The sequence below is a fragment of the Maribacter polysiphoniae genome (assembly GCF_003148665.1).
Classification (GTDB): domain Bacteria; phylum Bacteroidota; class Bacteroidia; order Flavobacteriales; family Flavobacteriaceae; genus Maribacter_A; species Maribacter_A polysiphoniae.
Genome location: NZ_QGGQ01000006.1, coordinates 177,183 through 234,853, shown reverse-complemented (window position 1 = coordinate 234,853; position 57,671 = coordinate 177,183). Strand labels below are relative to the sequence as shown.

The following is a 57,671-nucleotide window of genomic DNA, read 5'->3' as shown; positions in this document are numbered from 1 at the left end:
TTCCAAATCGCAGTCATCCAATGATGCCCCGGATAGGTCGGTTTCCGTAAAATCGACTTCAATGAGTTTGCAATCGTTAAACTGAATGGCGCCCAATGCCATTTTATAGAAGGATGAGAAATTCAACACACAGTTTGAAAAATCAAAGGACATTAGGAAATTGTTGCAGTATTCAAATTTCACCCCCATCATTTTACACCGGGTAAAGTGTACGTCGTTCAATACCGTCTGGCCTAGGTTCGTATTGCTGAGGTTGCAATCCAGGAATTGGCATTCCATAAAATGTTGGTTGTCGAGATACCCATCGGAAAAATCGCAATTCTCGAATATACAGTTTTCGTATTCCCCTTTTGAAAGTCGGTCTGTCCTATAATCCTTTCCTTTGAAGGTTTGGTCTGCGATGAAAGGTTTGTTCATTGATTATCCTTTGTTTTTGGCCCTAAGTTGCACATTTATTTTGGGATTCCGTTGTACCAGTCCATCAATAAATCCATATTTCTCTTTTGGGGAAATAATAACAGAGGTGCCATTGTCAAAGGAGATTTCCAAACGATCTAAGGAGGCGGCAGGGGCACTAATCGGATTATGGGTTTCACTGATTTTGGTTATCCTGCTTATTTCGTAGGATTGGTTCAAAAGAAACCCCGATTTCACCTTCAGAATGTTTCCGTCAATGGTGTAATAGGTCTGATGGAAAAGGTAGGCGATAAAGGCAGCGGTAAGGGCCATGAATGATAGTCCGCCCCAACTTTTTTCGATAACCAGGGTATAGGAACTTATACCAAAAACAAAAACAATAAAGAGCACTAGGCCTATCCCTATTTTTGATTTGTAAATTTTCATCGGTAGTCTGTTTTATTCTTTCAGGATTATCGCTGGTAATCCCAGTTCATCATATAATTTATTATAAACCTCCATTTCATCGTTAACGATGGTATTCCTTTCAGACTCGTAGGTTTTCCATTCGGCCATGAGGTCCTTAAGGCGCTCTTTGGCTCCCTTGGTCACTTTAGGTTCCGCAACATCAACATAACTTTTTAACTCCATAAATTCCGCATTCAGTCGATTGTTGTAATTGATCACATCCTGAAAGGTTTTCTGCTTGGGTTGGATTAGATTCCGTTCCCAGGTGTCAATACGCTCAATGAGTGCCTTGCCCTTATCCAATAACTCCTTGGCCTGGTCATTGTCGCTTAGCAATTTGGCATAACTTTTCAATTGTGCTTTTGCCGATTGCATCGCCGTAACCGATTCGTGAATGCTTTTTATACTACCTTCAATTTGCCCCAAAACAGTTTGTAGTTCTTCATAGTCGGCTAGGGAACCTTCTACCTTTGGATTTTTCAAAACCGTAACTTCGGTCTCGGATGTGAATCCGTCGACGGTCAATTTCAACTGGTACGTACCAGGACCCACTCGTGACCCAGCATAACTCCCATAGACAAAAACCTTGTCTACGGCGGGGAGGGTTTCCTTTCTAAAATCCCATGTAAACCTGTTGTATCCTTTTTTGGAGGGAAGTGTTTCGGGTTTGGATGGTCCCCCGGGCCAGGATTTGAAATCTTTCGGTTTTTTGTTCGTATAGGTCCTAATGGTGGTACCCTTGTGCAACACCTCCAATGTCATTCCTAAACTGTCGGCATCCTTGTCTAAATAATAATCGAAGGTTACTCCCGATTTTGGATTTTGTCCCAATCCAGAATCGGGTTTGTCGGTATGCCCGCCAAAAATCAAATAGGTGTCCTTGGGTTTGTAAATACTGATTGGTTTTTTTGGGGAACCCATATTTTGAATAGCAGCAAGGTCATCGAGAATCCAAAAAGAACGACCCGCTGTGGCAGCGATCAAATCATTATCCTGAATGACCAAATCGTTGATTGGGACGATAGGTAGATTCAACTGGAAAGGTTGCCAATTTTGTCCGTCATCCCATGAAATGAACAAGCCGGTTTCCGTGCCTGCATAAAGCAATCCCTTCTTGTGCTTATCTTCCCGTACTACCCGTACAAACGTGTGTTCGCCAGTTATACCATTAGTTATATTGTACCAATTGGTACCGTAATCGGAGGTCTTAAAAATATAAGGTTTTAGGTCCATTTGTTTGTAGCGCATCACGACGACATAAGCCGTCGCTGGATCATGTGGGGATACCTCTATACTGTTCACGATTCCCTCCCTTAAATTCGGAGGGGTTACATTGGTCCAATTTTGACCACCATCTTTAGTAAGATGTATCAGTCCGTCATCACTACCGGCCCAGAGCACTCCTTTTTCATGTGGTGATTCAACCAAATACATAAGGGTATTATAATTTTCTCCACCAGCCGCTTCGTTGGTGTACGGACCTGAGCCCGGACCTTGTTTTGATTTGTCGTTTCGGGTAAGGTCTGGACTTATTATGTCCCAGCTGTGTCCGTTATCCATAGATTTGAAAACGACATTTCCCGCATGGTAAATGGTGCTTCTATTGTGGGGGGAACTTATGATGGGGGCATTCCAATTATATCGAAACTTAAAATTTTCTGGGGCATTTCCAAGGGCTAATTCGGGATATTCCTTAATGGGTTTTCCTTCCCGTGAGGCCCGTACCCATTTTTCGATAATACCTTGATAGCATCCTCCAAAAACCACTTCGGGGTTATCCGGGTCAAAGGCCAAATAGGCACTTTCACAACCGGCGACAGCGTACCAATCTTTCCAATCGATACCTTGGTCGTTGGTTCGACTGGCAATGGCAATGGCTGAATTGTCTTGTTGGCCGCCGTAGATAGTATACGGCACTATATTATCGGTAATGACACGATAGAACTGGGCGGTAGGTTGGTTTTGCTGTGAACTCCAACTCTTACCACCATTGTTCGAAATATTGGCACCCCCGTCGTTCGAATTGATCATTTTGGAATTATCGGTCGGGTTGATCCAAAGGTCATGGTTATCGCCATGGGGTGTAGATAAGGGTTTAAAGCTTTTACCGCCATCGATGGATTTCGTTACTGGGGCATTGAGTACATATACCAAGTTTTCATCCTGTGGATCGGCATAAATTTCCATGTAATACCAAGAACGGGCGATATTGATCCGGTCCTTGTTTACTTGAGTCCATTTTTTACCGGCATCATCAGAGCAGTAAACGCCCCCTTTGTCATCTTCACCCTCAAGAACGGCAAATACGCGTTCAGGATTGGTCCTTGAAACGGAAATTCCGGCTTTACCGAATGCTTTGGGTAGCCCTTCCTTCATTTTTTCCCATGTGCTTCCTCCATCTGTTGACTTGTAAAGGCCTGAATCTTTCCCCCCAGAGGTTATCGTCCAAGGAAAGCGTTCGTGCTGCCACATGGCCGCATATAGGATCAACGGGTTAGTCATGTCCAGGGATAAGGAAGCGGCTCCCGTTATGTCATTTATGAATAGAACCTTTTCCCAGGTTGTTCCGCCATCCATTGAACGGTAAACGCCGCGATCGGTAGTTGGGCCGTATTGGGCACCTTGTGCCGCAACAAAAAGAATATCCGGGTTGGTGGGGTGGATGATGACGTCGGAGATATGTCGCGTATGGTCCAAGCCCATATGTTTCCAGGTTTTGCCGGAATCGGTTGATTTGTATATGCCATCACCCATAGAGGTCATAACCCCACGGGCGGCATGCTCCCCCATACCTACAACAACCATATTCGGATGGCTTTCCGAAACGGCAATGTCACCAACCGTTCCCGTTTTAAAAAATCCGTCAGATACGTTCTTCCAGGTAATACCGTCATCAACGGTTTTCCAGACCCCACCGCCGGTACTTCCCATATAATAGGTCATTGGTTGCTTAACAACTCCGGTTGAGGCCACACTTCTACCACCTCGAAACGGACCGATATTACGCCATTTGAGTCCATGGAACATAGAATCCTGTACAGTAATGGCTGGAGGCGTTGAATTCTTTTTTCGTTTTTGTGATTGTAATGAAAGGGGTATGACAAACAAGGCAAGGAGAATATACTGCAAGGATTTCATAGGGTTGGTATTTAGGTTTTTACATAACGTTGGAAAGCTATATCTGAAAGGTAAGAAACCTATAAGAAAAATGCAGGGTAACCAATGTGTTTTCTATTGGTTTTGCTTGATTATGTTAAGGAAAAGGCATAAAAAAACCTTGGTCATTGACAAAAGTCATGGCAATAACCAAGGTTTACTACGAAAAATAATCTAATTGTTTTCCTTCAGATAATAATCACGAAGAATATAAAAAGCCTGTTTTTTCATGCCTTGTTCAGAGATCAGACCTTTTCTATTGAAATCTTCCTGAATTCGTTTTAAAGGACGTCTTGAAGAGCGGAAGTCCATTAAGATCCAAGGGGATAATCCGGACAAAAATTCAATATTCCGCATCATTTCAATATTGGTCCTATACACTTCGGCCTGATATTCTTCGGTCCATCGTTCATTTTTAGAACCATGAAGACCATATAAGGCACCGCCACCCACTTCGCTCATGATCATGGGTTTGTCATAGGCACTGGCCCATTTTACCGAGGAACATTTTTGGGGTTTGTCAACGTACCAGCCACAATAATGGTTTATTCCGATGACATCGACTGCTTTACCCAAGGGGTCTTCGATCATTTTGCCACCTTCCCCTTCACTTTGGGTGTCCAAAGCAGCGGTTATCAATCGGGTATTGTCCAATTTTCGGGCCTCATTGGCAAGATTGGTCAAGAAATCGAGTCGCGCTTCACCTTCCGGGGTTTCATTGGCCACCGACCACATAAGGATGGCAGCCCTGTTCTTGTCGCGGGAGATCATTTCGGTAAGTTGGTTTTTGGCATTGGCGTAGGTATCCTTGTTGTCGAATAGGATGGTCCAATACACGGGTATTTCCGACCAGATCATAAAGCCCATTTTTTCAGCTTCCCGAACCATGGTCTCACTATGGGGATAATGTGCCAAACGAATATAATTACAGCCTAGTTCCTTGGCCCATTGCAGCAATATCCTGCATTCTTCTTTCGAGGTTACCCGGCCTGTTTTGAATGGGGCTTCTTCGTGAATGCTTATACCCTTTAGGAAGATTTCCTTTCCATTGAGTAAAATTTTCGACCCTTGCGTAGAGACGGTTCTAAACCCGATGGTATCGGTTATCTCGTCGGTTCCTGTTTTTATAGTGACTTCGTACAGTTTTGGGTTTTTGGGTTCCCATAGGGTGGGTTTCGCCTTTATCGAAAAACTGGCTTTACCATTTTTAACAACGGATTTTACATTTTTACGGAGTTCGGGAATGCTGATTTCCACGTTGTCACCATCAGAGCCATTTTCGACGGTTACCCAGCCTTGAATGTTGGTGGTACTGCCTTTTGCCAATTGAATGGAATAATCGGATATGTGGGTTTTAGGTGTTGAGATCAAATGAACAGATCGGGTAATGCCCCCGTAGTTCCACCAATCTTGGTTGACCGTGGGTACATTTTCACGTTTACGTTTATTGTCGACTTTGACGACTACGAAATTATCCCCTTCCTTAAGCTTGTCGGTCACCTCAAATTGAAAGGGGGTATACCCACCCGTGTGGGTTCCTATACGTTCCCCATTGAGGTAAACGATTGCCTCATAATTTACGGCTTCAAAGTACAGATAGACCAATTCATTTGTTTTGGCCGTGTAGTTAAAGTCCTTTTTATACCAAACGGTACCTTCGTAGTAGTATAATTTTTCCATTTGGGTATTCCAATCCCCTGGGACCATAATCTGATCACTGGTGTCAAAATTATATTCAATAAGATCGGAGGGCGATTGCATTTTGGCATTTTTGAAGTACCCATTGTCCATGGGTTGTAATCTATGGTTGTAATAGCCATTCTCAAGCGGGTCAATAATAATATCCCACAACCCGTTCAATGAAACTTTTTCCCTGGCATCGATATTTTGCAGTAGATCGGAGAATTCCCTTTCCTGTGCAAAAAGCGTCGTAAAAGAGGAGATAAACAATAGGATGAGTACACTTTTAATTGGTTTCATGTTCATTTTCTATTTCATTTTTAGGGTTTAATGGAACTGTATTGTGGTTTTATCGTGTCTGATCGCTTTAACTATAAATCCGGGGTAAAAGTATCTACCAAGGTGATCACCTTAAGTTTGTCTTTAAATGAGGCCAGGTTTTCGTTTGCACCTTTTTTTATGGACACTGTTTTTTTGGTATTTGGAAGCATATCAAAATAATTATCCGAGAAATTGGCATCGGATCCTGAGGATAGAAAGACACTCTTGGCCAATTTCAGGGTGCTCAAAGTTACTTCAAAACCATCGGTATTTTCATGTACCTCGAAAGAAAGTTCCGGATTGGGAAAATCGAGGGATTTATAAGGGGATAAATAGCGTAAATTCTCGGTATGGACCTTTTCGCCAACGATCATCTGACCCTGTAACAGCACATTTTTTGAAATATCCTTGTTGATCAAATCCCTTTTTGGAATTGTAAAATAAGACTTGGATTGGTTCGGTGCTACAACAACCTGTTCTTCCCATTGGTCAATAGCGTTTCCTTCAAAATCGAGTAGGCGCAGCTTCAATTTTGCATCAACGGGTTTTAGGGAATCCGACACGATGTAAACCTTTAGGCTGTCTGCCTGCTCTTCGAAAGTGATCAAGAAATTTTCGAAGGATTTTTTGGCCTCATAATGAAGGGCCTTCCATTTTCCATAGTAGTCGATACTCGACCAAGAGGCTACTGGCCAACAGTCATTGATCTGCCAGTACAAGCTACCCATACAACGATCCCTGTTTCTTCTATGGGCCTCAATACCCACTTTGATGCCATGGGCCTGTAATAGATGGCTAACATAAAGGAAACTTTCAAAATCCTTTGGTCGTTTGTAATGGCGTAACATATATTCCTCAATGGTCTCATTGCCGATACTCGACCTTTGGTGCGATTTCATGACCTCGGAATAGATATCATAATCCTCGGGAACCGTATATTTTTCAACGCTTGACATTTCTGGAAAGGATTGAAATCCGTACTCCGACATAAATCGGGGTATTTCTGTGGTATATTTTTCGAACGGCTCTTTACCCCACCAGACCATCCAATAATGGGCGTCCCCTTTTTCCAGGGATTCCGGCTCCCCAAAATCACTTTCCGGGGATGATGGCCAGTAAGCCCGGTTACCATCGAAATTTTGAACGACTTCCGGAAGTATTTTATGAAAGATGTCATCATAGGCCTTCCAAATCGTATCGGCAATCTGTTGGGACTGTTCTTCGGCAACCTGATTCTTCCAGCCCCAGTTTTCCCAGGCGGAGAGAATCTCATTATTTCCGCACCAAAGGGCGATTGAAGTATGGTTGCGCAGTCTTTTTACATTGTCTATGGCCTCTTGCCGTACATTGTCAAGAAATCCTTGGTCGCCGGGGAACATGGCGCAGGCAAACATAAAATCCTGCCAAACAAGTAGTCCCATTTCGTCGCACATTTGATAAAATTCGTCGTTCTCATAAATACCACCGCCCCAAACGCGGAGCATATTCATATTGGCCTCCTTGGCGGAGGTTAGTATATGCTCGTAGTTGGATTTCTTTGCGCGCGGTAGAAAGGCATCCTGGGGAATGTAATTGGCCCCCTTCATAAAAACGGGATGCCCATTTACCTTGAAATAGAATGATGTTCCGTAGGCATCGGGTTCCCTTATCAGTTCTACTGTTCTAAGGCCTATTTTATGGGATTTTTGGTCGATGTAGGAGTCTGATATGACTTTGACCTCGATGTTGTACAAGACCTGTTCCCCCATACCATTGGGCCACCATAGTTCCGGATTTTCTATCTTGAAAGGGATAGTGAACTTATTTTTCCCCACGGCTAGGGCGACCTCTTGTTTTTTGATTATGGAATCATTGACAAGGATCTCAATTTCTGATTTTTCATTGATTTCGCTCGCACTCAATTCAATTTGGGCCGTAAGGCTTGCACTTTGGGCCAAGGTGTCTTGCTGAATAAAAAGGTCATCTATCTTATGGTGGTTCCAACTGCGTAGTTTTATGGGTCTCCATATGCCCGAAGAGACCAATCGGGGGCCCCAATCCCAACCAAAATGGTAACCGGCCTTGCGGGTAAAGATACTCACTTGTTTATCGCCTTCGACCTTGCCGATGGCCGCCAGATCATTGTCCGATACCGGGATTTTATACCCTAAGGCATCATATTTTTCCAATCCTTTTTTAATAGGCGATTCGAATACGATTCGCAGCGTATTCCCACCCTCCTGAAGTATGGGTTTTACTTCCGCCTTATAATTTCGGAACATATTATCGGTTTGAAGGATCAGCGAATCGTTCAGATATATTTGGCTGTAGGTATCGAGCCCTAGAAAATCGAGTTCTAAATGTTGTTTTTCAAGGTCTTCCTTGGTAAGGGTGAACGTGGTCCTGTATTCCCAATCTTCCTTATCGATCCATTGCAGGTCGTGTTCGTTCAAGCGATAATACGGGTCCGGAATTTCCCCTATTTCCATGAGATCGGTATGCACCGTCCCTGGCACGGTAGCTTTGTTCCAAAGGGTGTCTTGGGTTTTTTTGAAGGTCCAATGGTCAGACAGATCGATTTCAGCGGTGGCAGGGTCATTGCCGCAACCGGACATAAAAATGAGTACCAACATATAAAGAAAGTTTTGGCGTAATTTTTTGCTTTTAAACATGGTTTTATTGGTTTAGGCGGTGTACAGGATGGTACTCCTATTTTGGTTGCAAGGTGATTTTAAATCCAAACGGTCTATTGAAGGCTGCAGTTTGTTCGTAACGGGTCTATTCATGGTCTTAAAGGCTAGGTTCGGCATACCCTTGAACATACCGTGTGTTCGAAAATAGTGGTATAAAAAGGGCTATATACCGTCAAAAAAAACTAACGTGGATATCAAAATTAAAGGTTGCCAACTTCTAAACCAAGATCCAAAACATCTATATGTGGAAAAAGACTATTTTGTATCACTAATTTATAATTTACGTTCATATGTCATGTTGTATGCGTCCCATAGAAGATAGGCGTTTGGATGACGAACCAAGCGGAATGTATGGGAAATGGATAGGGATGATGATCATTAAACGGGAAAGTGCCGCAAAAATGCGGCAAGTGCATCGGTTACGGTGACCCCATGCACTTTCCGCCTTTTAAATTCTGCCATCTGTGTTTATTTACTTTTGTAGGGACGAATGTAGGTTAAGCATTGGTCGTTTTTATTTGGAATAGGCTCCTGAGGAATACGTTAGCTCATAACTATGGGTGTAAATTTCGAAAACAATACCGAAAGGGTCTTCCACGTAACACATCTTATAGGGCTTGTCATTGGGGTAATACTCACGTATGGGCATTCTTTGTTTGCCGCCATAAGCTACTATTTTCTCAATTAGGGCTTCAATGTTCGGGTCTTGAATGCAAAAATGGAATAGTCCAGTATTGAAAGGGTTGAATTCAGGGGATTCCTTGATTCCGTGTGGAAATGAAAACAATTCTATTCCTATACTGTCCGAAGTGGCCAAGTGGGCAATTTCAAATGTTTCCCATTCTTCTCCAAATACATCAATACACATTTGCCCAATTGCGGTGTTTTTTTCTTTTTTGACCTTAGAAGGTTCCATGATAATGTACCAGCCCATTACTTCCGAATAAAATTTTACGGCTTCATTAATGTTGGGCACGGTAATCCCGATATGGGAAAATGATTTAGGGTAATCTTTACTGTTTGTCATATGCTATCTTTATTGGATTACAAAATTAGGCTATATTTGTTATTATGGCAATAACTTACTATAAAGTAATATATATGCCTAAAAGAGTAAAAAGAAGAAAATCAAATACTTGTATCTTGATAATGGAAAAAAATATTCAATGTCCTCTTAATTATACCATGGGTTTAATTGGGACAAAGTGGAAACCGCTCGTTCTATTTCATCTGTTGGAAGGCGGATTGCGTTCAGGCTTGTTACAAAAGAAAATTCCTGGAATATCAAACAAGATGTTTACCCAAACAGTACGGGAATTGGAAAGGGACGGACTCATTTCCAGAAAGGTTTTTCCAGTGGTACCTCCAAAGGTTGAATACAAATTGACAGACAGGGGAAGATCGCTTGAGCATATTCTACGGAGTTTGGATAAGTGGGGTTCTGAAGATTGTAGTTAGTAACCCTTGGTCTTTCCAAGAATAGTTGGGAGTACGTTTAAGATGGCATCGCATTGGATTTTCAGTGATATCCTACTTTGAAATCATATGAAAGGTTGAATACAGTTCTAGATCTATTGGAATGCACTTTGGTCTTAACGTGCGCTAGGTCTTAAGATTGTTTTTTTTCGTACAGTTGGCAAACCTTGGTCAGGTCGGTTGCCTCATTGATGGGATAGAAATAATCCAATTGCCATTTTTGGGTGCGTTCCGCTTGTTTGTTTGTTGTTATGTCCCACTTCGGGTACACCCGGAAGGCTCTTTTCCCTTCTTTCTTTTCCGTGGAGATTATTCCTTTTTCAATCAGTACCGATTTCGGGAAAACAAATTGTCCGAACCCATGTGCTGACCGTACATTCACGATATAAAAATCAATTTGGTCGGTTGCGTTGAAAGGTTCAATCGGTCCGTTGCCGTTCCGTTTCCAAAAAGTAACGAATTGCCCGGTTTTTGTAGGTGTGATCTTGGCGTTTCTACATCTTATATGGAGTCCGTTCAGTTTAAATCGACAGGCATCATATGCTTTACCTTCCGGTTCTGTTTTAAAGTCCGTTAGATCAAACCCACATGGGGTATAGATTTCCGTATTGATTTGGGTTAGATTCCTATCCATTTACTGTGTTTTATAAACGATACACGGTCTTCGGCATAAGGTATTTCAAAAGGGTACCGTATTTATGATGGCATATTCGATTTATAATTTGTTTTCAAAATCCTCAAGTGTTTTCCATATGTCAATAAATTCCTCGATTCCATCTTTTTCAAGCTCCGTGTTTATAATGAGGATTTTGCCTATTTCTTGTGCTTTTAATAAGGCAACACCTATAAATGTTTTGGAAATAGAGGCGATATTCTGAATCGTATTCTCCGAATATCCTATGTTCTTCTTTCTATCGGCATACCCCAGTCCTTTCTCGAATACTATCCCATCTTGATTGACAACAGCAACGGAGAAACCAATAATATGTCCTTGTGCATAAATCTGTTCCAATGCTTGGGTTAGTTCTTTTGTAATCGAATCGTTTGTCTGACCATAACTTTGGTATAACAAAGCATTGAACACCAATAATATAATAAGTTTTTTCATAAGGTGATGGGTTTAACGGACAGGTAACGGGTTTGTATCGTGGGGTGTTTTAAGTCCCTAAATTAGGAAATACCAACCGAATGGAAATCCGGAGGGGGCAATACCTTGTAATCCATACATTGTTTTTGTGAAGTAGTTTGGTTGTTGTGCCCTATTTTTTAATAATACCATGGTTGGTGGTTATAAGGCTTAATCGAATCATTTTAATAATTTTATTAAGATTAATTGGTTTAATGGCCATAATTTTTAACGATAATCTAGGTAATGCTTTTAAAGTATTGAGCATTGCTTAAAACTTAATTGCAATTACATCCAAGTTTATTAAAGAAGTATCTTTGACTATAGTTTAAATTTGGTTGTCGATTGCATACGTAACACTTTCCTAATCAAAAGAATATGCCTCTTGAATGAGGTCGGATTGTTTTGGTGTTACAGCTTCGGAAAACCGATTTTTCATATTATTTAATTTAAAATTATTACGCTAAATCAATAATTATGAAACGTTTAATTACAATATGCGCGGCTGTTTTGGTAAGTACCATATCTTATGGGCAATGGCAATTTTCAGCAAGTTCTGGATATGCTATAGGAAGCGCAGGCATGAAATTGGGGGAACGGGTTAATGCCTCAGAAACAGAAAACTCCTATGGTAGTTATGGCGAAGGGGCCAATGTTCAAATACGGGGGACTTATTTCTTTGATGACTCGTTCGGAGTGGATTTAGGTATTGGTTATTTAAACGGTGCAGATCAGGATATATCTGTTGTTGATTTACCCGGTACGGAAGTAAATGCTGTGGCCAGAGCCCGTGCTTTTGGAGCTTCAACATCCATAGTTTATAAATTCACGAATAACATTTACGGTCGTTTTGGAGCCTTATTGAAATTAGGGGGCAAAACGGAAGCCGTGGTGTATCGAAAATCTGTTTTCTCAGCAGAGGAGGCAGCAGCCTTCGGTGTACCGGAGGGTTCCTATTCCGAGACCAATTATAAAGAGGATTATCACGGACATTTTCCTTTAGGTCTTGTTGCTGCACTTGGTTACAAATATGATTTGAATACCAATTTCAGTCTTTTTGTTGAAGCTGAGTATTATGGCATCAGTTTAAAACGTAAGGATTCTGAACTTTCTGCATTCAATACTGATATTGTTTTACCCGATGGTACTGTTGCCGTGGACGGTTTTTATTCCATAGATAATTTACCTGATGGCGTCAATAAGAAAACGACTTATGAGGACAATTTATCGAACACCAATACAGATACTTCAAAAGTACTATCACAAAAAGTACCCTATTCGTCATTTGGACTTAATATAGGTGTTACTTATAAATTAGGTAGTTCTAAAAAAGAGTAGTAACCCAAGGGATTTTCTCTCCTGGTCTATAATAAACGACCCTATTGAAACATTGGTTTTGATAGGGTCTCTTTTTTTTGGATCAAGAACAATTGTTGTGTTTATGCAAGGATAATTGTCAATCTGGAAAGGAAGAATGCTATATTTTCGACACCCCTTAACGGGGGGCTAAAGAAGGAACGGCCTATTTTTGATTTCGTTTTAAATCAAGTGGTTTCCGCATTGGGCGGGGGAAGTCGTCCATAGAGCATTTCACCTTAGTGAAAGCGGCCTGGGCGATTTGGCATTGCACTTTAGATGTCATGGGTATTGAGTGTTGGTCGGCAAGCCAAGGCTACTGCTGGCCCCTCCTAACCAAGGCACCCTGCACCTTGGTTGTTCGGTCCTGTTTCTTTTTTATTCATCGGCATGTCTATTGTTTTTTAACGGTATTCATGAATGCTATGCATTTGAGGCAATGCAAAAAAGAACAGAACACGAACTTCGGGATAGTTTATGTTTTCTTTTTCCAATTCACACCCAACTTTTGGGATTGACCCTTCTTTTTGTTGTTATATGATGGATTTCATTTTGAATCTTAGCCATTGTCATGGGCTTTTTTTATAGCTCCCCAAGTGATTAATTCGATATTGTTTTCTTGGAGTCTTGACCTGTTTTCCGCATTGGTGAAAAAGTCGAGATCGATCTGCCGCCATTCAGAACCGAAATTTGGATGGTTGACGGTAACGCCCTTCATTTCACGGTCATCAAATGCGGGATGGATTAGGATAAGGTTGATCCCACTCGATAGATTTTCCAAAATGTCGCTATAAAAGTTGCCCAATTTGCCTGTCTCAAAATACTTGAATTCCCCAACATAGGTTCTGTCAATGAGGAAGTCGCCTTCTTCTATATGCTCTTCAGGCTGTAGCCCCACCATCTGCATCAATTGTTCATTGATCAAAACCGGAAGATTCAATTCCCTTCCCAAATCCTTGTAGATTTTAAAAAATGCCGGATCGGCCCCGACACTGTACATGTGCGAATCAATATGGGTAGGTCGTAATCCGAATTCCAAGGCTTTCCCTATCTGTGCATGCAGTTCTTTTCGAACATCCTCTGGCGTGGCGTTTTTCCCAAGATCTTTCCTGTTTTTATAGAAATGTCCATTACCGTCTACCAAACTTGGTACTTCGGAAATGGGCAGGACAGGTCCGAATTTATAATTTTCCCATTCACAGGTCAATGTTAGATGTATTCCGTAGTCAAATTGGGGGTTGTTCTTGGCAAACAGGGCCATTTCATAAAACCACGGACAGGGTACCATAATGCTGTATGAATTTACAAATCCGTTCTCCAGGACCTGTATCGTTGCCATATTCTCGGAATGCGAAAGTCCGGCGTCATCTGCATGTATGATCAGTAATTTGGCTTTATCCGGGAATCCCATATTTTGTAACCTGTTCATTTTCTGTCTGCTTTAAGTCTAGCACAAGCGATACCTCGGTTTTGCACAATCTAATGTACTAATAAAATGTATTTTCGAACCCACAATCACTGAATCATATTGGGCCGCAATACCTATGGCCTTTGTAGAATGTAGTAAAACGTTTGGGATGTCATATGTTGTGGGTAATTTTGCGCGGTTGCGTATAAGGTGTACGTTTGTTTTAATGTTTCATTTAGTCGCTTGTACACATGTGTTTATAAGCGGGATAGATTAATAAAGTTTTTGTGGAAAAGAAAGTGGGTAAAACGAGAAGGGTAAAGAAACCTTGGCCAACAAAAGAGGCAATGGACCAGGTTTATGCCATGAAACTTTGGGGTGGCGGCAATGCTGATTTTTATTCCGGTGTAGGGTCGCATCATCCTGAGATCGTCAATCCGTATATCGCTGTTGTAAAATCATTTTTGACATCCTTTAAAAGTCCTATTGTGGTTTGTGATCTGGGTTGTGGGGATTTCAATGTCGGGAAAGAATTGGTAAAATATACCAAAAAGTATATTGCGATGGATATCGTATCGGACCTTATTGCGCATAACCAGGAGAAATTCAAGCAGGAAAATTTGGAATTCCATTGTTTGGATATCGCAGCCGATGATTTGCCTCACGGGGATTGTGCTGTACTACGACAGGTGTTGCAACATCTGTCGAATGCTGAAATAACCCGTATAGTGCATAAGTTGGTGGATTACAAATATGTGGTTATCACGGAGCATATACCTGAAGGGGATTTTATACCAAACAAGGATATTATTTCGGGACAGGGAATCCGACTAAAAAAGCAAAGTGGTGTAGACGTATTGGCCCCGCCGTTTAATTGTAAGATAAAAGACGAAAAACAATTATTGTCGGTAGTCTTAAATGATGGCAAAGGGGTTATTGTAACGACTTTGTATACGATTTTTTAAGACCAAGCGATGCTATGATTTCAACATGGTCAATACCATTTTGAATTTTTCTACCGCAAGTAATGCATGAGGGACATTTGCCGGCATAATAATGCTTTCGCCCGCTTCAAGAACGTTCGAAACGCCATCTATTTTTATATCGGCCTTGCCATCGACAATAAAGACCGCCGCATCAAACGGTGTGGTATGCTCACTCAACCCTTCGCCTTTATCAAAAGCAAATAATGAGATGTTCCCTGTTTCTTTTTTTAGGATGTGTTTGCTGACGACAGCTTTTTCGGCATAGCCTATACTCTTGTCGTAGGAAAATATTTTTCCTTTCTCAAATTCATTGGACATAGTGTTCTTTTTTAAATGGTTAAATCATTCCTTTAATCCCGACGCTTTGGGGTGGTGGTCATTGCAAATAAGCAGAAACCATTGTTTTATCACTACTTGCCTTTATGCCATGCCACCCTAAGTTTGTCCCCTATTGATTTTCAATTATGGTAATGTACGTGGTTTTGTATAATTCAATAGTACTAATGTGTTGTAAAAAGAGCCTCTACGGAGAGGTAACGTTCACCGGTATCGTAATTCATGGTTAGGATTGTCTCCTTACCATCCAAGGTTTGCAATTGTTTTCTAACAGCAGCCAAGGAAGCCCCTGTAGAGATGCCAACCAAAATACCTTCGGTTTTCGCTATGTTCTGTGCCTCCGCGAATGCTTCATCCTTGGTTATTTTAAAGACCCCATCAATGGCTTCCCTATTGAACACTTCCGGAAAAAAGCCGGGTCCAATCCCTTGTAAGGGGTGTGGTCCTGGTTCCCCTCCAGAAATTATCGCAGAATCGTGGGGCTCTACGGCCATGACCTTTACATTCGGGAATTTTTCCTTTAAACCTTCGGAAATACCTGTGATATGGCCACCGGTACCCACACCGGTAATTAAATAATCCAAACCTTCAGGGAAATCATTGGCAATTTCCAAGGCAGTTGTTTTGCGGTGTATTTCTGGATTGGCCTGGTTGGTGAATTGTGAGGGCATCCACGCATTTTTATTATTAGCCACTAATTCGTTGGCTTTTGCTATTGTACCCCCTAAACCCAATTCTTTTGGGGTTAGCACAAGATTGGCCCCGTAAGCGGCCATTAACGCCCTTCTTTCGACAGACATCGATTCAGGCATTACCAGTGTAAGTTTGTAGTTTTTTACGGCGGCAACCATGGCTAGGCCAATACCGGTATTTCCAGAGGTAGGTTCTATAATTTCCGTATCCGGGGTTAAAATGTTCCTTTTTTCAGCATCCTCGATCATCGCAAGTGCAATTCTGTCTTTAATGCTTCCTCCTGGATTTGCTTTTTCAAGTTTCATCCAAACATTCGCATTTGGAAATAATTTGGCCAATCGCACTACAGGTGTGCTCCCAATGCTTTCTAAAATGTTATCAATCTTCATGTTTATTATAATTAATGGATTAATTTTCCAAGCCAACTATCCTATTGGCATAATGCCTCGTTAAGGCAGACAGTTTGCAAAGTTAAAGGGAAATAGTTTACACCCTATTATGACGCAGGCAAATTGATATTTTATCTTCGTTTTATAGTAAAAAGCCTACGAAACTATAGGCAAGTACATTGGCCAACCCGTGTGAAATCCAGCCAGGAATGATACTTCCATTGGCGATTCTTTCGTTTAGATAAACGGAAACATAGGCTCCAATCGCAGGTATGATAAAGATAACCGTTAAGAAAACAGGGTTGTTTGTCGTAAACGCAAAGAGTACTGTGTGGATCATTCCGAATAGCACGGCCTGTATGATATTGCCTTTAACGAAGCCTGCCATACGAATCAATCTTTTGGCTAAAAAACCCCTAAAAAGTATCTCTTCGGCCAAGGAGGTTTTAAACAGGGCCATCAAGAGTAAAATGAATAGTGTTTGTACACCCATCCCCATTTCCCTGATTTTACCGGTTAAACTATTGGGGTCGATCATTATGGCCTTAAAATCATTGCTGACCAATGTTAAGATCAATGGTGGGGCCGCAAATAAAAGACAAGCAAAAATGGCCAAAAAATTTGCTCTTTTCGTCGATTTTTTCAATCCAATATCATCGAAAAACCCTTTTGCGGTTTTCTTCTGGAATAGATAGACCAAAAATGGGATCAAGGCGAAAATCAAGATTTGAAGGACTGTTCCAATTAATTCGTTTATCATAATTTGTGTCTTTTGTTGTTAAATAAATTACGAGGAAACTTGCTGTATCTGTGTTGGACAATTGGAAGGGTATTTCCATCCATGGCAATCGTTGATGAATTAGCCGGTCATGTAGTTTTTGTGATCCATTGTTATACTATTTAGCAACGGTTTGGTTTACTCTTGCTTGGTAATGCCGTAAACCGTATGTATCCAATCTTCAATGGTTTTTAAATAATCAGAATGTAATTTTGACCAGTATGGGAAATCACTTTCCCCAACATAGTACATGGAATGGGAGGCCCCATCCAATAAAACGGTTTCAAAATCATGGTTGTTCGATTGGGTAAGTGCGTTGGCAATGAGCTTATGACTATTGGCGGGAATGATTTCATCCAATGTCCCTTGTAGAATGAGGATTGGCTGCTTGGTCGTTTCAAAGTAGGGGATTGGACTGTAAAGCAGTTTTGTGTCCGTTTGAACCTCATCCAAGTCCGGTACCCAGATATGGGCAAACCACGATGCGGATTTACCAGTAGAAAGGGCTTTTTCCATTGCGCTTCTCGATATTTTTCCAGCGATATATTCAAAGACCTTCCGCTGTATTGCGGTTGCTTCTTCAATATCTTTTCCCAATGCCACCGCATTTCTGTTTTTCCAATAGTTCAAATCGCTCTCTAGCAGGGTCACTCCGGGGCAACTAACGGCAATCCCATATTTCAGATGCTCTAATTCATTTAAAATATAGGGTATTTTGGTAGCTCCCTGACTACTCCCTTTTATTCCAATATTCGTAAGTGGGATTCCAGACTTGTCAGAAAAATATTTTATGGCATTGATATCATCCCCTATCAATTCCTCAATGGTCGCAACGCCCCAATCCCCTTTGGAATTCCCAGTACCTCTTTTGTCATAATGAAAGGTGGTAAAACCCATTCGTGCAAATAGTATGGCTTCCGCGCGCGAGGCACTTCGGTCTGCGTTTCCAGAAGAGGTCACAATCACCAGTCCCTTATCCCCCTTGTTTTTAGGGTACCAAATAGTCCCTTTTAAATTCAGGCCGTTGGTCTCGAAACTAATGTCCTCACTTTGTGGGGTATTGTTGTTGTCCAAAGCTTCCTTTTGCAAGGTGTACTGTGTTGTCAGGGTATCAACCGTAAGCGAACCCTGGAGTTTACTATTGTTATCGGTCCATTTATTTTTGAAGGAATAGGTATAAAAATCGCTTTGCAGCATGAACTGTATGGAGTCGCCGTTTATTTCTACATGCTGAAGGGGTATTCTATTGGCATTTTGCGCTATACTCGTGAAAAAAACCTGGAAATTGCTCGTATCGGATTCTATTTCAAATAGGATCTCGTCGGAAAAATTCCCCTTTTCGATTCGGCCGCTAAAGCTTCCTGTCTTTTCGCCTTCATTGGTTTTAGGGTTCGGCATGCAAGAGCATATCCCAAAGGTTATGAAGAGGACAAGGATTTTCATACTCGTATTGTTTTCAACGGTTCGCATAGGATGTTGTAGTTGACCCAGAAAGTAGCTATGTGCCTGTTACACAAGGTATAAAAAAAGTTTTAATGTTTCCCTATACGCTGTGAGCGGTATTTTTTGTCGCCACTATGGCATAGACCAAGGGAATTTTATTCCCTAGGTGTTCTATCCTATATTTTTTTTCGTCGATTTTAACCGCTTTGTTAAAGCAATTATAGGGGGAATAATCAAATTCATCGAGCGAATTTATCACAAGCCCATTTTGGATCAAACCATTTATTACCTCGCTTAAACCATGGTTCCACGTTACATATTCTAGGGTTAGGTCCGCTGATCTGTCGGCATAGGTTCCGTTTTCCGTTTCCACGATGGCTCCGGAATTGGAATAATTGTAAGCTACGTTTTCAAAATTGTCATCAAACATCCAAACAATGGGATGAAATTCCACGAAGACCAATTGTCCGTTTGGTTTTAGGTATTTGGAAATGATTTTTGCCCATTTGTTTAAATCGGGCAACCATCCAATAGTTCCGTAGCTCGTATATACGATGTCAAATTGTTTGTCTAAATAATTGGGAAGGTCATAGATATCACAACAGATAAAACTTGCATTTGAATCGGTTTCCTTGGCAAGTTGTCCTGCTTTTTCGATGGCCTTATCGGATAAATCGACACCGGTGACCTGTGCCCCAAGCCTACCCAAGGAAATTGTGTCTTGTCCAAAATGGCATTGTAGGTGTAAAATGGATTTGCCCTGAACATTGCCAAGTAGGCCGAGTTCAATGGCATTCAATGAAGTTTTGCCTTTTAGAAAACCGTCAAGGTCATAAAACTCCGATTGCATATGAACATCCGTTCTGTTATTCCAAGAACGCCTGTTTATCTCGATATAGTCCTGTTCTGGTTTCATAATTCTGATATAAGTTTTGAAATGCACGTTAAGACCTGGGGTATACGGTCAGTCACGGGGCAAAGTTCTTAATTAAACCGATTGGTATCTAGAAGTATCGTAACGCGAACCCCACGCTTCCAGATTCGTATATAAACTAAAACCTACAATTGATTCTGCCGACTTTTAGCCATGGTGGTTATATTTTTTCAAATAGTAATCCCATAATTTTAAACCCTTCGATTTCATCATTGTTATTTCTGATAAATTCAACCGGACTTATGGGTATTTCAAGCACATCTTCTGAAAGGGAATTCATTTCATATTTCCAGGCACCATTTCTGTAATAGTAATAGAGTTTTCCGTTTTCCAATTGAAGTTTCTTGCTAATCTGAAACGTTTTGTTGAAATAGTGTCCTTCATATTCCTTTAGTTCTTTTTCAGAATGTCCGTAAGGATGAAACGTTTTAAATACCCAGGGTTTTTCATTTTCCAATTCATCGTAGGTGTATTGTTTTTCGTTTTCACTGAGATTGAAGGTGACCACGGCATTATCGTCCTCCCCGAATAAAAATTTATGGTTGCCCAACGGAATCAGTTCCGTGATTTTATCGCCATCCAAAGTGAGCACGTGTAACTGATCGTCCACTAGCTTTATATTGTTGGCTTTTCGGTCCACATCATTGTAATAATACAAATAGGAACCTTCGTATTTTTTTAATGCTTGGCGTGATAGTTTTATTCGTTTATGATCATGGGATTTGTTTTCAGTTTCCTTATTTGGGGGAATATATAAATCAATAAGCTTGAAAAAGCGGTCTTTAAAATCCCAATCAAAGGTATTTTGGGTCGTGAAAAAGGCAATGTCCAGTTCTGGGAAATACAGGTATTTTGATACGAATCCGCTACTGATCATACCGTCAAATCCCATTGCCTCATAGCCATTGTGCGTTTCAAATTCCACTCCTAGACCAAAATTGATGATCGTTCCATCATTCAATCTGGCTTTTGAAAACATTTTCTTCCAAATTTCAGGTGTTCCTATGGTTGAATTTTTGATGTTCTTATGCCATTGAAACATATCTTCAGGATTGGTAATGATTTGTCCGTCGCCAGCAAAATACAAGCCGTATTGATGTGTTTTGTAAAACTGACCTTCATCCACTGTGTAGCCAATAGCCCGATTTGGAATGGTTCTGTAAACATCCACATTAAGAATGGTATGGTGCATGTTAAGGGGCTCAAGAATAGTTGTCTGCAGGTAGTCCTCAAACGACATTCCCGATGCCTTTTCAACTATGGAAGCCAATAAAATATAGTTGGCATTGGAGTAGTAAAAGTATTCCCCAGGCGTAAAATGAAGTTCTTCAATATTCGTGATGATATTGACGAGCATGGATTGTCTTATGTAATCCCTCCAATGAATATCACATATTTCAAGATAGGGATCAACCTCTTTTATTCCACTTGTTTGGTTTAATAACTGCTCAATGGTGGGGTTTCCTTTTTTATATCTAGGAAGATTATCAATGTATTTGTACGCTGGGTCCTTTATGGATAATTTCCCTTGGTTTTCCAACAGTAAGATGGCTGCTGCCGTAAACTGTTTCGCAATTGAACCTATATCAAAAACGGTTTCGCTTGTAACGGGAATATTATAATCAAGATGGGAACTTCCATATTGTTTTTCAACGATGATTTTATCTCCCTTGTATACAGCAATGGAAAATCCGGGTTCGTTCGTATTGACTTGATATAGTTTGTCGATTTGGGAATCCAAATCTTGGGAACTTGCAAAGTTTGTCGCTAGGCAAAAGGATGATAGGATAAAAATAAACGCTATTCTATTCATAGGGTTGGTTTCCGTTAATGAGTTTGTTTTCTTCGGATTGTTACAGTTGTCTGGGTCTTATGGGGCTATCGTCTTGTATATGGTTTTGTTGATTTCAAATTCGATATCGCATCATTATTTTATGGGAATCAGCTGTTTTTTGATGATAGTACATGATGTTTTTATCTACCGTTAGGGTAGGGGCTTCTATTAAATTCAAAATAGTCTCCGAAAATAAAACGCTTGGAATTGAAAATTCGGAGGTAGGGTCATTTCTCACAGCAACGCATATTTCAAAAACAGTACTCGATGTAATTTCTCCTTTTAAATATCGTGTGTAATACAATTCCAGGTCATCACTACTTATACAAGGCGCATAATAAATATAATTGGTATCATTGATGTTCTGTAGGATTGATGCAGAATTTGGAAGTGTACTAAACGTTGAACCATTTTCTTTTTGTGCAATTCCAATGGTTGTTTCACAAGGACCTTGGCAATTCAGGTCATCAAACCTTGCGTTGTTGAAGTACAGATATTGTCCGTCTAAACTTATTCCATGATCCATTATTAACCAACCCGGTGTATTCCTATTAAAGTCACCCTGAACCCTTTCAATGTCACGGATACTTCCAGAACTAAAAGTACCGTGAAAAAGGTTATTTAGTTCCGTGGGATAATTCCTTGTTGATGTCCAATAAAAACTACCATTAACGTCCATATCGGCAACGGCATCCAAATGGGGTGGTGTTGTTTGGTTTGCTTCTGTTAATTCCCCAGCAAGATTGAAAGTGGAATCATTGACTTTCGTCGCATAATATAGCCTTGTGTTTATACCATCATTTAAATTATTAAAGAATAGATAGTTCCCATTCGGTGAGATAAATGGTTCCATTGCATCAAAGGATAGGCCATTGATCACTACTTCTATTTCTGAACCAAATTCAGGATATACACTTTGTGGATTATTGATTTCATCATCATTTGATGAGCATGAAAATAGGAATAGAAGTGAAATTATATAAAGGGGTATTATTCTCATTGGTGATTTTTAAAATTTTTAAAATGCCTTCCGATGCTTTGGGATAAATATTTATCGGTCTTCATAAGTAGGTAAAAACCTTTCGGTTCAACAGTAATAGGCAATATTTTACGCACCGTGTGAGGTACGGTTTTTTATCCGAGATTCACATTGAACATATATCCTACCAGCGCTGTCAATCCCATGGCCACAGTACCCCAGAAAGTAATTCGTATAATTGCTTTTTTGATACTTGAACCGCCTGTTTTGGCTGCTAATGCTCCTAAAATCATTAGAAAAAACAGGGCAAAACCGTAAAGGGAATATTCCATACTTTTTAGGGGAAGAAAGAGCGTGACTAGGAAAGGAAGCAGTCCACCTACTGTAAACGCGGCCCCAGAAGCAAAAGCGGCTTGCATTGGTTTGGCTTTACTTATTTCATTTAGCCCCAGTTCATCTCTTATGTGTGTACCCAATGCATCGTGTTCCGTTAATTCTTTTGCAACTGTTTGGGCAGTTTCTTTTTTTAATCCTCTTTTTTCATAAATTTCAGCTAATAGCTGTAATTCAATTTCAGGTGTTTCTATTAATTCTATTTTCTCTCTTTCAATATCAGCTTTTTCTACATCTGTTTGGGAACTTACCGAAACGTATTCTCCTGCTGCCATTGATAAGGCACCAGCCACTAATCCCGCTAAAGTAGCTAACACAATTGGATCTCTAAGGTCACTTGCAGCGGCAACACCTATTGCAAGACTCGCAGTCGACAAAATTCCGTCATTTGCCCCAAGAACTGCTGCTCTTAGCCAATTACTTCTGTGGATATAATGGTTGTCCAAGTAATTATCAATATTCTTTGTGGTTTCATTCATTTTATCAGTGTTCAACGGTTGGTTATAATGGGGCACTGTGACTGGCTAAACGGCTTTTAATGTGGTTTCGATTTTGTGTGGTACCGGTATGGACCTTTTTAACTACAGAAAAGTAGTTAATTAATCTAGAGGGTGCAAGTCCCTTGTGTTCTGGGGTAACACCTTGAACCATTGGTAAGCGGCAAGCTTGTTGGTCGTGAACATAGGACTGAGGAAAGCAGAGCCACAACCTTGGTACTGACGAACCAATACTGTATGTATTGGAAGTGCTATTCCCAAAACGTCTAAGAAATAGAGGTTATGATTTTTACAGGATTTGCCATTCAAAGGGTTTTAGGATGTCACAGGGTATCAACTTCACAACGCTTTGATTTGGATGTCCTTAAAGGCCATTTTCAGTTGATTGTTTTTATGTAGTTGTAGCGCAATAAAGCCTTTTGTATCTACACCGTATTTTTGATGCCAACGATCATCCAATACTCCTTTGCCATCGTAATCCGCCACGATAAGATTGTTGACAATGGTAGTAATATGATTTCCTTTACAAATAATGACCAAATCATTCCAATGGGGAGGTTCATCATTGAAATAATGGCGAACCTCCTTTGGTGCATAAGTCGATTTATCAATATTCCAATCCGGTAGATCAGGATAAATCCAACGCTGGTGTCCTCGTGTTTCATCATAGATAAAACCGGTCCGCCATGGTTTTTTTGGATGGATGTCAACTTGAGGTCCGTCCAACCATCCCTTATAAACAGACCCTTTGGCCGTGCCATCGCTATCATAACGACTTCTAATTTGAATGCCACTATTCCCTGGACTCTCCCTATAGGATTGAAATTTCAACTTCAATTCAAAATCGGCATATTCCTTTTTGGTTTGCAACCAATTATAATCATGATCTGTTACACCCATGGAGTTAACGACAATAGCCCCATCCTTTACACTCCAAAAATTATAATGTTGATCTTCTTTCACCGATTTCACTTCCCAACCTTCCAAATCCCGGCCATTGAACAATGGCACCCATTGTCCGGTGTTCGACAGGGATTCGTTGGGGGCGATTAACGTTTTCGTGTTTGGCTTTTTTAGGGTTGGATCATTTTTTTCGTTTGTCCCAGAATATGAAAGAAAAATTCCAAGAGGCAATAGGACGGTAAAAAACAATTTGGTTGCTTTCATTGGTGATGCATATTTTTTATGATAATAGGGGTGTTTGGTCTTTAATGGAATAGCTGTTTTTAGATGTAGAAAGGGTTGGACCATGGTTAGGTTTTGGAATCGTCCGCTAGGACCATTCCGCCATTACCAAGCCATAGTTTAAAGGTAGGGAATTCCAACGTTCCGAGCGAAGCGAACAGTGAAACAAATTGGGGTTATATAGTATTGACAATGTCTTATTCAAAAATATCCAAGCTTCTTTCTATTCCGCTATCAGTGCTATTATTGAAATCATTGGTGCTTAAAAACGGAATTCTGTTTTCTTGTATTGGTCCAATGCCAATGCCTTCAAATACATTTCCTGAATTATCGGCATAGATCTGGTTGGAAAGTCCAATAAAGGTTCCATTGGGTAAGCGATGCGTTAAAATCTCAGAAAATACCCCGTTCGTATTTTGTCCGACAATAGTAACATTGGGTAAATCTTTTAGGCACATTACAAAAATTTCCGCAGCACTGGCAGTCACGGGACTCGTTAGTAAAACAATCCCTCCCGAAAATTGAAAGTCACCTTTAGGAGCCAATGTAATGGTTTGCCCATCGGTAAAACCAGTTCGGTTCTTTGATTTTTTTGTAAATACAGGATTTGGATTCGTGATAAACCTAGAGGCTATTTCCAATGCGATACCGTCATGACCTCCAGTATTGAATCTTAAATCAATGATCAATTGATCAATATTGGCTTGTTGGACATCTTCCATTACCTGGTCCATTAGGTTGCTTACGGTGGCTATTTCCTGATCCACCGCAGCATAATCTTCCATTGTTACGACATTGAAATAACCTACTTCATTATTGATAAGCCCCCAAATCATATTACCGTTACTATCGGTATTGAATTGACCATTCAGATAATTTGAATTGATGAATGATATCCGCTGGCCTAAAACCAAAAAAAGCTCAGCTGTGGTCTCAATGGCATCGCTGGATGATAAATTGGAATTCATGATTTCCAATAGATTCGTTCGGTTTGAATTGATGTTTACCACTTCATTCACAATACTTACATGCCCATCCTTTAAGGGGGTGGTCATACTTTCCAAAACCTCATATAAATTAGTTGATGTGACCATCGATGAAAGTGCCAAATTATCTTGCCAGTTTACATTTCGCAACTCAAAAAAAGCATAGTAGTCGTTAAAAATATCCCAGAAATACTGAAAGTTGACTTGAGGATCGTTGGATGGCACTAGGACATCGAAATCACAGAAATCACTATCATCAATAAGCTTGTCAAAAATGATATCCCCCGCCAGTAAGTTGGATGAACCAATGAGTTGGTCACCATTTGAATTGAATTGGATTCCTGCATAGTTTTCCGGTATTAGATCATCATCAATCAGCGTACATCCAGAAGAAGAGACACCATAGAGCTTAATGTTTTCCGCCGATCTTTCCAAAACATAACCTTTTTGGGGCGTATACCAAAAGTCTACGGTACCTGTTGGCGTATCGTCGTTATTGGTGCAACCGGTAAGGCATATATATGAGATAATCAAAACGATTTGGAAAATGACTTTGTGGTTTAATTTTGGTAGTGACATGATTTCAAGGTTTTTTAATTCACCCCAAAACTAGTGTCACTGGTGTAGTGGGAGTATCATTTTGTCATAACTGAAGAAATGGGTACCTATTTGTTCCGTTTTTTAAAGAGATACGGAGTCATTCCGGTATTCTTTTTGAATACCTTAAAGAATGTTGTTTTTGATGAAAATCCAGCTTCCAGGCCAATAGACTCAATGTTATATTTATTGAAGGCATCATCACAAAGCATTTTTTTTACCTCGTCTACCCTATATTGGTTTACATAATTCGAAAAATTATCATCCAAATGGGAACTGATCAATTGGGAGAGGTATCCAGCACTGATATTCAATCTTTCGGCAATGGATTCCCTCGTGATATTTGGATTTCGATATACGTGTTCTTTTTTGAAGAGGTTTTCAAAATTTTCGAAATGGGCATTTATAGGGGTTGTATTTTTTGTGTTACTGAAATCTCGGTCTTGGGTTTGAAGTATTGTATTTATCTCGTGAGCTTCCGTGCGTAATTTTTGTCTGTAGATCGTAGTATACGAAATCCAGTATAGAAAAAAGGAAAGTCCAATAAGCAATATGGCAGAGAACATCGTTATGACATTGCTTAAAATAATGTTTTCGGTAAAATCCAGAACAATCCAAAGCACGATTAGTGCACTAATGATACCCCATAGGCGCCACAACCAACCACCATCCTTTTTTTCATTATATCTTTTTAAGATAAAAAACAACCAGACCATTAAAAAAACGTTGTACATGTAGACAAAGGAATTTTCAATGGAAAAGAAGCTGGTTTTCATACGTAATAGTATTTCACTGTTAAAAGTGAATAAGCCAAAATCCCTTTCTAGGTTATTGATGAGATTTACAAGCACTGAAATAATAAAGGGGACGTATAATAATTGAAGCTCCTTGTAAGTGGTAAGTTCGTGGCCAATACTCTTTAGAACAAAAAAGAAAATAAAAACAGGAAAGAGAAAAATCCATTCTATATCGTAAAGAATATACAGGAGATCATATTCGTCATAAAATCCTGTTTCTTTCAATACGATATTTAACATTATGAACGAAACGATCAATACGGCATAGCCTAAATATTTATTGGTATTACTTTTTAGGAAAGGTTTAAATAGTATGGTCAGCCCAAGGGCAAACCCAAAGATTATATTTACGATAAACAGAATCTGAAGAAATTTCATTTAACTATTTTCTGACTTGCCATTTAAGGTATTGCCAACGGTTTGTATATGGCTCGGTGCGTGTCGCTCGGCACTAATTTAGCAAATGGAAGCTGAACGTTAGGGTAATCCTACCGAATTTCTAAGTAACACTACCCAAGTCCTTAATTGAACACGGCATTAGCGCTCCTTCTTTTTCGTTTGTTTGATATAAGTAACCATACAGTCAATACGAGCAGACATAAGACCATATACAAGGGTACAAAGTACATGTCCCCCACAGTTACGTTAAGGGCAACCACTAAAGCCCCAACCGCTATGATACCAGCAAAAATGGCGTATCCAATTTCATCATAGAACCAGGCATACGGGAAAAAGTGCGCTCCTGTAATGATTACATAGGTCATTACAAAGTAATCTGGATTATCCCTCAAAATAAAGAACAGAAAAGGGAAATAAAAGAGTTGAGCCAAATTCAGCCACATGCCCAATGGCTGTAAGGGATTTGTTTTTGTTGTCCATTTCGTCTTGAGGATTTTTGACAGTAGAAGGGCCAAGGGTAGCATGGTAATTCCAACGTAGAATGTCAGGATGCTTTTACTATATGCTTCTTTGGGTAATGTCCATATATAGGCAATGGCACCCCAGACCATAGCGGCGGAAATAATAAAATCAATTCCGCTTTTGGCATTCAGGGCCAATTCCAATTTCAATTTTTTTAAATCGGGTGTATTCATAATATGTTTAGGTTGGTTTAAAGGCAATATTACCCAGCCAAGTACAACCTTACTATTATAAATTTCCGAAATGTCGATTTGCTTATCTGAGTTGTATTACATGGAGGCTACCGGTCTGTGGTTCGTTGCGGGTTTATGCGCGAGGAATTTCCATAGGGATACCAGACGTAGTACACTTGTAATGGACTTTCCATATAAAAATGGGGCTTTGCCCCTTTCGGAGCAGAACGAGCCCCTTACTCCACTAGTTTAAGGCTTAACAAAGGGGCTATTCTCGCTTTGTTGATCGTCATTGTGCCGTTGCCAACAGCAATGTTGTCGGCCATGTCAAGGGCTCTGTTGAATTCGGCATCCAGAGTGTCCGGGCAGGCCATCATTGTAGAAATACCTTGGTCCATGGTAATCTTGAACCGATCGGTGATCCTGTAGCTTCTAGAGAGTACATTGCAATTCATCTTGGCCTCAAGGCGGCCTTCCTTGGAATGAAAAATAAGGTAGTGTGTTTCTGGGGAACCGTCTACCGGCTTTCCGTTGAGTTCAACTATTTGCCATCTCTTATCCTCAACTTGTGAATTTCCCATTTTCGATAATACATAATGTGCCCCCAATTCGCTGGTGATTTCATTTCCGTCCATGTCCAATTGGCGTACGCGGTTTTCTTCTACCTTAAAGGTGGCTGCGCTGCTTTGGTCGGCCATACCGTCGAGCTTTATACGGTTTCCTTGCCATGTGAATTTTCCTTCTAAGGTATCGGACAACGCCGTGCCGTTCTTTTTCCAAACTTTGGTCAGAACATAGGTAAGGTCGTTGTTGAGGTCTAATTGGGTTGCAATACCGTCACAATCGGCACAGGGTAGAAGTCCATAATAGCGCCCCTGCCAATCCAATGCTATTTCCGGGGTGTGATGGTCCTCAAAATCGTTTGTTGGTTTTTTCTTTTTTACCGAACAGGAAGAAAGTGCGAGAACTATGGCCAGTAGGGCGATGACGGGTTGTAATGATGTTGTTTTCATCTTTGTATATGTAATGGTTACGGTGTGTTTATCGTGTTTTAGGCAGGGCCGTTACTCACGGCCAAATGTTGGTCTTGCAATTCAAATGGTGTTTGATAAAGCGTAATTTGAAGATTTAGGCTTCAAAGATAAAAGCATTCTTTTAAACCTGTAACGTTTACCGGTATTTTCATTTCAACGGAGCACCTTGTAATGGTTTCCCTGGTCATACGCCTTTGAAACATGGTGTAGTATAACCTTGGGGTTTTGGTCTTTTGTCTTTTTACCTCAGTTCTTTGTTTGGCTACGTTTTTTATTCTCTAGGCTTGCCTAATACACCATTGCCATCTCTTTTAATAACCAAATGCTTACTCGGATTATTTTCGAGAAACAGTACTTGTATAGTACTATCAAGCGAAATGGGGACTAGACCAGACTTCACTTTGCCTTTAAATTCGTTGTTATGATTATCCCGATAAACATAATTGGCAATTTTTACATCATGTTTATTCTGTCCTCCTAATTTCCCACTACCAGCTTCTTTTTCTATTGTATAGAATTCAATTTTTGCGACAGTTTTTATGCCATCCTCATAAAGATTATTTTCCGAAATTTTATCGGGTATAAAATGGAAAAACAAAAGAACCCAAATAGGGCTGGTTATTAAAGCAGTAAGTAATAGTATTTTAAATTTATTATCTGATTGTTTTGAATAAACTTTGTTTGGTAAAGGAGGTTCTATTATCTGGTTATTCTTGTTATTTAGGCTGGTGGTCTTTCTTATATCTATAATTTCACTGGAATCAAAGCTGTAATTTCTATTAAAAATTTCAATTTCTTCATTCTCTTTGACACATACTCTAGCTGTACCATGATGACTATCGTATTCTTCGAATACTTTCCAATACGTTTTGCATTTGAAACATTGCATTATTTTTATAGTCTCGTTAGTGTCTGGGTCGGTACCTAGAATAGCAATTTCCTTTAAAGTCCAAACTTCACAAGTAAGTCTGGTATACTGAAACTCCATAGGTTTGAAATTACAGGGTCTTATTTTTTCTGTTTCCACTTATAATAATTTCATTAGTTTCTTAACCCACTTTTGAATTCGATGTTTTCAAAATAATTACATCCTAAAATACGGCTACAGCTTAAGGAAGAATTTGTTTGCTTTTTACCTCAGTTTTTTGATGGGCTTAGTTTGTATTAAGTATCCCTTTAAATTATTAATCTCTAAACTCAAATTGTTCAAATATTAAGCCGTAATCATCAATATATCTATTAAATGATATTGCCTTTGAATAAAAAATATAACAGTAGTAATTTCCTTTATATTCAAAATATGTACTTCTTATTATAGAACTTTTTGAGTTTAAATTAAATGCTTGATCAAGAACATACGTTTCCCCAAACTTAGTTTGAATTAGTTTTTTTTTGCTCGAATAATTTTTAAGATATTTAACATTATTAGAATTTTCATCAACCAATTCGCGCAAAGTAAGGTGTTTGCGCCTTTCCGGTGGAATACGTCGTATACTAATGGAGACTTTAGGGTATCTATCCGAGTGTTTTATTGGCTTATAGGCTATTTTTCCGTGAAGGTCAAGATAAGGATGCCATTTTTCCGGTAAAACTAATTTGTAGTTTAAGGAATTTAGTTGATTTTCAAGGGAAAAATTTTGTTTAGGTTTCTCTTTTAAATTAGATGCGCAGCTTGTTAAAAGAATAAAAAAAAGGAGGAGGATAATCTTTTTCATATTGTTTTTTGTCTGAAATAGTTGAATTAGGTAGAACGCTTTAGTTAAGCGCACTGTGGAGGTACGCCGTCTGCGTTAGCAACGGGCGAGTTGGCGCGCTGGCCAGTTTCCGTCTTAACATGAAGCTAAAGCTTATTGTTTAGTTTTATTTTTTGTTTGTTCAAAGCTAAATCCCAAAGATTTAGCGACTTCATAAATATACACAGACCTTTCTATTTAGCCCTATAGTCCGCATTACGTTTGGGCTTTGTTGGCAACAGTATTTTTTATGTTGAACATGGTTTGATAATACACTCCAAGTACAATAGCCAATCTACTTTCAAAATTCTTTAAATCATATTCACTTGTTCCATATAAATATTTTCGAGCATGCCTTGGACTTATTCGATATTTTGAATTTACCCGTAAAAAGTTGCTAATACCATTTCTCCAGTCCATAGTTTTAGACAGGCAGTTCGAAAACTCGACATTTAATTTAGACCTTACGGGATTCATTGAGTCAACATTGAATAACTTTTTCTCTAATTCCATGTCCTTATCCGAACGAATGGATTCTGTCCATAAATTCAAACTGCGGACTTTCAAGTCAAGTGAATCGTTAAAAAAGTCCTTATTTAGTTTTTTGTTACTCCAATCCGTAATGAATTCGAAGTAACCTTTTTCCTTTGAAATTTTTGGATATTGTTTTTGAATTTTCATTTCAAATGATTCTACCACCATTTCAAGAATTTCTCTTTGTTCTGACTCAATACAATTTTTTAAAGATTCCAATTCCATTTTCGGAGAGGAATCTAATCCCGATTTACAGGCACAGAGTCCAAATAGTAATATGAATATTGATTTTTTCATATTGTTGCCAACGTATGGATATGTGTGCAATTACACCTATTTCTATTTTAGGTTTATCAACTGTGGCCTTTATTTTAGTATAGGTCACGGGTTTCAAACAAAATAATAACATAAGCTTATGTTATTCAGTGCATTGTATTCGTAATTGTTTGAGATAATCTATATTTTAAAGTGTGTAGAAGGTGTTACAATCAATTGTGCATGAATATTAGATCTTCAATGAGAATTACTGTAGATTAAATGTCATTTTCCAATTCAACTTTTGCATGACAGGTTATATAGAAAGATCGAAAGATTTTGGATAATGCCATAATATATTCTTTGTCTTTAAGGACTTCGACCAATTCATTATATTGATGATTTAAAGTTTCTAAATCTGGGTCATTATGGTTTTCTTTATCTTGGAGTTTATCCATAGGTACGGCCAATCCTTGTGCTATTCGTGCTAATATTTTTTTTGATGGTTTTGTGTTACCACTTTCATATCTAGCTATCTGAACCTGTGATATACCACAGATTTCACCAAATTCCTTTTGTGTCAAATTCCTTTTTTTTCGGAACGTTCTAATGTTGTTAGATATCATATTAAAAGTAATATAAAACGAATATTATAACTAAAAACAGTTATAATGTAAAAAATAGTTATTAAATTAGTTAGTGTATCATAAAATGATAATCTAAAATATACAATATATGTATAAATATAACTATAAAGCGTTATAAATATATAATAAATATATAATTTATGGAAAAAGGATATCTAAGAATCATCAATAATGACACCTATGTGTCAAAACAGTTTTTAGTCGATAACGGATATAATCCTAGAACGCTTGAAAACCATCTTTCACGATATAATAAAGGTAAGGCATTCTCTTTTGCTAATAAAAAAGAATTGGGAGATAATATGATCTGGATATTTTATAACTCCATTCCTAAAAATTTGATATTAAAGTATGGTTTGCCTCGTAATTCCGATGAAGCAAAGAAAATTTTGAACAATGCAATACCTGATGATTTAGATAGGGGTAATTCATATTGGGAGGGACAGTTCAAAAAGTTTTGGTTCGAAAAAGGAAATTGGGTGAGGTATCTTCCTATGTATTCAGGCTATTTGTTGGGGGAAAATCAAAAAAGGGCATATGCTAAAACGCATTATATAGTTAATCTTACCATACGATTGAGATACAAAGGTGTCCCAAAAATAGAGCTATATAACGCCTATATGAAATTACCTCATATAATATTTAAGACAAATAGCTATAGGTATTTCTGGGAAAAAATGAAACAATGCGAGAAAAAAGGTATTCCCGAAACCTTGATACATGATTTTAAAATTAATGGTCGAGAACCTTACAAAGTTAGTATAATGGTCAGGGGTTTGATTCAGCTTTACTATGGGACCCCAAAGGGATATAATATTCCAAAGATTCATAAACTTGTGAATAGTGATTTAAGGGCCAGGGGGTTACTCACTATATCACTAAGTACAGTGTACAAAATCTGTTCTGATGTTGAGATGAAAAACAGGTGGGATGCCTTAAGATATGGAAAGGCCTATGCAAAAAATAATCTATTCCCTTATTTGGAAAGAGAGGAGCCGGAGGCTGTTGGAGATGTTTACGAAATTGATTCAACGAGAATTAATTTTCCCTTTAAAGAAGATGGAGAGATACGTTATTTGAATTTATGTGCAATGATGGATGTCCATACTAGAAAGATCGTTGGGTACTCTTTTGCAGATTCTGAAAACTTTGAAGCAGTAAAAGAATGCCTTAAAATAGCATTTATTGAGAATCATGTTGTCCCGAATCATATTGTCTGTGATAACGGCTCAGCTTATACTAATTATAAATTCGAAAACTTAACGAACTTACTAAACGATTTTGGTGTTAATGTGAGGCATTGCAAAGTAGATAACCCAGGTGATAAGGGGCATATAGAACGATGGTTTGGAATTCTACAGGAAAGTTACCTCAATAATCATGTAGGATTTTTGGGCGAGGGAATCAAATCAAAAAGAAAAAATGGTAGAAAGAACAGACATTTGGAAGCACTCTACAAAAGCAAGAAATATTTGATTAGCAGAATAGAATTTATTGACCTTATAAAAGAAGAAATCAACAATTATAACACAAATTATTCAAAGGTTGTTGATGGCATTCCTGACAAACTATTTAGAGCAGGGAAAAAGGGAATTACGAGAACCTTTAAGAACTTCGATATAGCTTTTATTTTTGGTAAAATGAAGAGAATTAAAGTATCTAGATCCAAAGTGAAATTTGTTCTGGATGGCAGAAAATATGCTTATACGATATGGAGTTCAAAATGGGCAAATAAACTCAATAGAACAAAAGTCCATGTTTACTATCAACCATTGGCCATGGAGGAAATCAATCTTTTCGACTCTCAAGGTAATTTTTTGATTAATCTTCAAAGGGACAAGTCCATAAAGCAAATAACATATACGAACAATGAAATAAAAGCTTATCAACATTTTCATGAAAAAATGACTAAAAGAATCAAAGATAATTTTGAAGGAATTTTTGAGAAAGCCGTTGATACTGAAGAGTATTTGAGTGAGCTGCCAAACCTTAGTATGGATGATGAGCTTATCGAAAAGATGAAAGCAATAAGAATGCAAGACAAGGGCTTGATAAGAGATGCCCTCAAAGATTATAGGCTTAAAGAACTGGATGATAAAGGATTTTTCGATACCATTGGGAATAATCCTTATACTGGTGAACTAAAAATTTACACTCCCAAACCCAAAAGGAACACAAAATTCAAAATTTTGAAAGATGAAACAACCTCCAAAAAATAGGCGCTATAGTTTGCATAATTTCAATGTGATTCAAAACGCATGTGAAATGGCTCAAACACATCATAAGTTTTTTGCAATTGTAGGTAAACCTGGTTCTGGTAAAACGGTTGGTTTGGAGTATTATAAAAATTCGAATCCATATCAAGTAAAGTACATTAGGGTTAGGCAAAGTATGGGTATCAAGGATTTTTTTTACGGGCTACAGAATCTTTATAATTTAGATAAAAGGAGAAATATACATCGTTTTATGAACTGGCTTGAGAGCTATTATCAGGAATTGGATGAAAGCCATCTTTTGATTATTGATGAAGGTGGAAAGTTTAAATATGATCAATATAGTTTCATTCATGAGCTTAGGGATTTAACTCATGATAAGTTAGGGATAGTGCTTTCTGGACCAGGATATTATTTAGATAAGATCGAAAGTTGGAATTCAAGATCTTTAGAAGGAGTTCCGGAATTTTATAGAAGATTGAATATGATCATTAAGATGGATGATTTAACAAGAGATGAAATCATTTCAGTTTGTAAAGATCATAGTGTAACTAACAAATCCGTTCTTAAAGAACATTTTTTTAATTTGAAAACTATTGGGGATCTCATTAATGCTTTACACAATTACCTTTTTTATGGAAATGGTCTGAACGCTTTGGACGATTGACATTTTATTTAAAGGAAAAGAAATTCAACTACTCTTTACAAAATCCGTATTATGTAAAGAGTAGTTGAATTTTAACTTATATTACATTGGGATTGCCAAATATCTAAAATTATCTTCCAACGGGCGAAATGTAAAGAGTATGGAAAATGTAACTGCAGATGCACATGAAAGAACCAAAGACTATTTGAGTGACTCCGAAATGAAGTTACTTCTTCAGGCTTCAAAAAAGACTCGATACCCAAAAAGGAATTACCTTTTGTTACTTATGATTTATCGTCATGGATTAAGAGTAAGTGAAGCTGTAAACTTGAAAAAATCAGATGTCAATATAAAAGAATCAAGAGTTTGGATAAATAGACTAAAAAATGGTCTTTCAGTTGAGCATCCCATATCAGGAGATGAACTGAGGGCTATAAGACGATATCTAAATTCTCGCAAAGATAATCTACCCTGGTTATTTATAAATGAAAGAGGACTACCATTAACCAGGCAAGCTGTAAATTATATTACTACATCAGTAGGGGAGAAGGCAAATTTACCAAGAGTCCATCCGCATACTTTGAGGCATTCTTGTGGTTTTTACTTGGCGAACAAAGGATATGATTTGCGATTAATTCAGGACTACCTTGGCCATAGAGACCCCAAGCATACCGCACATTATACTAGAGTAGTCAGTAGTAGGTTTGAAAAACTCTGGAGCTAATTAGGCGAATATCTAATTAACTAATATTTTAAAATTTACTTTGAAAGTTCTTTAAACCTACAAAAGGCATTAGCCAACTTTATTTGATGCGGACTTTTGCATTCAGCTTCAAAAATAGATGGGTTTGCCACCATAATAAAACATGTGCGAGCCCTTGAAACTGCAACATTAAATCTATTTGGGCTAAACAAAAACTCCATTCCACGCGGGGCTTCCTCTAAGCTAGAAGTGGCTACAGAATAAATAACAACTGGAGCTTCCTGACCTTGAAATTTATCAACTGTACCAACTTCCAAATCAGTTAAACGATTTTTAATAGCCTGTACTTGTGCATTATAAGGGGTAATGATTTTTATGTCGCTAATTGTCAAGCTAGCTTTTTTATTATTTTCATTAATAAAGGAAACATTACCATCCGTTAGGTGCGCAACAATTTCCGATATCTTATCTACCTCTTCAGACGATGAATTAGTATTTCCATCATGTTCAACTTCTTCAAGATACATTCCTGCTCCGGCATACCGTGAGCCTATTATTCGCTGTGTATCCAGGTGATCTTTTGATTTTAATTTGTTTTCATAAAAAAGTTCAGAAACGAAAGTATTGATTGAGGAATGCATACGCCAAGTTTCAGCCAAAAATACTCCTTGTTCATCAGAAATAGTTTTTTCTCCTTGTAATACATTTTCAAGTGCAGATACCTCTGTGCCGTCCGGGTGTACACCCTGCTGTGGCTGTTTTAATTGTTGTGGATCTCCTAATAAAATAAGATTAGAGCAGCTATGAGAAACAGCTAAAGTATCAATCAGAGATAATTGACCTGCTTCATCAACAATAAGATAATCCACACTGTTTTGATAAGTTGGTTTGCTCCACATGAAAGATGTTCCGGCAATAACGTCAGCACTACCAATAGCTTTTTGGATGGGACTTTCATCTTTAACCAAGGTCCATGGTTTACTTTCCTCTGTATCCACTTTAACCTTTTGTATCATTTGAATACTGATACCTTCCTCTTGAGCTGCTTCCCAGATTTTTGCTAACAAGTTAGAGATGACCTTGTGACTAAGAGCTGTAATACCTATTTTCTTACCATCTTTAATCAATCTAATAATAAGGCGACTTCCTGTAAAACTTTTGCCGGCACCTGGCGGACCTTGAACGGGCAAATAACTGTGGTTTAGTTTAGATGCAAAATCATATGTTTTTTCAAAAAGATCTTCAAAATGCGTTCTATCTTCTATCATACTTTGAGGACTGTTCATCAGTAATTGCCTAGCCGCACGATAGGTCATATCTTCGTTATCCATTCCATTTTCAACAACCCATTCGGCCAATCTAATAATTGATTCTTCTTTTACACTAGAATTGACGCTTTCCAAACTGATAACCGAAAATGGATGTGGCATATCTTTTTTAGAGGGACCTTTTTTAATTCGCAGCACACCTGTTTCAACGTCAATCTCATGAATAGCGCCAATTTTATTATTTTCCTGATCTTCTACAGGTTGACCCTGACGCAAATCACATTCCTGGGGCGGAAATTTATACTCATCTACAACACTTAGTTTTTCTGGCTCTCTATTGCCTGTATATTCTAAAAATGAAATCGCTTTACGTTCTTCTAAAAGTTGATCTTCTGGTAGCTCTTTCAAACGGAAAAACTCCCACCAAAAAGACTTCTTTTCTCTGCGATACCAATCCAACATATGGGCTAGAATATATCTTGCTTGCTCGACATCGTTTCGTTCTGCTTTTATTGAAGGTATGCCATCTAGTAAAGAATTCATAATGGGTTCTATACGTTCTTGATGAGCAGTAATGTTATCACTTGCTGCGCCATCATCATCCTCTGGTCTTGGAATATTTTCACCTTGTTCTATAAGACTCATCCGAATCTCTTCCAACCATTCCTGAAGGCGTATTAATGATTGACAGTCATCTTGGTTATATAGCTGGACGGCATCTTTGATTTCCTTTGTTAATTTATCAATATTATTAGTTTGAAGAAGTAGCTCTAATTGGCATTTATGACTTGAGAGCTGTCGTAAATCCATCTTACGTTCATAACCAAAGAACACTTCTAAGTCCTTGATTGAGTACTTCTCCACACTAGCGCGTACTGACTGACGAACAACACTATAGAGGTCCACAAATGTGTGCGATCTTAAAAAGGTGTCAATCTCTGTTTCACGAGATGCATATTTTCCCATTAACCGTTTAAAAGCGGTGACTTCGTAAGGTGCATAATGATAAATATGAAGCGAAGAATCTTCTAGTTTCTGTTTAAAAGCAAAGTCAATAAATTGCTCAAAATTCTCTTTCTCTTCTTTTTCATTTTTAGCCCAAAGGGCATGATATTTACCTTTATGTACATAGCCAATCATATACTCAAGACCATCTGGCTCAACCATTCTGTCCCCTTCAAAATCGAGAAAAATATCATTTACAGATGGTTTCGGCAGTTTGCTTAGCCCTTTACCTTCTTCAACATCTAAGGTTTCGTATATGGGTTCATATCCGTTTTGCCTACTTGTATATTGCAGCCTTGCCTGTTCCCTAAGTTTATTATAGGTTTCCTTTACTCCTCTCGAGGGATTAAAAGGTACAGGTAAACTTAAATTGGCTAGTTTTTCCAATGTATCAACTTCATGTAGTTTGAATTCTTTTGCTTGGGAAGTTCCTAATCCTGCCACGAAAGATAAATGGTCATCTTTTCTTCTAACGGCATTACAGTTCTTCCACCATTTACAAATATCGCAATGACTAACAGGGTCAGGGTATGTGTCTTCTTCTTTTAAAATTGCATCTTCAAGGTTTCGTTTTACCAATCTTATGTATGCAGCATATTCATCATATCGATACTTTTCTTCTCCCTCAGGCTTTATTACACCCATGTACTCGGGAGTTAGGCCTTGTATTGAAGCTACACGTTCCGAGTAGAGACCAATTTGAAGTATAGTACCTGCTTTAGTTTCATTTGCTAATTTGGTATCCCATACTTCATACGACCAATTACCAAGAGCACTTGGTCGATCAACCTTTTTTAAAAAATCAGCCCAGCCGCTCCATTTACCATCTTCTTTTAACCTTGCTTGATAAATAACATCCACGCCTTTATGCATAGCTTCAATAGTATGCTTCTCAGCATGTGGATCCTCTATATTAATTTCGGCAATAGATTTTTCTTGGTCCCTAACTGCCTGCAGATGACCTTCTTCAAAATCAATACCTTTTTCCTGTAGCATTTGAAGTACGCGATTTGTATATATTTCAGGATCTGCAATTTCTCCTCTTACATGTTGCTTGTTTAGCTGTGTAAGGTGCTTACAACTACTATGAGAAGATAAATCGGAGGGACTATAAGTAATTTGGTTGTTCTTATATTTCATAGAAGCGATTTAGATTCTTGAGTGTTTTTGATAACATAGCAGTAATTTAAGGGTAACATTTTAAATCACATTACGGAAAACCGTAATGTGATTTAAAATGTTACCCTTAAATTCGAAATACTATTTAGAAATAGTTGTGTTTCTTTTAGAAAATTAAGATTATCAATTAGGTTGAATTTAAGCTTGTTTGGTGAAATAGGGATTCTAAAAATAGATTACTTTATATGTGTTAAACGTTTAGAATACTATGAAGATGATTTCTTTTTATCTCAAAATATGATATATAACCAGTTAATAATGCTATTTTTATTTTTGAAAATCCTATAAATAATGAATCGCATTAAAGAGGTACTTGAAGAGAAAGGAATTAAGCAAGTTTGGCTGTCGGAAAAGTTAAGCAAGAGCTATAATATGGTCAATTCTTATGTTCAAAATAGGAGACAACCAAGCTTAGAAATACTTAATGAAATTGCTGATATTTTAAATGTAGATATTAAAGATTTAATTGTCTCAAATAAGAATTGATATGAATGAGGCAAAAACAAGAAAGGACTTAATCGATAAGCAGCTTCAACAAGCGGGGTGGAATATTACTGACCAAACCCAAGTTGGTATTGAATACAATATAAATGTTGGTTTACCTGAGGGTGTTAATGAACCTCAAACTCCTTATCAAGGATATCAATATTCAGATTATGTTTTATATGGAAAAGATGGAAAAGTACTGGCAGTAGTTGAGGCAAAGAAAACTTCCGTAAATGCAGAATTAGGAAGAGAACAAGCCAAACAATATTGTCAAAATATCCAAAATGAATCTGGTGGTGAATTACCTTTTTGTTTTTATACCAACGGTCATGAAATATTCTATTGGGATTTAGGAAACTATCCACCAAAGAAAGTGATTGGATTTCCAACAAGGGATGACCTTGAACGATACTCCTATATCAGAAGAAACAGAAAACCACTAGCACAAGAGCTAATAAACACAGACATAGCAGGACGTGATTATCAAATCCATGCTATCCGTTCTGTAATGGAAGGAATTGAAAAAAAGAGACAAAAGTTTCTTTTAGTAATGGCTACAGGAACTGGAAAAACCAGAACCACCATAGCAATGGTGGATGCTCTTATGCGAGCTGGTTGGGCTGAACGAGTTCTGTTCTTAGTTGACCGAATTGCATTAAGAAACCAAGCCTTAGAAGCTTTTAAAGAGTTTCTCCCAAATGAACCTAGATGGCCAAAGGTTGGAGAAAAAGAAATTGCTAAGGATAGAAGGATTTACACATCTACTTATCCTACAATGTTGAATATCATTAGAGATGAAGAATATTCTTTGTCTCCTCACTTTTTTGATTTAATCGTAATTGATGAAAGTCATAGATCTATTTACAACACTTATCAGGAAGTTCTAGATTATTTTAACACAACAACACTTGGTTTAACTGCTACACCTACAGATGTTATTGACCATAACACTTTCAAACTATTTGAATGTGAAGACGGCTTACCTTCTTTCGCATATTCTTATGAGGAAGCTGTAAACAACATCCCTCCATACCTCTGTGATTTTCAGGTAATGAAGATTCAAACTAAATTTCAAGAGGATGGAATTAGTAAACGAACCATAAGTCTAGAAGATCAGAAAAACTTGATTCTTCAAGGAAAGGAAGTTGCCGAAATAAATTTTGAAGGAACAGATTTAGAGAAGTCAGTAATTAACAAAGGAACTAACGTTACCATTGTTAAGGAATTTATGGAAGAATCTATAAAAGATCCAAATGGTGTGTTACCTGGGAAAACTATTTTCTTCTGTTCTACAAAAGCCCACGCTAGGAGAATTGAAAAGATTTTCGATTCACTATATCCAGAATATACAGGTGAATTGGCCAAAGTAATTGTATCTGATGATCCACGTGTCTATGGCAAAGGCGGTTTACTTCATCAATTCACGCATAATGACATGCCAAGAGTTGCTGTTAGTGTAGACATGCTCGACACAGGGATTGATGTACGTGAATTGGTAAATCTTGTTTTTGTAAAACCAGTTTATTCGTATACCAAATTCTGGCAGATGATTGGAAGAGGAACTAGGCTTCTCGAACCAACCAAGATGAAACCTTGGTGTGCCGAAAAAGATGCTTTCCTAATCTTAGATTGTTGGGATAATTTTGAATACTTCAAACTGAATCCAAAAGGAAAACAACTTAAAGGGCAAATCCCTTTACCTGTTCGTTTTGTTGGCATTAGAATTGACAAAATTGAAACAGCTCTTGAAAAGGAAGAGCCTGAAATTGGTCAAAAGGAAATTGAAAAATTAAGAAGTCAAATCTCAGAATTGCCTAAAAAATCAGTTGTGATTCAAGATTCAAAACCTGATTTAGCAAAAGTCGAAGATGATGCTTTTTGGAATCATTTGACACCAGAAAAGATTGAGTTTTTACGTCATACTATAAAACCACTTTTCAGAACTGTTTCCCAATCGGATTTTAAAGCCATGCGTTTTAATAAAGATATATTGGAAATTTCCCTTGTACATTTATTAGAAGAGACCGAGAAATACGACACTCTTAAAGAGAATATAATTACTGTGGTTAGTGAATTGCCTATGTCCATAAACATAGTAGCAAAGAATGAAGATTACATCAAAAAGGTTTTGACGAACAATTTCTGGTCTACGGTTCTAGATGAAGGGTTTGATGTATTAGCTAAAACTTTGTCTCCCCTTATTAAATACAGAGAGCAAAAAGGACCTCTTGACGGACCTTCTAAGTTGAATTTACAAGATGTAATTCAAACTAAAGAAATGGTTGAATTTGGCCCCAAAAATGAAGCGGTTAGTATTTCAAAATACCGTGAGATGGTTGAAGCAAAAATTGCAGAGCTAATCGAAAAGAATCCAATTCTTCAAAAGATTAAGTCTGGCGAGCAGGTTACTGAAGAAGAAGCCGAACAACTTGCAGAGGAACTTCATGAAGAAGACCCACATATAACAGAACAGCTATTACGTAAAGTTTATAATCATCAAAAGGCAAAGTTCATTCAGTTTATTAAACACATTCTAGGAATTGAGATTTTGGAAAGCTTTGATGCTGAAGTGAGCAGACTGGTTCAAGCATTTATTAAAGAACACAGCAATTTATCTACCCGGCAAATTGAGTTCTTGAACTTATTAAAAGATTACATCATTGAAAGAGGAGAAATTGAAAAACGAGATTTAATCTCGTCTCCATTTACGATTATTCATCCAAAAGGAATACGTGGTGTATTCACTCCTTCTGAGATAAAAGAAATTTTAGCATTAACGGAAAAATTCGCAGCATAACATGAGTTTACTAAGTAACAATTCACAGATAAAATCAAAAATAGATGACCTCTGGAACAAGTTCTGGAGTGGTGGAATTTCAAATCCACTAACAGCAATTGAGCAAATCACCTATCTGCTTTTCATGAAAAAGTTAGATGAAAACGATTTGGAATCTTTAGCCAATGCTGAATTTACGGGTGATGATTTTACATCTATGTTTTCAGGCACTTTTTATCTAACTACAGAAGATAAAGAGAAAAAACAAAACGGTATTGACAAGCAAAAATTAAGGTGGAGTGAGTTTAAACGCATGCCATCAGATGAAATGCTTAATCATATACAGCGTTTTGTCTTTCCATTTTTAAAACAACTGGACAAGGATGACTCTCCTTTTACCAAGCATATGGCAAATGCCGTTTTCATTATTCCAAAACCTTCTCTACTTCTAGAGGCTATAAAAAGCATAGACGAAATCTATGAAGAGATGGAAAAAGATGCCAGTGAAAAAGGTCAAGATTTTCAAGATATACAAGGTGATGTATATGAAATGTTATTGAGTGAAATAGCTGCTGCTGGTAAAAATGGCCAATTTAGAACTCCTAGACATATTATAAAATTATTGGTGGAATTGGTGAATCCAAAGTTAGGTCAAAAAGTTGCAGACCCAGCCTGTGGTACAGGTGGTTTCCTTTTAGGAGCCTATCAATACATGGTAACTCAATTAGATAAGGATAAAGCTAACAAAGAACCTGATGAAGATGGTTTTATCAGAAGTAGCAAAAGTGCTCTTTTAACTGAAGAAGTAAAAGGGATTTTAGCAGATAGCTTACAAGGTTATGACATTGATCAAACCATGGTTCGTTTGGGCTTAATGAATTTAATGATGCATGGTATTGGGAGCCCTAAAGTAGATTATAAAGACACTTTGAGTAAAGGCTTTCATGAGACTGCTGAATATGACATTGTTTTAGCGAACCCTCCTTTTACAGGTAACATAGATAAAGGAGATATCAATGAAGAGTTAAATCTAAAAACCACTAAAACGGAATTACTTTTTATCGAGCGTATCTACAATATGTTAAAAATGGGCGGTACTGCCGGAATTGTTATTCCGCAAGGAGTTCTATTCAGTTCTAGTAAAGCATTTCAAGATGCTCGAAAACTAATGATTGAAAACTCTCAACTGAAAGCTGTTGTTAGTATGCCAAGTGGTGTTTTTAAACCGTATGCCGGTGTAAGTACAGCCTTACTAATTTTTACAAAAGGGGGCGAAACCGAAAACGTATTGTTCTTCGATATGGAATCGGATGGTTACAGCTTAGATGATAAACGTTCAAAAAATGAAAGTGGTCACGGAGACCTTCAGAATATTGTTGAACAATTTCATAGTTCATATGATTCTAAAAAAAATGATAGAAAAGGTAAATTTTTCTATGTTCAAAAATCAGAAATAATTGAGGAAAGTTATGATTTGAGCTTTGCAAGATATAAAGAAGAAGTGTTTGAAGAAATAACATATGAAAAACCCTCTGAAATTCTAATCAAACTGATTGGTAAAGATGGTAATGGTGGCATAGAAAAAGATATTTTGGAAGGTCTTTCAGAATTAAAAAGGATTATCTAAATGAATTGGATTGAAGTCAACTTAACAGATATTGCAAAACCGAAACAATGGAAAAATTTACCAAGTAAATTTCTTAAAGAAGATGGTTATCCAGTTTATGGAGCAAATGGAGTAATTGGTTTTTATTCAAATTTTAACCACAAAAATCCAACTCTAGCAATTACTTGTCGTGGTGCCACAAGTGGCAATATTCATTTAACGACACCATATTCGTATATAAATTCTAATGCTATGGCATTAGACGATATAAATGAAACCAAATATAATTTAAAATTCCTTTATTATGCTTTACTAACAAGAGGATTAAAAGATGTAATAACAGGTTCCGCACAACCCCAAATAACAAGAACAGGGTTATCTAGAGTCAAACTAATGGTGCCGGATAATCTTGATGATCAAAAACGAATTGCCAAAATTTTATTTGATTGCGAGAGTCTGATTCAGAAAAGAAAAGAAAGCATTGAACTCGTGGATGAGTTTTTGAAATCTACTTTTTTGGAGATGTTTGGTGATCCAGGTCAAAACACACTCAATTTACCTGTAGAGAAATTAAACTCAACATTTTCAGAGAAACCCAGCCTTGGGACAACGATACCAGCAATAGATGATGGGGTTATTCCGGTAGTACGTGTTGGTGAACTGGGCAGTCGGAATGTTAATATTAATAAGTGTAAATTTTCAAACATTCCAGAGGAAAAAATTGAGAAATCCCAGTTAAAACATGGTGACATTCTTCTAGCTAGAGCAATTGGTAGCGAATCTCACCTAGGCAAAGCTTCAATTTATTTTGATTTAGGACATACTGTTGTATTTGATTCACACGTTATGAGACTGAGGTTCAATCCAACGAAAATCAATTATGAGTTTTTCTACACATTTTTAAAAACTTCAGGTGGGCGAAAAAGGTTCATGGGCCAAGCGGGAAAAACTTCTATTCAGTTCAATATTAACTCTAAACAAATTTCAAATATCCAAATTCCAATTCCACCAATATCACAACAGAATGCATTTGGAAAAAAAGCGGAAGAAATCGCAAAACTTAGAAATCACTTGCAGTTAAGCTTACGAGAAATAGTAAATCTATACGGTAGCATAAGCCAAAAAGCTTTTAAAGGAGATTTGGATTTGAGTAAGGTTGATATTTCTCTTTTGGAAACAGAAGAAACTAAACTAGAAATGGAAGCAATTGGTAAGGAAAAATGGGTTGATAAACATGAAGTACAAGACACTAAAGTAAACCTTGATGAAATCATTAAAAATGATTTCGGAAGTAATTTGTTTTCTGTTATTAATTTGGAAGAAGCCATAAGCAACAGAGCACTTTACGTTGAAAAATCTCAGGTCAAATCATTCCTGAAAAAAGCAATGGATGAAAATATAATTGAGCAAGTATATAGTGGAGATACTAAGCAGGTAATGTTTAAGCTAAAGAAATGAAGTTAAAGCGTATCAAATTATTATCCCCTTTTCGTGGATTGCCTGCTGATTATGAGATTAACTTCAACCGTTCTTTAGTCGCAAACGAACAGATTGAGCCTATTTGTTTTGTTGGACTAAATGGATCGGGGAAATCAAATGCACTAGAGGTGGTTGCCGAGATGTTTTATTATCTCGAGAATTTTAATCGTTCATCAAAAAAAGATTTAGATAATTTCAAAACTGCCTTCGGCTTTGAGCTTGATTACTACTTGCCAAAACTGACGCTCGCTGGTGCAGGATTTACTTGGGACGAATTAGGCGCCCTTACGTTTGATGACCTCGATCAAAACCAACTAGTACTCGTTTCTAAACCCGTTGATGAGTTGCCTGCAGTTAAATTATCATTCAATGAAAAAGAGATTGAAGTAAAGGATTTCTACAATAATGGCTTAAGTAAAGTGCTTCCAAATCATATTATTGGCTATTCTTCAGGTCTAAATGAATTGGTCAGTAATCCTTTTGTAAAACTGAATTTCGAGTACTATGAAGATTTAAAGAGAAAGAAGAACAAAGCAGTTGACTCAAAGTTAGAAATGAATCGTTTCCAATTTCTAAATTACAATGTTTCAAAATTGATAACCGTTTCTAACTTTATTTTCGACAAGGAACTCTCACTACTGGGCGAAACAAAAGACCTTTCTATTTTAAAAACTGAAATTGAAGTAAATGAACTAAATGGATTTTCTATCCAATTATCATTAAAAAAGCCAAAGACTTTTGAAAAATATCTTCCAGATGAATTAGAAGAAGCAATTGAAAGCTTTAAAGCAATTGATGCTCTTTTTGACGAAGAAAATAATAGTACCACTCGTCATGATTTCACCAATCTATCCTTCAACTTCAAAATGAATGAAGCTACTTTAACTGGTTTCAGAGAAAAGTTCAATTCCGCAGATAGATTATTCAGAGTGCTTTATTTTTTCCAAACACTTAATATTGAAAAGATTAGTAGAAACATCAGTAAAACTGTCAAATCTGCTAAAGCTGGAACAAGTGAAAACCTATCTGATTTAATACCTAAATATGAAATCGAAAAACAGCTTTTTCATTTAGGAAATATCTCATTTAAGAAAGAGGGTGTTACTGCCCCAATCTATTATAAACATCTATCTGATGGTGAACATCAGTTGTTGCAGGTATTAGGAAGTATTATTCTTTTAGATAGCACAAGTACGCTTTTCCTTTTAGATGAGCCAGAGACCCATTTTAATCCCGAATGGAGGTCCAAGTTTATCTGGCTCATAAATGCATGTATGAAAGCCAATCCAACGGAAGATGATCGTGAACAAGAAATTGTATTAACCACTCATTCTCCATTCATGATCTCTGATTCAAAAAAGAGCAATGTAGTTTGGTTAAAAGCAGATAAGCGAGATGGACCAGAAGAAGTAACCATTAACACCTACGGTACATCAGTAACCAATCTAATCAATGAGTTTTTCGGTAAGCAAAGGCAGATTGCTGATGTTTCATGGAAAGAAATGCTAGAAGATTTGAAATCAAATAATATCAATGAATTAAATGATGCTCTCTCAAAGTATGGTGACTCACATGAGAAGACTATGATCCTTCAAAAACTGAATAAGCTAATCATTGAAAAAGGAACAGAAGAATGATTTATACTTTGAAATATCCTTCACATCCTATTGAAAGAGTAAATCAAGTCGTTTTTGAATTTCTAAGAAACTCAATTCCTGTTTGTGCATATTCTAGAAATCTGTTCCCTGAATGGTTTCGAGATGTTATGTCAAATTCCAAAGCACAGGCGGGTAATAAAAGTTTTGAGGATAAGTTTATTGATTTACATACTGAATTTCAAAAACTTACCATAGCTAATCGCCAATCATTGTTTGATGAATTTGACGCAGGTCTAGATATTAAAAGTCTTTGTGAAGAAAAGACAAAGGCTGTAATTCTATCTGAAAATTATGCTGCAGACCTACATGCGGCACTAAAAGCAGTTCTTAAAGATCATTTTTATGGTACAGCGCTAGGAACAAATAAAACCATTCAAGATAAACTTGGAACTACTTTAAGAAATCATTATACCAATTTTAAAACTTTAAATAATTCTGGACGTGTTTGTCCATTCTGTGGTTTACATGAATATGCTCTAATAGATGGAGAAGCTAAAGATGATTATGACCATTGGTTGTACAAATCTAAGTACCCATTATATGCTGTAAATTTTTCCAATTTGGTGCCTATGTGTGATAAATGTAACCAAGGTGGTGTAAAAGGAACTGCTGATGTTCTTCACAATGATGACGGAACTAGAAGGGAGTCATTTTACCCTTATGAATCAAATCAAGGCGTACAATTATCGGTAAACAATTTTTCTGATGTTGGTTCTCTTTCTGATGAAGAAAAGGAAAAATATCCTTACGGTTATTATAAACTTGATGTAGTGGAACAAGATCCAACTGAGGCTGAAAAAGTGGAAACATGGAAATCAGTATTTAAAATTGAGACACGGTTTAACAGCTACTTAAGCTCACACAATAAACAAGTGAAAGATGACTTTCATGAGGATTATTTACCAGACCATCCTGAGTTTACATTAAGCAATAATATAACGACCTTAAGAGTAATTGTAAGTGCCTTTAGAAATCAATTGGGGAATCCGAGAAGAAAGACTGGAGTATTAATAAACAAAGCCTACCTTGAATTTATATGTGCTGTTGGAAATGAGTATATGCTTTATACCTTTTGTAATATAAATTTAGCGCAGGCAATATAAAAGAAATTAAAATCCAGTAAAGCTATACGATTAAAAATGAAACTAATAGAATTAATCAAAAAGATTGAAGTTTGGAGTGAGTGGGTAAACGCTTATAAAGAATATGTTCCAAAATTTATAGTAGAAGCTTCAACCAAAGAGAATTGGGAAGATTGGGATTCTGAAGTGTTTTTTGAATTCTTTGAGAAATCGAATAATCAATGTGTATCGTCTTTAAAACAAGGGTATTTTACAAAAGAGGAACAATCTAAAATAAAAAATAATTGGGCAGAACTAGGTCCTTTGCTGAAAATTATTGCAGATAACCAAGATAATCCTCAATGGGAGACATATGAACAAGTTAAAAGTGTCATTAGAAGGTTTACGGCACAAGATAGAAGAGCTGCTACTTATAGGGTAATTGCTGGGCTACAACCAAATAATCTATCCACAATTGTAAAGGATGATAGCCTTAAAGAACTTTTTTACTACATCCATAATAACATTGAAGAAGAGCTTCCTGAATATCAAAACAATTGGTTCAAGGATAGTCATTCTATAAATAGCTTTTATAAAGAACATAATCCATCTATAAATTTTATGGATTTAATTTCTTATCCATGGCAGACTTTCGAATATTTCAAAAACCCAAATAGCATAAGCGAGAATTCCACTACTAATGATTCATCTTCAATCATGAAACAATATATAGATTTACTGCATCATAAAAAGCAAATTATTCTTCAAGGTCCTCCAGGAACAGGTAAGACTAGATTGGCACAATTAATAGCCGAAGAAATAACTAAAGATAATAGTCATATAAAAGATGAAACAAAGTCTGACCCATTTTTATCTGATTCTTACATCAGAGAGCAAATAAAAAATGTGAAACAAATTCCTAGTTCATCGGGGAGAAAAAGTTACGGTATTTCAAATGTACAAAGCGATAGATGCACCGTTACACTTGATTCTGGAAGCACTTATGATATTCCATACGCAGGTATTAAAAGAGCTTATAATGAAAAATTATGGCTTGGAGGACAAAAAAACGGCTTTGATTCTTATGATGCAGCCATAGCTAAATATCTGTTTGAAAATAAGAATATTGAGCAACCTATTGTTGCAAAAAAGAAAATAGTTGATTATTATAAGATTATTCAATTCCATCCATCTTATACCTATGAAGATTTTGTCAGAGGAATAACAGTCGAGAACAACGAGGCTGGGAAAATAGAGTATAAAACTGAGAATAGAATCTTAGCAGATTATGCATCCAAAGCCTTGAAAAATTATAATGATTTTTATAAAGATGAAACAACCTTTTCTAATGAGGTATTTTTAGAAGAATACTTCAGCCTATTTGTTGATAAGATTAACGAAGAAATTGAGAATAATGAAGGGTTTTACAGATTAACAAAAAGTGTTGGTTTAATTAACACTGATGAAGATGCTTTCAGATATAAAAGTCCAGCAGCAGGTTGGAATCAAAGAGGGGATAGAATGCTTTTCAAGGATATTAAACAGGCATTTTTAGATGGTAATATAGAAAGACAAGATTTAAAGAGAAATGAAAATTTATCTGGTCTAGCAAAACAGCACGCAAGTTATTTCGTAAGAGTATTAAATTTATTTCAACAATTTATAAATGATGAAAATTTAACCTTCAATGACCATGAAATACAAAAAGATCCCTTAAACAACTACGTATTAATTATTGATGAAATTAACAGAGCAAATTTATCTAGCGTATTAGGAGAACTAATATATGCATTAGAATATAGGGGCAAAGCTGTTGATAGTATGTATGGTATTAAAGGAGACAGACAAATAACGCTACCTCCAAATCTATTCATTATTGGTACGATGAATACTGCAGATAGAAGTGTAGGTCAAATAGATTATGCTATTAGACGACGTTTTGCATTTGTAGATATACTACCAGAAATATTGATTGAAGCAGATTTGAATGCTAACCGAAAGGAAGAAGAACCAAGGTTATTTTTCAAAGAAGATATTTTCTTAAAAGTAAAGAATCTTTTTATTGATGAGAATGGCAAAAACTCTGAGTACTTATCTGATGAATTTGAAGCTAAAGATGTTCAATTAGGTCATAGTTATTTTATATACACTGAAAATAATTTCAATTATAATTTAGACTATGAGATTAAGCCTATTTTGAGAGAATATGTTACTGACGGTTTATTAAAAATTAGTGCATTACCTATAATTGAAAATTTATAACATGATTGTTGTTAATGAACATTATGGTTATAAATATGAAAACTCTTTACTAGAATTAAGTGAAGAGCAAAAGGTAATATTGCAACAACAAAACTTTTCACAACACTTTCAGCGTTCAAAAAATACTAACGAGCTTTGTTTTGATATTCAGTTTAATGAAAAAGATGAAGCCTATAGATTAAATTCAAGTTACATAGTAGGTGTAAACTGGATTGTAAAAGGCAAATTACCCATTTACATTAAGCCAAAATTAAATAATGACATTACGGAGGTAAATTATTTATTAATGCTTTTTGAGGCTTTAAAAGAGACCGAAAACATAAAGCATTTAGATAATTTATATTCCATAGACTTTAATGCACCTTTAATCCAAATTGAACAGCAACAAGATTTACTGAGCCCATTACTGATTTTAGAATTTTTAACTATTTTAAAACAGATTGTAAAAAAAGGGCTCAAAAAATCGTACTACGATGTTACTCAGAACTTAAATACGAGGGTAAAAGGTAAAATTTTGGTAAATGCCTCTGTAAAAAAGAATCATACCAAAAGTAAGATGCATTTTAACTACTGCAAATATCAGGAGTTTGGTTATAATTCAATAGAAAATAGACTTTTAAAGAAGACTTTAGAGTTTGCTAAAGCTGTAATTTCAAATCATAAGACCTTATCTACAGAAAGCGTCAAATATCTTATTAATTATATTAGTCCTGCTTTTACCAATGTGTCTTCTGTTATTAGCTTAAAGGAAGTTACTAATTTAAAACACAATCCCTTTTTTAAAGAGTATAAATCCGCTGTTCAAATTTCTAAAATTATTTTAAAACGATTCTCTTATAATATATCTCAAGTAAGTGAAACCAAGTATAAAACGCCACCTTTTTGGATAGATATGCCCAAGCTTTTTGAATTGTATTTATTTAAAAAACTGAAAGAAGTATTTCCTTTGAGGAATGAAGTAATCTATCATAAGAAATTCCATTCATTAGAGCCAGATATTTTATTGAATTCTAAGTGTGGTAATTTTAAAGTTGTTATTGACGCCAAATATAAACCCAGGTATGAAGAAGGTCAAATTTCTCATAAAGACGCCGCACAAGTAAGTGGGTATGGCAGATTAAAATCCATTAGAAAAGAATTAGAAATTAAAAATGATAATTTACTAACAGATACGCTTATCATTTATACAAGTAATGATTCCAAGAATAGTGACATAGTTATAGATGAACTATTATCACAAGAAGATAAACGATATCTCAAACTTTATAAATATTCAATACAGATACCGGTAATGTAATTTTTTTTAATTTAGTAGGAGGGAGGTACCTAATGATTAGATATTACACACAATCAGTTGTTTTCCTCATTTTTAACGATTGTTATACAAAGTAACTTCTGAACATTTAAATTTTAAATATTAGTATGGAAAAGCAATCCAAATTAGATTTTAAAAAAGTAAAAATTTGGTTTGAATCTTTACCAGAAAAAAGAAAATACGAGATACATCAAGCTACTAGAATGACTTATCATTCATGCTCTATAGAAGGAAATTCTTTAACTGAGAATGACACATTTAATTTAATTGTTCAAGAACTTTATAAGCAAGAAGTTATTGACAATTAAGCAACATATTAATCTTTAAGTTCTTTTGGCATTTTAAAATGATTTTATCTAGAGAATAAACGATTTTATATTTTTTAAAATTAGTTATGTTATATGGATACATTAGAACGGGTACTTACGAAAAAATTTTGGAGAGACAATTAAATGATCTAGAATGTTTTGGTGTCCAAACTGAAAATATAATTATAGAAAGAAATTTAAATTTTAATTTGTAGCCTTCCCTAAAAATGAAGCCTTCCACTTTTCTCGTACAGTTCAAAACTCAAAATCATTATCTTTTAAAAAGTTTATTTTAGGTGTAAGTTAGGACACTATCTCGGTAAAGCGGATTTAGATATTATTTTAAGAAAAGTATTAGATTGGAATTAGGTGCAATTATTACCGAATACATAGTCATAACAATTTTGATAATCGCAAAGCATTATAATACAATCATTTATGTATTTTCGTGAAATTTTTACCCTAGTTTAAAATGAAAATATTTCATTATTATATTTTTACTTCACATACCCCTAATGTTTAGATAGGACTATTTCTCGGTATTTTTTAATAAGCAGAATTAAAGGTAGTTAGGCGTGGATAATGGCGGTAAAACAATTGGAAATAAACATTAAACCTTATTTCAAAGATAAATCCATATTTCACGTTGTTTTCACACTTTTTATCACATAACAAATAACGTACTTATCAGTAATACAAAGTGTTGTAAAATTTGTATTTGAAAATTGTCTCTGTATTTAAATTAAAATATCTCAGAATTTAAAAGAAGGGGAACACAACTAAAATTCCTACAAAATATTGAATAAACCAAGTAATCCACTGGAAAAGGGGTGTTTAGGCAATTGTAAACGACTACAAACGTTTACAAACGAAAGTAAGTAGTTTATAACCGAATAGGAGGGGAAGGCCGTATTAGGTTTGCAGTGTCGGGTCAAGGTGGCTCGATAGTATTAACTGTTTAACACGTAAAATCAGTAATTATGAACGCACTTAGAAACAAAGTACAGTTGATTGGAAACCTAGGGAATGATCCCGAAATCGTAAACTTGGATGGAGGTAGCAAATTGGCCAAATTCTCAATCGCTACCAATGAGACCTACAAAAATGCAAAAGGGGAGAAGGTTACCGATACCCAATGGCATAATGTCGTCGCCTGGGGGAAGACCGCCGAGATCGTCGAAAATTATTTGACCAAGGGCAACGAGGTGGCCGTGGAAGGTAAATTGACCCATCGCTCCTATGAGACCAAAGAGGGTGAAAAACGATATGTCACCGAAATACGCTGTAACGAATTGCTCATGTTGGGCAAATAAAGAACCGATAAAAAGAAAAGCCCCGCTATGATGCGGGGCTTTTTTATATGCTCTTTTAAGGTGTACTATGCTACTTTCTGCAAAAGATCAAAACACGGACACTTTTTGCAGCGTTTCGATTCCTTCTTTTTGTACTTATCGCAACACTTGGTTTTTAAGGCAACGGAAGAAATGGCCAAAGCGGATTTCTTCTGTTTCTTCTTGAGTTTTTTCAACTCCTTTTTTTTCGCTTTTTTCTTTTTGCCCATGTATATGCGATAGCAGACAAGACAAATGTACTATTTTAATTAAATCTAAATAAGGTTTATGTGTTAAATCTTATTCTGGCATGGCGTTGGCCGCACTATTGGCCGTAATCTGCTGTACATCCCTATCAAAAAGATAAAGTCCGCCCTTATCATTGCCGATAAGGTTTATTTTATCTAAAATAGTCCTTGCCAATGCTTCTTCCTCGATTTGCTCGGCCACATACCACTGTAAAAAGTTATGGGTGGCATAATCCTTTTCCTCAAGGGTTATGTGTACCAGGTCATTAATGCTCTTCGATACGAATATCTCATGTTCCAATAATTCAACGAACATCTTTTGAAATGTGCCGAAATCCAATTTTGGGGCTTTTAGGGCAGATACCTTGGCATGTCCCCCACGTTCGTTCACGAATTTTACCAATTTGAGCATATGCTGGCGTTCCTCATCCGATTGGGCGTACATAAAGGAAGCAATACCTTCCAACCCTTTCGTTTCGGCCCAAGAGGCCATTGATAAATATACCTGTGAGGATTCCGCCTCGATCTGTATTTGTTTATTGAGCGCTTTATCTAATTTTTCCGATAACATAATTTACTTTTTTATATGCATATAAAGTTACGTTTTTTAAAGGGAAACACGTACGACTTTAGGCTTTCTATAGGATTAAAACCGGGCGATGACCCCGATCTGTCCCGGGGCAAAAGTCAGGTTCCAACTTACAAGCTTGTTTTGGTCGTTATATTTTTCAGCGTATTTGGAGTCCAAATAACGGTCAATGGCCTCAACGGTGAATACACTCATGGCCACACTAAAGGCCACATCGCTCAACCAATGCTGTCCGTCCCATACCCTCGAAATCCCCGGAACCAACCCCACGGTATAAATACCCGCTTTGACCCAAGGGTTCTTAAATTGCTTACCGATGACATAGGCATTGGTAAAGGCCATCATCGCATGGCCAGAGGGAAAAGAGTGGTAGTTCCTACTCGCATTAAAGGGGTCAAAGGTGTCCTTCGATTGCCCGCTTATGGGGCGAGCCCTACCGGCCAATGATTTCATGATCTGTTGTAACAACCCGGTGGCCGATGCCGAGGAGATAAGCAGCACCCCGGTTCTCCGCAATTTTTCGTTTTTGGTGAAAAGACCGGTGAAATAGACACCTGCGGTTACCGAATAGTTATTTTCAGGATTGCCGATAAATTCCCCATAATGACGAATAAAGCTCGGGACATGATCCCTGCCATCCCTAAAAAATTTGGAGGTCTGGTCATCAAAAAGGTACAAAAATCCCGTGCCGCCCGCCACGGCCCCCATGGTCTGCCATTGTGGGCCTTTCCAATATAAGGGTCTGGTATACGCATAGCCAATGCTCGTGAACATGGTGCCGGCATCGTAAGTGAACATCTGCCAAGTAGTCTTGGGTGCTTTTATAATGGGATCTTGACCCCACGAAATGGTCATCACAAGGGTTAGGAGCAAGGGGAGTATAGACTTCATTGACATGGATTACGGGTAGATTTTGAATTCAGGGCTGTTTTGTGTTACCTAAATTATTGGTGTAAGGCCAATTGGATGCGTTTCCGGGGCACATCGACCTCGAGCACCTTAACAATGATCTGTTGGTGCAAACTTACATGGGCGTTGACATCCTTCACAAAGGTATCAGACAGGTTGGAAATATGGATCAGTCCACTTTCCTTGATTCCGATATCCACGAAACAACCGAAGTTGGTAATGTTGTTCACGATGCCCGGTAGTAGTTGTCCGGTTTCCAAGTCGGTGATCGACCTGATGTTTTGGTCAAACGTGAATACCTTGGCTTTTTCGCGGGTGTCCAATCCGGGTTTTTCCAATTCCTTAATGATGTCCTTTAAAGTGAATAGCCCAATATTTTCGGTACAATACGCATTCAGGTCAATGCTTTGTAACAATTGTTTGTTTCCGATGAGGTCCGATACCTTTTTGCCGAGGTCCTTCGCCATTTTTTCAACGATACCATAGCTTTCGGGGTGTACGGCGGAATCATCCAAAGGGTTTTTGGCCTGTTTGATACGCATAAAAGCCGCTCCCTGTTCAAAGGCCTTGCCCCCCAAACGGGGAACTTTCTTAATGGCGGTCCTGCTTTCAAATGCACCCTGTTCATTTCGATAGGCAACGATGTTCTCCGCCAGTTTGGGACCAATACCCGAAACGTAGCTCAAAAGGGGTACACTCGCCGTATTGATGTTGACTCCGACCGAATTCACACAGCTCTCGACAACGGTGTCCAACGAGGTTTTTAGTTTGTTCTGGTCCACATCGTGTTGGTATTGCCCTACACCGATTGATTTTGGGTCGATCTTGACCAATTCGGCCAAGGGGTCTGCCAATCTTCGCCCGATGGAAACCGCACCCCGAACGGTAACGTCATAATTGGGGAATTCATCCCGTGCGATCTTCGAGGCCGAATAGATCGAGGCCCCTGCCTCACTCACCACAAAGACCTCAATGGGGTTTCTGAATTGGATGCGTTTTATCAGCTGTTCCGTTTCCCGTGATGCCGTACCATTACCAATGGCAATGGCCTCAATTTTATAGGCATCGGCCAAGGAACTTATTTTTCTCATGGCCCCTTTGCTATCATTTTTGGGGGCATGGGGGTATATGGTCTCGTTGTGCTCCAAATCGCCTTGTGCGCTCAGGCAAACCAGTTTACAGCCGGTTCTAAAGCCTGGGTCAAGGGCCAAAATGCGTTTTTCACCCAAGGGAGAGCCCAACAACAGCTGTTTTAGGTTGTTTGAAAAGACCTGAATGGCCGATTCATCGGCTTTCTCTTTTGCCTTTTTTAGGGTTTCGTTGGATAAGGAAGGAAACAATAAACGTTTATAGGCATCCTGAATGGCCAGTTTTATCTGTGCGCTACAGGCATTGTTGCTTTTAAGGATACGGTCTTCGATTTTTTGAAGCGCCCTTTCGTTATCGATTTCGATTTTAACACGGATAAAGCCTTCATTTTCCGCCCTGAGAATGGCCAGAAGACGATGTGACGGACAGCGGCCCAAAGATTCGCTCCAATCAAAATAATCCCGGAACTTCTGGGCCTTTTCCTCCTCCTTTTTAGTCGAGATGACCTTGGTGGTGATTTGGGCGAATTTTTCCAACTGATACCGTATCTGATTTCGGATATCGGCACGTTCATTGATCCATTCCGCGATAATATGACGGGCACCCTCTAGGGCTTTGTCTTCGTTTTCTACGGTGTCACTCAGGTATTTCGAGGCTTCGAATTCAATCTCGTCCCCGAAGTTTCGGGACTGTGCCATGATGATCTTGGCCAAAGGCTCCAGACCGTTCTTACGGGCCGTCTCGGCCTTGGTCTTTTTCGATTTTTTAAAGGGCAGGTAAAAGTCCTCAAGCGTTGTCAAATCGCCGGCATTCCCTATTTTCTGGCGGAGCTCGGTAGTCAGTACCTCCTGTTCCTCCAAGGCTTTGATGATGGCGGCCTTGCGTTTTTCGAGGGCCTCGAATTGGGCCTTGAACGTGACTATGGCCCCAATCTGGACTTCATCCAAATTTCCGGTACGTTCTTTTCGATAGCGGGAGATAAAAGGTACCGTGCAATCTTGGTCCAATAGTTCAACGGTATTCTGTACTCCTTTTTCGGGGAGTTGGGTATGCTTTATGATGTAGGGGATAAGTTGCATGGGGTACTATTTTTGGGTTGTTTTATTTGTTCGTTTAAAGTTTGATGTATTAAGGTTTGTCCGGTCGAGCGCAGTCGAGACCTTTATCGGTATCAATAGGTTTAAAATCGGAATGGGTGGCGTTTCTGCATTCGGCCAAAATCTGTAATAGGTCATATTCGCCATTGGCCAAGGCAAGCTTCTTTTTACCGCTCCACTTTTTGATTTTCTTTTCAAAGGAAATGGCTTGCACCACATCGTTGAATTCTTGATGGAAAATCAACTCGACAGGTCTTCTC

The 57,671-nt window shown here is 37.6% G+C and carries 48 protein-coding genes and 1 pseudogene (1 of these 49 only partly in view); 17 read left to right on the top strand and 32 right to left on the bottom strand.

The annotated features are described in order from the left end of the window. The 5 genes from LX92_RS14020 to LX92_RS13995 all read right to left on the bottom strand — a co-directional run. Positions 1 to 417: the 5' portion of a pentapeptide repeat-containing protein gene (locus LX92_RS14020; protein WP_109651709.1), read on the bottom strand. 159 nt of this gene lie to the left of the window's left edge; only the first 417 of its 576 coding nucleotides appear in the window; the start codon lies at positions 415 to 417; its stop codon lies beyond the left edge, outside the window. Between the two features lie 3 nt (positions 418 to 420). Further along, positions 421 to 843: a PH domain-containing protein gene (locus tag LX92_RS14015; protein ID WP_109651706.1), complete on the bottom strand. Its 423-nt coding sequence runs from the start codon at positions 841 to 843 to the stop codon at positions 421 to 423. A gap of 12 nt (positions 844 to 855) precedes the next feature. Further along, positions 856 to 4,002 (bottom strand): VPS10 domain-containing protein, encoded by a 3,147-nt coding sequence (locus LX92_RS14010; RefSeq protein WP_109651703.1) that lies wholly within the window; start codon positions 4,000 to 4,002, stop codon positions 856 to 858. A gap of 192 nt (positions 4,003 to 4,194) precedes the next feature. Continuing rightward, positions 4,195 to 6,000, bottom strand: a complete 1,806-nt coding sequence (locus LX92_RS14000; protein WP_109651910.1) for a glycoside hydrolase family 2 protein — start codon at positions 5,998 to 6,000, stop codon at positions 4,195 to 4,197. Between the two features lie 71 nt (positions 6,001 to 6,071). Then, positions 6,072 to 8,633 carry a beta-mannosidase gene (locus tag LX92_RS13995; protein ID WP_223308371.1) on the bottom strand — a complete coding sequence of 854 codons (2,562 nt, stop codon included), beginning with the start codon at positions 8,631 to 8,633 and terminating at the stop codon, positions 6,072 to 6,074. A gap of 362 nt (positions 8,634 to 8,995) precedes the next feature. Here LX92_RS13995 and LX92_RS22915 point away from each other — a divergent pair, with 362 nt between their 5' ends. Next, entirely contained in the window at positions 8,996 to 9,121 is a 126-nt protein-coding gene (locus LX92_RS22915) for a hypothetical protein (protein ID WP_262509848.1), read from the top strand. Positions 9,122 to 9,207: 86 nt separating this feature from the next. Here LX92_RS22915 and LX92_RS13990 read toward each other — a convergent pair whose 3' ends face one another. After that, positions 9,208 to 9,720, bottom strand: a complete 513-nt coding sequence (locus LX92_RS13990; protein WP_109651695.1) for a lactoylglutathione lyase family protein — start codon at positions 9,718 to 9,720, stop codon at positions 9,208 to 9,210. Positions 9,721 to 9,842: 122 nt separating this feature from the next. Here LX92_RS13990 and LX92_RS13985 point away from each other — a divergent pair, with 122 nt between their 5' ends. Beyond that, positions 9,843 to 10,151: a winged helix-turn-helix transcriptional regulator gene (locus tag LX92_RS13985; protein WP_109651908.1), complete on the top strand. Its 309-nt coding sequence runs from the start codon at positions 9,843 to 9,845 to the stop codon at positions 10,149 to 10,151. A gap of 151 nt (positions 10,152 to 10,302) precedes the next feature. Here LX92_RS13985 and LX92_RS13980 read toward each other — a convergent pair whose 3' ends face one another. Continuing rightward, positions 10,303 to 10,803: a MepB family protein gene (locus LX92_RS13980; RefSeq protein WP_109651692.1), complete on the bottom strand. Its 501-nt coding sequence runs from the start codon at positions 10,801 to 10,803 to the stop codon at positions 10,303 to 10,305. A gap of 81 nt (positions 10,804 to 10,884) precedes the next feature. Continuing rightward, entirely contained in the window at positions 10,885 to 11,277 is a 393-nt protein-coding gene (locus tag LX92_RS13975; RefSeq protein ID WP_109651689.1) for a serine hydrolase, read from the bottom strand. Between the two features lie 495 nt (positions 11,278 to 11,772). Between LX92_RS13975 and LX92_RS13970 the strand changes: the two genes are divergently transcribed. Continuing rightward, entirely contained in the window at positions 11,773 to 12,633 is an 861-nt protein-coding gene (locus tag LX92_RS13970) for an outer membrane beta-barrel protein (RefSeq protein WP_109651686.1), read from the top strand. 577 nt (positions 12,634 to 13,210) lie between these two features. On the opposite strand, the gene LX92_RS13965 is transcribed toward LX92_RS13970, so the two are convergent. Further along, complete coding sequence (locus LX92_RS13965; RefSeq protein WP_109651685.1) at positions 13,211 to 14,080, bottom strand: polysaccharide deacetylase family protein; 870 nt, start codon at positions 14,078 to 14,080, stop codon at positions 13,211 to 13,213. A 326-nt stretch (positions 14,081 to 14,406) separates the two neighbouring features. Here LX92_RS13965 and LX92_RS13960 point away from each other — a divergent pair, with 326 nt between their 5' ends. Beyond that, entirely contained in the window at positions 14,407 to 15,024 is a 618-nt protein-coding gene (locus LX92_RS13960; protein ID WP_109651905.1) for a class I SAM-dependent methyltransferase, read from the top strand. 12 nt (positions 15,025 to 15,036) lie between these two features. On the opposite strand, the gene LX92_RS13955 is transcribed toward LX92_RS13960, so the two are convergent. The 17 genes from LX92_RS13955 to LX92_RS13875 all read right to left on the bottom strand — a co-directional run bounded on the left by LX92_RS13955 (position 15,037) and on the right by LX92_RS13875 (position 32,162). Further along, positions 15,037 to 15,363 carry a cupin domain-containing protein gene (locus tag LX92_RS13955; protein ID WP_109651682.1) on the bottom strand — a complete coding sequence of 109 codons (327 nt, stop codon included), beginning with the start codon at positions 15,361 to 15,363 and terminating at the stop codon, positions 15,037 to 15,039. A gap of 182 nt (positions 15,364 to 15,545) precedes the next feature. Beyond that, on the bottom strand, positions 15,546 to 16,463 hold the full coding sequence (cysK, locus tag LX92_RS13950; RefSeq protein WP_109651679.1) for a cysteine synthase A: 918 nt from the start codon (positions 16,461 to 16,463) through the stop codon (positions 15,546 to 15,548). Positions 16,464 to 16,605: 142 nt separating this feature from the next. Continuing rightward, positions 16,606 to 17,223 (bottom strand): CPBP family intramembrane glutamic endopeptidase, encoded by a 618-nt coding sequence (locus LX92_RS13945; protein ID WP_109651676.1) that lies wholly within the window; start codon positions 17,221 to 17,223, stop codon positions 16,606 to 16,608. A gap of 156 nt (positions 17,224 to 17,379) precedes the next feature. After that, a complete protein-coding gene (locus LX92_RS13940) occupies positions 17,380 to 18,684 on the bottom strand; it encodes an alpha/beta hydrolase family protein (protein WP_109651902.1) in 1,305 nt (434 codons plus the stop codon). A 100-nt stretch (positions 18,685 to 18,784) separates the two neighbouring features. After that, positions 18,785 to 19,600, bottom strand: a complete 816-nt coding sequence (locus tag LX92_RS13935; RefSeq protein ID WP_109651673.1) for a class I SAM-dependent methyltransferase — start codon at positions 19,598 to 19,600, stop codon at positions 18,785 to 18,787. Between the two features lie 178 nt (positions 19,601 to 19,778). Beyond that, positions 19,779 to 21,431 (bottom strand): serine hydrolase domain-containing protein, encoded by a 1,653-nt coding sequence (locus LX92_RS13930; RefSeq protein ID WP_109651670.1) that lies wholly within the window; start codon positions 21,429 to 21,431, stop codon positions 19,779 to 19,781. Positions 21,432 to 21,525: 94 nt separating this feature from the next. Beyond that, on the bottom strand, positions 21,526 to 22,452 hold the full coding sequence (locus LX92_RS13925) for a PD40 domain-containing protein (RefSeq protein ID WP_109651667.1): 927 nt from the start codon (positions 22,450 to 22,452) through the stop codon (positions 21,526 to 21,528). A gap of 134 nt (positions 22,453 to 22,586) precedes the next feature. Then, positions 22,587 to 23,303 carry a VIT1/CCC1 transporter family protein gene (locus tag LX92_RS13920; RefSeq protein WP_109651664.1) on the bottom strand — a complete coding sequence of 239 codons (717 nt, stop codon included), beginning with the start codon at positions 23,301 to 23,303 and terminating at the stop codon, positions 22,587 to 22,589. A gap of 357 nt (positions 23,304 to 23,660) precedes the next feature. Next, on the bottom strand, positions 23,661 to 24,488 hold the full coding sequence (locus tag LX92_RS13915; protein ID WP_170117853.1) for a 3-keto-disaccharide hydrolase: 828 nt from the start codon (positions 24,486 to 24,488) through the stop codon (positions 23,661 to 23,663). 215 nt (positions 24,489 to 24,703) lie between these two features. Further along, positions 24,704 to 26,071 (bottom strand): S41 family peptidase, encoded by a 1,368-nt coding sequence (locus LX92_RS13910; protein ID WP_109651658.1) that lies wholly within the window; start codon positions 26,069 to 26,071, stop codon positions 24,704 to 24,706. 86 nt (positions 26,072 to 26,157) lie between these two features. Further along, positions 26,158 to 27,264 carry a helix-turn-helix domain-containing protein gene (locus LX92_RS13905; protein WP_109651654.1) on the bottom strand — a complete coding sequence of 369 codons (1,107 nt, stop codon included), beginning with the start codon at positions 27,262 to 27,264 and terminating at the stop codon, positions 26,158 to 26,160. Between the two features lie 143 nt (positions 27,265 to 27,407). Continuing rightward, complete coding sequence (locus LX92_RS13900) at positions 27,408 to 27,980, bottom strand: DUF7010 family protein (protein WP_109651651.1); 573 nt, start codon at positions 27,978 to 27,980, stop codon at positions 27,408 to 27,410. A gap of 236 nt (positions 27,981 to 28,216) precedes the next feature. Beyond that, positions 28,217 to 28,993 (bottom strand): copper resistance protein NlpE N-terminal domain-containing protein, encoded by a 777-nt coding sequence (locus LX92_RS13895; protein ID WP_109651648.1) that lies wholly within the window; start codon positions 28,991 to 28,993, stop codon positions 28,217 to 28,219. Positions 28,994 to 29,285: 292 nt separating this feature from the next. Next, on the bottom strand, positions 29,286 to 30,041 hold the full coding sequence (locus LX92_RS13890; RefSeq protein WP_146197837.1) for a hypothetical protein: 756 nt from the start codon (positions 30,039 to 30,041) through the stop codon (positions 29,286 to 29,288). 157 nt (positions 30,042 to 30,198) lie between these two features. Further along, positions 30,199 to 30,729: a hypothetical protein gene (locus LX92_RS13885; RefSeq protein WP_109651643.1), complete on the bottom strand. Its 531-nt coding sequence runs from the start codon at positions 30,727 to 30,729 to the stop codon at positions 30,199 to 30,201. A gap of 234 nt (positions 30,730 to 30,963) precedes the next feature. Beyond that, positions 30,964 to 31,578, bottom strand: coding sequence for a hypothetical protein (locus LX92_RS13880; RefSeq protein WP_146197836.1), 615 nt, complete (start codon positions 31,576 to 31,578; stop codon positions 30,964 to 30,966). Between the two features lie 236 nt (positions 31,579 to 31,814). Then, positions 31,815 to 32,162 (bottom strand): helix-turn-helix domain-containing protein, encoded by a 348-nt coding sequence (locus LX92_RS13875; RefSeq protein WP_109651637.1) that lies wholly within the window; start codon positions 32,160 to 32,162, stop codon positions 31,815 to 31,817. A gap of 161 nt (positions 32,163 to 32,323) precedes the next feature. Between LX92_RS13875 and LX92_RS13870 the strand changes: the two genes are divergently transcribed. From LX92_RS13870 to LX92_RS13860, 3 genes are all read left to right on the top strand, one after another. Next, positions 32,324 to 34,402, top strand: coding sequence for an integrase catalytic domain-containing protein (locus tag LX92_RS13870; RefSeq protein WP_109651634.1), 2,079 nt, complete (start codon positions 32,324 to 32,326; stop codon positions 34,400 to 34,402). Next, positions 34,380 to 35,063, top strand: coding sequence for an ATP-binding protein (locus LX92_RS13865; protein WP_109651631.1), 684 nt, complete (start codon positions 34,380 to 34,382; stop codon positions 35,061 to 35,063). The genes LX92_RS13870 and LX92_RS13865 overlap by 23 nt, the downstream gene beginning before the upstream one ends. Before the next feature lie 139 nt (positions 35,064 to 35,202). Further along, positions 35,203 to 35,766, top strand: coding sequence for a tyrosine-type recombinase/integrase (locus tag LX92_RS13860; protein ID WP_109651628.1), 564 nt, complete (start codon positions 35,203 to 35,205; stop codon positions 35,764 to 35,766). Between the two features lie 35 nt (positions 35,767 to 35,801). Here the strand turns inward: LX92_RS13860 and LX92_RS13855 are convergent, their stop codons facing one another. Next, complete coding sequence (locus LX92_RS13855) at positions 35,802 to 39,158, bottom strand: TM0106 family RecB-like putative nuclease (protein WP_109651626.1); 3,357 nt, start codon at positions 39,156 to 39,158, stop codon at positions 35,802 to 35,804. A 330-nt stretch (positions 39,159 to 39,488) separates the two neighbouring features. Between LX92_RS13855 and LX92_RS13850 the strand changes: the two genes are divergently transcribed. The 10 genes from LX92_RS13850 to LX92_RS13805 all read left to right on the top strand — a co-directional run bounded on the left by LX92_RS13850 (position 39,489) and on the right by LX92_RS13805 (position 53,461). Continuing rightward, on the top strand, positions 39,489 to 39,683 hold the full coding sequence (locus tag LX92_RS13850; RefSeq protein ID WP_109651623.1) for a helix-turn-helix domain-containing protein: 195 nt from the start codon (positions 39,489 to 39,491) through the stop codon (positions 39,681 to 39,683). Position 39,684: 1 nt separating this feature from the next. Next, a complete protein-coding gene (locus tag LX92_RS13845; protein ID WP_109651619.1) occupies positions 39,685 to 42,480 on the top strand; it encodes a type I restriction endonuclease subunit R in 2,796 nt (931 codons plus the stop codon). Between the two features lies 1 nt (position 42,481). Next, positions 42,482 to 44,086, top strand: a complete 1,605-nt coding sequence (locus tag LX92_RS13840) for a type I restriction-modification system subunit M (protein WP_109651616.1) — start codon at positions 42,482 to 42,484, stop codon at positions 44,084 to 44,086. Next, a complete protein-coding gene (locus LX92_RS13835; protein ID WP_109651613.1) occupies positions 44,087 to 45,523 on the top strand; it encodes a restriction endonuclease subunit S in 1,437 nt (478 codons plus the stop codon). Then, on the top strand, positions 45,520 to 47,181 hold the full coding sequence (locus tag LX92_RS13830) for a restriction system-associated AAA family ATPase (RefSeq protein WP_109651611.1): 1,662 nt from the start codon (positions 45,520 to 45,522) through the stop codon (positions 47,179 to 47,181). Before LX92_RS13835 ends, LX92_RS13830 begins: the two co-directional genes overlap by 4 nt. Next, positions 47,178 to 48,305 carry a hypothetical protein gene (locus tag LX92_RS13825; RefSeq protein ID WP_109651608.1) on the top strand — a complete coding sequence of 376 codons (1,128 nt, stop codon included), beginning with the start codon at positions 47,178 to 47,180 and terminating at the stop codon, positions 48,303 to 48,305. The genes LX92_RS13830 and LX92_RS13825 overlap by 4 nt, the downstream gene beginning before the upstream one ends. 36 nt (positions 48,306 to 48,341) lie before the next feature. Further along, the gene (locus tag LX92_RS13820; protein WP_109651605.1) at positions 48,342 to 50,525 is read left to right on the top strand and encodes an AAA family ATPase; all 2,184 of its coding nucleotides are present in this window, start codon (positions 48,342 to 48,344) and stop codon (positions 50,523 to 50,525) included. Position 50,526: 1 nt separating this feature from the next. Next, positions 50,527 to 51,822 carry a 5-methylcytosine restriction system specificity protein McrC gene (locus LX92_RS13815; protein ID WP_109651602.1) on the top strand — a complete coding sequence of 432 codons (1,296 nt, stop codon included), beginning with the start codon at positions 50,527 to 50,529 and terminating at the stop codon, positions 51,820 to 51,822. Positions 51,823 to 51,947: 125 nt separating this feature from the next. Continuing rightward, the gene (locus LX92_RS13810; RefSeq protein WP_109651596.1) at positions 51,948 to 52,148 is read left to right on the top strand and encodes a hypothetical protein; all 201 of its coding nucleotides are present in this window, start codon (positions 51,948 to 51,950) and stop codon (positions 52,146 to 52,148) included. 980 nt (positions 52,149 to 53,128) lie between these two features. After that, the gene (locus LX92_RS13805) at positions 53,129 to 53,461 is read left to right on the top strand and encodes a single-stranded DNA-binding protein (protein WP_109651594.1); all 333 of its coding nucleotides are present in this window, start codon (positions 53,129 to 53,131) and stop codon (positions 53,459 to 53,461) included. A gap of 65 nt (positions 53,462 to 53,526) precedes the next feature. On the opposite strand, the gene LX92_RS13800 is transcribed toward LX92_RS13805, so the two are convergent. The 5 genes and pseudogenes from LX92_RS13800 to LX92_RS13780 form a co-directional block, all read right to left on the bottom strand. Continuing rightward, a complete protein-coding gene (locus LX92_RS13800; RefSeq protein ID WP_109651592.1) occupies positions 53,527 to 53,709 on the bottom strand; it encodes a hypothetical protein in 183 nt (60 codons plus the stop codon). Between the two features lie 70 nt (positions 53,710 to 53,779). Next, positions 53,780 to 54,298 (bottom strand): ferritin, encoded by a 519-nt coding sequence (locus LX92_RS13795; protein WP_109651589.1) that lies wholly within the window; start codon positions 54,296 to 54,298, stop codon positions 53,780 to 53,782. A gap of 75 nt (positions 54,299 to 54,373) precedes the next feature. Further along, positions 54,374 to 55,207: a phosphatase PAP2 family protein gene (locus LX92_RS13790; protein ID WP_109651588.1), complete on the bottom strand. Its 834-nt coding sequence runs from the start codon at positions 55,205 to 55,207 to the stop codon at positions 54,374 to 54,376. Between the two features lie 53 nt (positions 55,208 to 55,260). Beyond that, entirely contained in the window at positions 55,261 to 57,393 is a 2,133-nt protein-coding gene (locus LX92_RS13785) for a Tex family protein (RefSeq protein ID WP_109651586.1), read from the bottom strand. 49 nt (positions 57,394 to 57,442) lie between these two features. Next, positions 57,443 to 57,671, bottom strand: a pseudogene (locus LX92_RS13780) (hypothetical protein); the annotation flags it as partial.

What these genes read in the sequence shown, in the direction of transcription:
- LX92_RS14015 (WP_109651706.1), bottom strand. Translation starts at nt 843, where the DNA reads ATGAAAATTTACAAATCAAAAATAGGGATAGGCCTAGTGCTCTTTATT.
- LX92_RS14010 (WP_109651703.1), bottom strand. Translation starts at nt 4,002, where the DNA reads ATGAAATCCTTGCAGTATATTCTCCTTGCCTTGTTTGTCATACCCCTT.
- LX92_RS14000 (WP_109651910.1), bottom strand. Translation starts at nt 6,000, where the DNA reads ATGAAACCAATTAAAAGTGTACTCATCCTATTGTTTATCTCCTCTTTT.
- LX92_RS13995 (WP_223308371.1), bottom strand. Translation starts at nt 8,633, where the DNA reads ATGTTGGTACTCATTTTTATGTCCGGTTGCGGCAATGACCCTGCCACC.
- LX92_RS22915 (WP_262509848.1), top strand. Translation starts at nt 8,996, where the DNA reads ATGCGTCCCATAGAAGATAGGCGTTTGGATGACGAACCAAGCGGAATG.
- LX92_RS13990 (WP_109651695.1), bottom strand. Translation starts at nt 9,720, where the DNA reads ATGACAAACAGTAAAGATTACCCTAAATCATTTTCCCATATCGGGATT.
- LX92_RS13985 (WP_109651908.1), top strand. Translation starts at nt 9,843, where the DNA reads ATGGAAAAAAATATTCAATGTCCTCTTAATTATACCATGGGTTTAATT.
- LX92_RS13980 (WP_109651692.1), bottom strand. Translation starts at nt 10,803, where the DNA reads ATGGATAGGAATCTAACCCAAATCAATACGGAAATCTATACCCCATGT.
- LX92_RS13975 (WP_109651689.1), bottom strand. Translation starts at nt 11,277, where the DNA reads ATGAAAAAACTTATTATATTATTGGTGTTCAATGCTTTGTTATACCAA.
- LX92_RS13970 (WP_109651686.1), top strand. Translation starts at nt 11,773, where the DNA reads ATGAAACGTTTAATTACAATATGCGCGGCTGTTTTGGTAAGTACCATA.
- LX92_RS13965 (WP_109651685.1), bottom strand. Translation starts at nt 14,080, where the DNA reads ATGAACAGGTTACAAAATATGGGATTCCCGGATAAAGCCAAATTACTG.
- LX92_RS13960 (WP_109651905.1), top strand. Translation starts at nt 14,407, where the DNA reads ATGGACCAGGTTTATGCCATGAAACTTTGGGGTGGCGGCAATGCTGAT.
- LX92_RS13955 (WP_109651682.1), bottom strand. Translation starts at nt 15,363, where the DNA reads ATGTCCAATGAATTTGAGAAAGGAAAAATATTTTCCTACGACAAGAGT.
- cysK (WP_109651679.1), bottom strand. Translation starts at nt 16,463, where the DNA reads ATGAAGATTGATAACATTTTAGAAAGCATTGGGAGCACACCTGTAGTG.
- LX92_RS13945 (WP_109651676.1), bottom strand. Translation starts at nt 17,223, where the DNA reads ATGATAAACGAATTAATTGGAACAGTCCTTCAAATCTTGATTTTCGCC.
- LX92_RS13940 (WP_109651902.1), bottom strand. Translation starts at nt 18,684, where the DNA reads ATGAAAATCCTTGTCCTCTTCATAACCTTTGGGATATGCTCTTGCATG.
- LX92_RS13935 (WP_109651673.1), bottom strand. Translation starts at nt 19,600, where the DNA reads ATGAAACCAGAACAGGACTATATCGAGATAAACAGGCGTTCTTGGAAT.
- LX92_RS13930 (WP_109651670.1), bottom strand. Translation starts at nt 21,431, where the DNA reads ATGAATAGAATAGCGTTTATTTTTATCCTATCATCCTTTTGCCTAGCG.
- LX92_RS13925 (WP_109651667.1), bottom strand. Translation starts at nt 22,452, where the DNA reads ATGAGAATAATACCCCTTTATATAATTTCACTTCTATTCCTATTTTCA.
- LX92_RS13920 (WP_109651664.1), bottom strand. Translation starts at nt 23,303, where the DNA reads ATGAATGAAACCACAAAGAATATTGATAATTACTTGGACAACCATTAT.
- LX92_RS13915 (WP_170117853.1), bottom strand. Translation starts at nt 24,488, where the DNA reads ATGAAAGCAACCAAATTGTTTTTTACCGTCCTATTGCCTCTTGGAATT.
- LX92_RS13910 (WP_109651658.1), bottom strand. Translation starts at nt 26,071, where the DNA reads ATGTCACTACCAAAATTAAACCACAAAGTCATTTTCCAAATCGTTTTG.
- LX92_RS13905 (WP_109651654.1), bottom strand. Translation starts at nt 27,264, where the DNA reads ATGAAATTTCTTCAGATTCTGTTTATCGTAAATATAATCTTTGGGTTT.
- LX92_RS13900 (WP_109651651.1), bottom strand. Translation starts at nt 27,980, where the DNA reads ATGAATACACCCGATTTAAAAAAATTGAAATTGGAATTGGCCCTGAAT.
- LX92_RS13895 (WP_109651648.1), bottom strand. Translation starts at nt 28,993, where the DNA reads ATGAAAACAACATCATTACAACCCGTCATCGCCCTACTGGCCATAGTT.
- LX92_RS13885 (WP_109651643.1), bottom strand. Translation starts at nt 30,729, where the DNA reads ATGAAAAAGATTATCCTCCTCCTTTTTTTTATTCTTTTAACAAGCTGC.
- LX92_RS13880 (WP_146197836.1), bottom strand. Translation starts at nt 31,578, where the DNA reads ATGAAAAAATCAATATTCATATTACTATTTGGACTCTGTGCCTGTAAA.
- LX92_RS13875 (WP_109651637.1), bottom strand. Translation starts at nt 32,162, where the DNA reads ATGATATCTAACAACATTAGAACGTTCCGAAAAAAAAGGAATTTGACA.
- LX92_RS13870 (WP_109651634.1), top strand. Translation starts at nt 32,324, where the DNA reads ATGGAAAAAGGATATCTAAGAATCATCAATAATGACACCTATGTGTCA.
- LX92_RS13865 (WP_109651631.1), top strand. Translation starts at nt 34,380, where the DNA reads ATGAAACAACCTCCAAAAAATAGGCGCTATAGTTTGCATAATTTCAAT.
- LX92_RS13860 (WP_109651628.1), top strand. Translation starts at nt 35,203, where the DNA reads ATGGAAAATGTAACTGCAGATGCACATGAAAGAACCAAAGACTATTTG.
- LX92_RS13855 (WP_109651626.1), bottom strand. Translation starts at nt 39,158, where the DNA reads ATGAAATATAAGAACAACCAAATTACTTATAGTCCCTCCGATTTATCT.
- LX92_RS13850 (WP_109651623.1), top strand. Translation starts at nt 39,489, where the DNA reads ATGAATCGCATTAAAGAGGTACTTGAAGAGAAAGGAATTAAGCAAGTT.
- LX92_RS13845 (WP_109651619.1), top strand. Translation starts at nt 39,685, where the DNA reads ATGAATGAGGCAAAAACAAGAAAGGACTTAATCGATAAGCAGCTTCAA.
- LX92_RS13840 (WP_109651616.1), top strand. Translation starts at nt 42,482, where the DNA reads ATGAGTTTACTAAGTAACAATTCACAGATAAAATCAAAAATAGATGAC.
- LX92_RS13835 (WP_109651613.1), top strand. Translation starts at nt 44,087, where the DNA reads ATGAATTGGATTGAAGTCAACTTAACAGATATTGCAAAACCGAAACAA.
- LX92_RS13830 (WP_109651611.1), top strand. Translation starts at nt 45,520, where the DNA reads ATGAAGTTAAAGCGTATCAAATTATTATCCCCTTTTCGTGGATTGCCT.
- LX92_RS13825 (WP_109651608.1), top strand. Translation starts at nt 47,178, where the DNA reads ATGATTTATACTTTGAAATATCCTTCACATCCTATTGAAAGAGTAAAT.
- LX92_RS13820 (WP_109651605.1), top strand. Translation starts at nt 48,342, where the DNA reads ATGAAACTAATAGAATTAATCAAAAAGATTGAAGTTTGGAGTGAGTGG.
- LX92_RS13815 (WP_109651602.1), top strand. Translation starts at nt 50,527, where the DNA reads ATGATTGTTGTTAATGAACATTATGGTTATAAATATGAAAACTCTTTA.
- LX92_RS13810 (WP_109651596.1), top strand. Translation starts at nt 51,948, where the DNA reads ATGGAAAAGCAATCCAAATTAGATTTTAAAAAAGTAAAAATTTGGTTT.
- LX92_RS13805 (WP_109651594.1), top strand. Translation starts at nt 53,129, where the DNA reads ATGAACGCACTTAGAAACAAAGTACAGTTGATTGGAAACCTAGGGAAT.
- LX92_RS13800 (WP_109651592.1), bottom strand. Translation starts at nt 53,709, where the DNA reads ATGGGCAAAAAGAAAAAAGCGAAAAAAAAGGAGTTGAAAAAACTCAAG.
- LX92_RS13795 (WP_109651589.1), bottom strand. Translation starts at nt 54,298, where the DNA reads ATGTTATCGGAAAAATTAGATAAAGCGCTCAATAAACAAATACAGATC.
- LX92_RS13790 (WP_109651588.1), bottom strand. Translation starts at nt 55,207, where the DNA reads ATGAAGTCTATACTCCCCTTGCTCCTAACCCTTGTGATGACCATTTCG.
- LX92_RS13785 (WP_109651586.1), bottom strand. Translation starts at nt 57,393, where the DNA reads ATGCAACTTATCCCCTACATCATAAAGCATACCCAACTCCCCGAAAAA.